44 protein-coding genes and 4 pseudogenes (1 of these 48 only partly in view) are annotated in these 57671 nt (G+C 71.0%); 24 read left to right on the top strand and 24 right to left on the bottom strand.

Annotated features, from left to right (window positions below):
• Nucleotides 1-251: the final stretch of a LysR family transcriptional regulator gene (locus tag ABT112_RS01690; protein WP_351504367.1), read on the top strand. 673 nt of this gene lie to the left of the window's left edge; the window shows 251 of its 924 coding nt (coding positions 674-924); its start codon lies beyond the left edge, outside the window; the stop codon is at nucleotides 249-251.
• Nucleotides 252-1031: 780 nt separating this feature from the next.
• Here ABT112_RS01690 and ABT112_RS01685 read toward each other — a convergent pair.
• Nucleotides 1032-1211 (bottom strand): annotated as a pseudogene (locus ABT112_RS01685) (oxidoreductase); the annotation flags it as partial.
• 193 nt (nucleotides 1212-1404) lie between these two features.
• On the opposite strand from ABT112_RS01685, the gene ABT112_RS01680 reads away from it, so the two are divergent.
• The 7 genes from ABT112_RS01680 to ABT112_RS01650 all read left to right on the top strand — a co-directional run bounded on the left by ABT112_RS01680 (nucleotide 1405) and on the right by ABT112_RS01650 (nucleotide 11985).
• Entirely contained in the window at nucleotides 1405-4143 is a 2739-nt protein-coding gene (locus ABT112_RS01680; protein ID WP_351504365.1) for an AAA family ATPase, read from the top strand.
• Between the two features lie 260 nt (nucleotides 4144-4403).
• Nucleotides 4404-6473, top strand: a complete 2070-nt coding sequence (locus ABT112_RS01675) for an ATP-binding protein (protein ID WP_351504363.1) — start codon at nucleotides 4404-4406, stop codon at nucleotides 6471-6473.
• A 143-nt stretch (nucleotides 6474-6616) separates the two neighbouring features.
• The gene (locus ABT112_RS01670) at nucleotides 6617-7990 is read left to right on the top strand and encodes an aminotransferase family protein (protein ID WP_351504361.1); all 1374 of its coding nucleotides are present in this window, start codon (nucleotides 6617-6619) and stop codon (nucleotides 7988-7990) included.
• An 87-nt stretch (nucleotides 7991-8077) separates the two neighbouring features.
• On the top strand, nucleotides 8078-8722 hold the full coding sequence (locus tag ABT112_RS01665; RefSeq protein WP_351504359.1) for a nitroreductase family protein: 645 nt from the start codon (nucleotides 8078-8080) through the stop codon (nucleotides 8720-8722).
• A gap of 46 nt (nucleotides 8723-8768) precedes the next feature.
• The gene (locus tag ABT112_RS01660) at nucleotides 8769-9773 is read left to right on the top strand and encodes an aldo/keto reductase (protein ID WP_351504357.1); all 1005 of its coding nucleotides are present in this window, start codon (nucleotides 8769-8771) and stop codon (nucleotides 9771-9773) included.
• Nucleotides 9774-9807: 34 nt separating this feature from the next.
• Nucleotides 9808-10947: an acyl-CoA dehydrogenase family protein gene (locus ABT112_RS01655; RefSeq protein WP_351504355.1), complete on the top strand. Its 1140-nt coding sequence runs from the start codon at nucleotides 9808-9810 to the stop codon at nucleotides 10945-10947.
• 24 nt (nucleotides 10948-10971) lie between these two features.
• A complete protein-coding gene (locus tag ABT112_RS01650; RefSeq protein ID WP_351504353.1) occupies nucleotides 10972-11985 on the top strand; it encodes a 3-oxoacyl-[acyl-carrier-protein] synthase III C-terminal domain-containing protein in 1014 nt (337 codons plus the stop codon).
• Here the strand turns inward: ABT112_RS01650 and argJ are convergent.
• From argJ to ABT112_RS01620, 6 genes are all read right to left on the bottom strand, one after another.
• Nucleotides 11963-13144 (bottom strand): bifunctional glutamate N-acetyltransferase/amino-acid acetyltransferase ArgJ, encoded by a 1182-nt coding sequence (gene argJ / locus ABT112_RS01645; RefSeq protein WP_351504351.1) that lies wholly within the window; start codon nucleotides 13142-13144, stop codon nucleotides 11963-11965. The genes ABT112_RS01650 and argJ overlap by 23 nt on opposite strands.
• A 180-nt stretch (nucleotides 13145-13324) precedes the next feature.
• The gene (cs1, locus tag ABT112_RS01640; protein ID WP_351504349.1) at nucleotides 13325-14299 is read right to left on the bottom strand and encodes a clavaminate synthase Cs1; all 975 of its coding nucleotides are present in this window, start codon (nucleotides 14297-14299) and stop codon (nucleotides 13325-13327) included.
• Nucleotides 14296-15246 carry an agmatinase gene (speB, locus tag ABT112_RS01635; RefSeq protein ID WP_351504348.1) on the bottom strand — a complete coding sequence of 317 codons (951 nt, stop codon included), beginning with the start codon at nucleotides 15244-15246 and terminating at the stop codon, nucleotides 14296-14298. The genes cs1 and speB overlap by 4 nt, the downstream gene beginning before the upstream one ends.
• 71 nt (nucleotides 15247-15317) lie before the next feature.
• Nucleotides 15318-16844, bottom strand: coding sequence for an asparagine synthase-related protein (locus ABT112_RS01630; RefSeq protein ID WP_351504346.1), 1527 nt, complete (start codon nucleotides 16842-16844; stop codon nucleotides 15318-15320).
• Nucleotides 16845-16846: 2 nt separating this feature from the next.
• A complete protein-coding gene (locus ABT112_RS01625) occupies nucleotides 16847-18562 on the bottom strand; it encodes a thiamine pyrophosphate-binding protein (RefSeq protein WP_351504344.1) in 1716 nt (571 codons plus the stop codon).
• Between the two features lie 584 nt (nucleotides 18563-19146).
• Nucleotides 19147-20151 carry a LacI family DNA-binding transcriptional regulator gene (locus ABT112_RS01620; protein WP_351504342.1) on the bottom strand — a complete coding sequence of 335 codons (1005 nt, stop codon included), beginning with the start codon at nucleotides 20149-20151 and terminating at the stop codon, nucleotides 19147-19149.
• A gap of 204 nt (nucleotides 20152-20355) precedes the next feature.
• Between ABT112_RS01620 and ABT112_RS01615 the strand changes: the two genes are divergently transcribed.
• The 5 genes from ABT112_RS01615 (at nucleotide 20356) to ABT112_RS01595 (ending at nucleotide 25839) form a co-directional block, all read left to right on the top strand.
• Entirely contained in the window at nucleotides 20356-21360 is a 1005-nt protein-coding gene (locus tag ABT112_RS01615) for a nucleoside hydrolase (RefSeq protein ID WP_351504340.1), read from the top strand.
• A complete protein-coding gene (gene add, locus ABT112_RS01610) occupies nucleotides 21357-22316 on the top strand; it encodes an adenosine deaminase (RefSeq protein ID WP_351504338.1) in 960 nt (319 codons plus the stop codon). Before ABT112_RS01615 ends, add begins: the two co-directional genes overlap by 4 nt.
• Nucleotides 22317-23032: 716 nt before the next feature.
• A complete protein-coding gene (locus ABT112_RS01605) occupies nucleotides 23033-24151 on the top strand; it encodes a helix-turn-helix domain-containing protein (RefSeq protein WP_351504336.1) in 1119 nt (372 codons plus the stop codon).
• Nucleotides 24152-24622 (top strand): rhodanese-like domain-containing protein, encoded by a 471-nt coding sequence (locus ABT112_RS01600; RefSeq protein WP_351504334.1) that lies wholly within the window; start codon nucleotides 24152-24154, stop codon nucleotides 24620-24622.
• Nucleotides 24619-25839, top strand: a complete 1221-nt coding sequence (locus ABT112_RS01595) for a trans-sulfuration enzyme family protein (protein WP_351504332.1) — start codon at nucleotides 24619-24621, stop codon at nucleotides 25837-25839. Before ABT112_RS01600 ends, ABT112_RS01595 begins: the two co-directional genes overlap by 4 nt.
• Nucleotides 25840-26219: 380 nt before the next feature.
• Here ABT112_RS01595 and ABT112_RS01590 read toward each other — a convergent pair whose 3' ends face one another.
• Nucleotides 26220-26813, bottom strand: a complete 594-nt coding sequence (locus tag ABT112_RS01590; protein ID WP_351504331.1) for a TetR/AcrR family transcriptional regulator — start codon at nucleotides 26811-26813, stop codon at nucleotides 26220-26222.
• Nucleotides 26814-26907: 94 nt separating this feature from the next.
• Between ABT112_RS01590 and ABT112_RS01585 the strand changes: the two genes are divergently transcribed.
• A complete protein-coding gene (locus tag ABT112_RS01585; RefSeq protein ID WP_351504329.1) occupies nucleotides 26908-27123 on the top strand; it encodes a hypothetical protein in 216 nt (71 codons plus the stop codon).
• A 314-nt stretch (nucleotides 27124-27437) separates the two neighbouring features.
• Here the strand turns inward: ABT112_RS01585 and ABT112_RS01580 are convergent.
• The 9 genes and pseudogenes from ABT112_RS01580 to ABT112_RS01540 all read right to left on the bottom strand — a co-directional run.
• A pseudogene (locus ABT112_RS01580) lies at nucleotides 27438-27665 on the bottom strand (IS5/IS1182 family transposase); the annotation flags it as partial.
• 116 nt (nucleotides 27666-27781) lie between these two features.
• Nucleotides 27782-27994: a three-helix bundle dimerization domain-containing protein gene (locus ABT112_RS01575; RefSeq protein WP_351504327.1), complete on the bottom strand. Its 213-nt coding sequence runs from the start codon at nucleotides 27992-27994 to the stop codon at nucleotides 27782-27784.
• 417 nt (nucleotides 27995-28411) lie between these two features.
• Nucleotides 28412-29251 (bottom strand): enoyl-CoA hydratase/isomerase family protein, encoded by an 840-nt coding sequence (locus tag ABT112_RS01570; RefSeq protein WP_351504325.1) that lies wholly within the window; start codon nucleotides 29249-29251, stop codon nucleotides 28412-28414.
• 168 nt (nucleotides 29252-29419) lie between these two features.
• Nucleotides 29420-30442, bottom strand: coding sequence for an alcohol dehydrogenase (locus tag ABT112_RS01565; protein ID WP_351504323.1), 1023 nt, complete (start codon nucleotides 30440-30442; stop codon nucleotides 29420-29422).
• Between the two features lie 554 nt (nucleotides 30443-30996).
• Nucleotides 30997-31632, bottom strand: coding sequence for an alpha/beta hydrolase (locus tag ABT112_RS01560; protein ID WP_351504321.1), 636 nt, complete (start codon nucleotides 31630-31632; stop codon nucleotides 30997-30999).
• A gap of 37 nt (nucleotides 31633-31669) precedes the next feature.
• Nucleotides 31670-32380: an alpha/beta hydrolase gene (locus ABT112_RS01555; protein WP_351504318.1), complete on the bottom strand. Its 711-nt coding sequence runs from the start codon at nucleotides 32378-32380 to the stop codon at nucleotides 31670-31672.
• A 297-nt stretch (nucleotides 32381-32677) separates the two neighbouring features.
• A complete protein-coding gene (locus tag ABT112_RS01550; RefSeq protein ID WP_351504316.1) occupies nucleotides 32678-33202 on the bottom strand; it encodes a sterol carrier protein domain-containing protein in 525 nt (174 codons plus the stop codon).
• Between the two features lie 4 nt (nucleotides 33203-33206).
• Nucleotides 33207-33530 (bottom strand): annotated as a pseudogene (locus tag ABT112_RS01545) (DUF4913 domain-containing protein); the annotation flags it as partial.
• Nucleotides 33531-34430: 900 nt separating this feature from the next.
• A complete protein-coding gene (locus ABT112_RS01540; protein ID WP_351504486.1) occupies nucleotides 34431-34763 on the bottom strand; it encodes a winged helix-turn-helix domain-containing protein in 333 nt (110 codons plus the stop codon).
• Between the two features lie 259 nt (nucleotides 34764-35022).
• On the opposite strand from ABT112_RS01540, the pseudogene ABT112_RS01535 reads away from it, so the two are divergent.
• Together ABT112_RS01535 and ABT112_RS01530 are read left to right on the top strand one after the other, a co-directional pair.
• Nucleotides 35023-35670: pseudogene (locus tag ABT112_RS01535) on the top strand (pyridoxal-phosphate dependent enzyme); the annotation flags it as partial.
• A 454-nt stretch (nucleotides 35671-36124) separates the two neighbouring features.
• Entirely contained in the window at nucleotides 36125-36793 is a 669-nt protein-coding gene (locus ABT112_RS01530; protein ID WP_351504314.1) for a hypothetical protein, read from the top strand.
• A gap of 132 nt (nucleotides 36794-36925) precedes the next feature.
• Here the strand turns inward: ABT112_RS01530 and ABT112_RS01525 are convergent, their stop codons facing one another.
• Nucleotides 36926-37099, bottom strand: a complete 174-nt coding sequence (locus ABT112_RS01525) for a CsbD family protein (RefSeq protein ID WP_351504313.1) — start codon at nucleotides 37097-37099, stop codon at nucleotides 36926-36928.
• A gap of 813 nt (nucleotides 37100-37912) precedes the next feature.
• Here ABT112_RS01525 and ABT112_RS01520 point away from each other — a divergent pair.
• Nucleotides 37913-39061: a mechanosensitive ion channel family protein gene (locus ABT112_RS01520; RefSeq protein WP_351504311.1), complete on the top strand. Its 1149-nt coding sequence runs from the start codon at nucleotides 37913-37915 to the stop codon at nucleotides 39059-39061.
• Between the two features lie 141 nt (nucleotides 39062-39202).
• Here the strand turns inward: ABT112_RS01520 and ABT112_RS01515 are convergent, their stop codons facing one another.
• Nucleotides 39203-39904, bottom strand: a complete 702-nt coding sequence (locus tag ABT112_RS01515) for an SDR family oxidoreductase (protein WP_351504309.1) — start codon at nucleotides 39902-39904, stop codon at nucleotides 39203-39205.
• Nucleotides 39905-40279: 375 nt separating this feature from the next.
• Here ABT112_RS01515 and ABT112_RS01510 point away from each other — a divergent pair, with 375 nt between their 5' ends.
• The 3 genes from ABT112_RS01510 to ABT112_RS01500 all read left to right on the top strand — a co-directional run bounded on the left by ABT112_RS01510 (nucleotide 40280) and on the right by ABT112_RS01500 (nucleotide 46925).
• On the top strand, nucleotides 40280-41971 hold the full coding sequence (locus tag ABT112_RS01510) for an aspartate aminotransferase family protein (protein WP_351504307.1): 1692 nt from the start codon (nucleotides 40280-40282) through the stop codon (nucleotides 41969-41971).
• A 1-nt stretch (nucleotide 41972) separates the two neighbouring features.
• On the top strand, nucleotides 41973-46103 hold the full coding sequence (locus ABT112_RS01505; RefSeq protein ID WP_351504305.1) for a Pls/PosA family non-ribosomal peptide synthetase: 4131 nt from the start codon (nucleotides 41973-41975) through the stop codon (nucleotides 46101-46103).
• A gap of 270 nt (nucleotides 46104-46373) precedes the next feature.
• On the top strand, nucleotides 46374-46925 hold the full coding sequence (locus ABT112_RS01500; RefSeq protein WP_351504304.1) for an EF-hand domain-containing protein: 552 nt from the start codon (nucleotides 46374-46376) through the stop codon (nucleotides 46923-46925).
• A 156-nt stretch (nucleotides 46926-47081) separates the two neighbouring features.
• Here the strand turns inward: ABT112_RS01500 and ABT112_RS01495 are convergent, their stop codons facing one another.
• Entirely contained in the window at nucleotides 47082-47537 is a 456-nt protein-coding gene (locus tag ABT112_RS01495; RefSeq protein WP_351504302.1) for a VOC family protein, read from the bottom strand.
• A 281-nt stretch (nucleotides 47538-47818) separates the two neighbouring features.
• On the opposite strand from ABT112_RS01495, the gene ABT112_RS01490 reads away from it, so the two are divergent.
• Nucleotides 47819-48814: a DUF8094 domain-containing protein gene (locus tag ABT112_RS01490; protein ID WP_351504300.1), complete on the top strand. Its 996-nt coding sequence runs from the start codon at nucleotides 47819-47821 to the stop codon at nucleotides 48812-48814.
• Nucleotides 48815-48937: 123 nt separating this feature from the next.
• Here ABT112_RS01490 and ABT112_RS01485 read toward each other — a convergent pair whose 3' ends face one another.
• From ABT112_RS01485 to ABT112_RS01475, 3 genes are all read right to left on the bottom strand, one after another.
• Complete coding sequence (locus ABT112_RS01485; RefSeq protein ID WP_351504297.1) at nucleotides 48938-49867, bottom strand: SDR family oxidoreductase; 930 nt, start codon at nucleotides 49865-49867, stop codon at nucleotides 48938-48940.
• 166 nt (nucleotides 49868-50033) lie between these two features.
• The gene (locus ABT112_RS01480) at nucleotides 50034-51200 is read right to left on the bottom strand and encodes a serine hydrolase domain-containing protein (RefSeq protein ID WP_351504295.1); all 1167 of its coding nucleotides are present in this window, start codon (nucleotides 51198-51200) and stop codon (nucleotides 50034-50036) included.
• A gap of 854 nt (nucleotides 51201-52054) precedes the next feature.
• Nucleotides 52055-52621 (bottom strand): DUF3841 domain-containing protein, encoded by a 567-nt coding sequence (locus tag ABT112_RS01475; protein ID WP_351504293.1) that lies wholly within the window; start codon nucleotides 52619-52621, stop codon nucleotides 52055-52057.
• Between the two features lie 256 nt (nucleotides 52622-52877).
• On the opposite strand from ABT112_RS01475, the gene ABT112_RS01470 reads away from it, so the two are divergent.
• Both ABT112_RS01470 and ABT112_RS01465 read left to right on the top strand, forming a co-directional pair.
• On the top strand, nucleotides 52878-53693 hold the full coding sequence (locus ABT112_RS01470) for a putative protein N(5)-glutamine methyltransferase (RefSeq protein WP_351504291.1): 816 nt from the start codon (nucleotides 52878-52880) through the stop codon (nucleotides 53691-53693).
• Nucleotides 53694-54153: 460 nt separating this feature from the next.
• The gene (locus ABT112_RS01465; RefSeq protein WP_351504288.1) at nucleotides 54154-55338 is read left to right on the top strand and encodes a Cmx/CmrA family chloramphenicol efflux MFS transporter; all 1185 of its coding nucleotides are present in this window, start codon (nucleotides 54154-54156) and stop codon (nucleotides 55336-55338) included.
• A 174-nt stretch (nucleotides 55339-55512) separates the two neighbouring features.
• Here ABT112_RS01465 and ABT112_RS01460 read toward each other — a convergent pair whose 3' ends face one another.
• Nucleotides 55513-56127 carry a DNA polymerase ligase N-terminal domain-containing protein gene (locus ABT112_RS01460; RefSeq protein ID WP_351504286.1) on the bottom strand — a complete coding sequence of 205 codons (615 nt, stop codon included), beginning with the start codon at nucleotides 56125-56127 and terminating at the stop codon, nucleotides 55513-55515.
• Nucleotides 56128-56661: 534 nt separating this feature from the next.
• Between ABT112_RS01460 and ABT112_RS01455 the strand changes: the two genes are divergently transcribed.
• Nucleotides 56662-57561 carry an RNA polymerase sigma factor SigF gene (locus tag ABT112_RS01455; protein WP_351504285.1) on the top strand — a complete coding sequence of 300 codons (900 nt, stop codon included), beginning with the start codon at nucleotides 56662-56664 and terminating at the stop codon, nucleotides 57559-57561.
• The last annotated feature ends 110 nt before the right edge of the window (nucleotides 57562-57671 follow it).

Genomic DNA, 57671 nt, shown 5'->3' with positions numbered 1-57671 from the left:
GCATGGTGCAGGCCGGTCTCGGCGTGACCGTCCTGTCCGAGGTGTCGCGCCCGTCGATCCCGCCGGACCTGGCCCTGATACCGCTCCGGCCCCGGACCTCGCGCCGTCTCGTGCTGACCGGACCGCAGGCCGGCCCCTGGCATCCGGCCGTCCGCGCTCTCGCCGAGTCGGCCACCGGGCACCTGGCCCGCGATGTGCCCCGGCAGCCCGCGGAACCCGACGCAGCGGCACCACGGCCGGCCGGAACCTGAGACCACCGTGGGGGTGCTGCGACGGTGCCAGGCCGGCCGGTCAAGGCCTTCCCTGCCGCACCGGGATCCGGCCATGGCGCCTGCCCTTGTCGGCGGGGCCACCCGGTGACGCACCGCTGCCGGCGCCCGGCGCTACGCGCGCACGCGGCCCAGGCGGTGCGGGCGCGGCGCCGGACGATTGGTTCCGTCCTGCCCGGGAAGGTCCGATGGGGGCCGGGTGTCCCGGCCGGGGCAGCCGCGGACCGGACGCCCACACAACCGTGGCCGTCGAGCACCACGGGGAAGCGGAGGGATGCAGGTGACCAGCACTCGGTGCCGTCCCCGGAGCGCGGGCCGTCCCCGGGGCCGCTCCCGCGAGGAGCGCCCGAAGGCCCGCGCGGCCGGGCCGTCCCGCACGCGGCACCGCGCGGACCGGTGCATCCATCCGAGCCCACCGACGGGTCGTCCCGTCGGACGGTGATGTTGTAGCTCGAAATTCCGGCCGCGCCAAATGCGGGCCGAAGCTGATGATTTGGCTACGTGTACCTCGGGCCAGGGCCTTGAGGCTTGGTCGTGGGCGATCAGACGTCGAGGCTTGCCGTCAAGGTGCTCTGCAGCGCCCGCATGGCCTGTGGGTGGGACGAGGCACGGCATAGCGGATCTCGACCACGATGAGGTCGGAACGCTCGCTGGTGCTGGGGGCAACCGGCGAAGTACATGCCGCGCATCTCGCGCGGCCCGTCGCCGAGCGGCCCGCGGACGCGTGATGGTCTTGCTTCAGCGGCTCCTGTCCGCCCGTTCTCAGACGGTTCCCGCGAACGCGTCGACACCAGTGAGCTCGGCCGAGAGCTTCCACAGTCGCGCTGCCTGCCCGGGGTCCGTCGCGTAGCCGCGCACGCCGCCGGAGAGTTCACCCTCGCCCGCGGGCTCCGCGATGTCGCAGTCCTCGCAGTAGACGCCGCCCATGCCCGTCAGCTGCGGGCGGCCACCCTGTGAACGCTTCCGGCCGCATAGCTGAAAGATGCCCTGCCGGAACTCGTGAACGGCCGCTAACCTGAGGATCGTGCCTTTCAGTGGCATGTACTGAAACATCCGATTGTTGCGGGAATCCCGCCACCTCCACGCCCTGGGGACGGGCGCGGATGGCCCCTGTGGAGCTCGGGGACATGGGGAGGTGGGTGCGGTAGACGGCCGGAATGCGACTGAGCTCGTCGGGCGCCGGCAGGAAACTGAGCTGCTGGGCCGGGCATTGGACCGGGCCAAGTCCGGAGCGGGCGGGTGCGCCGTGCTGCTGCGTGGCGGGGCGGGCATCGGCAAGACCGCCCTGCTGGCATGGGCTGAGGAGCGGGCGCGTGCGGCCGAGTTCATGGTGCTCCGGGCCATCGGCAGCGAAGCGGAGACGGAGTTCGCCTTCGGTGTGCTGCACCAGATCCTCTGGCCGCTGCTGGAGCGCTCCGAAGGTCTCCCGCCGCACCAGCGGGAGGCGCTGGAGAGCGTCCTGGGCGTACGCGCCGGGATGCCGCCCAGCGGGTTCACCGTCGGGGCGTCGGCACTCGCCCTGCTCGCGGAGGCCGCACGCCGTCGGCCGCTGCTGCTTCTGTTGGACGATCTGCACTGGGCCGACTCCTCCAGTGCCACGGTGTTCGCCTTTCTGCAGCGGCGGTCCGCCGAGCTCCCGCTGGTGATCATCACCGCGAGTCGCCCCGGCGGCATGGCGGTGGAGGCGTGGTCGGCCCGGCTCGTAGAAGTCGAATCTCTCGGCCATGCCGACTCGGGCGCGCTGTTGAAGCGATGCCATCCGGGACTGGCGCTCGGCACCGCCGACCGGGTGCTGGTGGAGGCGGGTGGCAACCCGCTGGCGCTCGTGGAGCTTCCACGGCAGTTGAACGAGGGGCAGCGCAAAGGGGTCGTACCGCTGCCGGAGCGGCTTCCGCTCGGAGAGCGGCTTGACCGGCTGTTCGCCGAACGGCTGCGCGCGTTGTCCCCGGCGGCCAGGCGGGTGCTGCTGCTGGTGGCGCTCGCCAGCGGTGCTGTGGCGGGTTCCGCCGGCGCCTGGCTGCGGGCAGCGGGGGAGGACGCGGAGGACGTCCTGGAGCACATCGAGGCCGGCGGCCTGGCGCACGTGGACGCAAGTGGGAGGCTGACGTTCCGCCACCCATTGGTGCGCAGCGCGGTGGTCTCCGCGGCCACGCGGTCCGAGCGGCGTGAGGCGCACCGGACGCTGGCCAAGGGATTGGTGTCCGATGATCCTCGGCGCCTGGTGCACGAGGCCTCGGCCACGCTCCTCCCGGATGAGGACCTGGCCGCCCGGCTGCACGAGGCCGGCCTGCGGCTCTCACGACGCGGCGGCGACGCGGAGGGAGCGCTGCTCGTGGACCGCGCCGCGGCCCTGAGCACCGACCCCGCGGACCGGGCCAGGCGGCTCACCTGGGCTGCGGTGATGGCCGCCCGCAGCGGTCAACTCTCCTACACGGCACGGTTGGTGACGGAGCTCAAGAGCGGGCCGGTGCCGCCGGACATCGCGCCGCTGTTCGCCTACGCGGTGGTGTATGTGGACCAGAGCCACAGCGTTGACTTCGAGTCGTCCTTCACCCTGCTGCCCGGAGCCCTCGACGCCCTGGCCGAGCCGGGCGCGGAGGCCTTCGGCGGCTTGGCCGAGCAGGTGTACTTCAAGCTGCTGCTGGCCGCCACCTACACCGGTGACCCGGGGGCCTGGCGCGTGCTGGAGGAGCACCGGGAGAAAGTCTCCGACCTGGCGAGGCTGTGTCACCGGGCGTGGTCCGACACGGCCCGTACCGCGCACGCGGTGCCGGCGGAGCTGGGCGCATGGGTCGAGCGGATGAGCGAGGAGCAGGAGGCGGGCGCCGCCTGGCTGCTGCTGTGGACCGCTTCGGCGGTCGACGTTGCCGATGGCCTCTTGTGGCGGCGCTTCACCGGACAGCACGGCTACGCCACCCAGGGCACGATCGCGAAGGCCAAGTGCTACCACGACTTCCTGCGTGGCCGCTGGGACGCGGCCCCTGACTGCCTGCGCGAGGCCGAGGCCGCGGACGAACTCGGGTATCACTGCAACGCGCTGTTGTTCCGGCACTACTACGCCCACTTCCTTGCCGGTCGGGGCGACGAGGCAGGGCTGGCAGAGATCGACCGGCGGATCAGGCCGGTGGCGGCGCGCGCCCGTATGCGGTTCGTCACCGACCACCTGGACCATCTGCGCGCTCTGGCCGCGCTGGCACACGGCCGGTACGAGGACGCGTACTGCCGGCTGGTGAAGATCACATCACCCGGCGTCCTGCCTCCGGGGCTGCCCTGGTTCCACCTGCCGTTCTTCGACCTCGTCGATGCCGCCGTCCATACCGGGCGGCGATGTGAGGCCCAGGCGCACGTCGCGGCCGGGCGGGAGGCGCGGATCGAGGAGATCTCCGGGCACCATGCCTTCCTGCTGGCCGCGGCCACCGCCCTCGCGGCGGCTGATGACGAGGCGGATGACCTTTACCGGGCCGCGTACTCCGTTCCCGGCGCCGACCAATGGATCTTCGAACTGGCCCGGCTGCGGCTGGCCCACGGCTCGTGGCTGCGCCGCCGCCATCGCGCGGAGGCCCGCGATGTCCTGAGTGAGGCACACCAGGTGTTCCGGGAGCTCCACGCCGGGCCGTGGGCGCAGCGCTGCGCGGAGGAACTTCGGGCCGCCGGGCACTCCGCGGGAGCGAGCGTCCCGAACGGGCAGGGAACGCCGCTGACCGCCCAGGAGATGCGCATCGCCCAGCTTGCGGCCACCGGTCTGAGCAACAAGGAGATCGGGAACGTGTTACGGCTGTCCCCGCGGACGGTGGGCGCCCATTTGTACAAGATCTTCCCCAAGCTCGGCATCTCCTCCCGGGCCGCACTCGCCCGGGCGCTGAACGGTGACTGAGCCGGCCCCCTCGACTGACGACTGAGGTGCCGTCGGGCGCCGACAGTCAATTGACCTATTGCCCGTGCTCGGGCGGGGGCCAAGCTGAGTACGAGTCAGAGCGCAGGGCCGTGGGAGCCCAGGTCCGGGGAGCGCCAGAGCAGGGGCCCGCGCTCGTGGGGGCGGGACCCTTGGGAGGAAGAGGAATGACGGGGACAACTCTGCCGGGGCAGCAGCGCGATGACGCTCCGTGTCGGATCCGCATGCCGGCCACCGGCGCTGTGCCTGCCGCGGTATCCGCGTTCGGCACCATGACCGTACGGCTGCCCGGAGGACCGTTGCAGCTGGGGCCGCCGCGCCGCCGCGCCGTGCTCGCGCTGTTGCTGATCAACGCCGGCAAGGTCGTGCCGGTCTCGTCGATGGCCCGGAGCATCTGGGAGTCCGGGCCGCCGGATCAGGCTGTCGCGACACTGCAGTCCTATGTGTCACGGTTGCGCGGGTCGGTCGCCACCAAGCCGCTGTACGGCGGTGGGGTGCTCCGGCTGGAGTACCGCTCGCCGGGGTACGTGCTCCATGCGGACCCGGACCACGTCGATGTCATGAGGTTCGAGCGAACGGTCGAACGCGGGCTGGCCGCCCAGCGGCACGGCGAGCCCCGGGAGTCGTTCGCGTTGCTGTCCGAGGCGCTGCGTCTGTGGACTGCTCCGCCCTTCGAGGATCTCGCGGCTTACGAGTTCGTGGACCGCGAGGCGGAACGACTGGATCAACTGCGGCTGACCGCGGTGGAGGCGCGCGCTGACGCGGCCTTCGTCCTGGGGCGCAGCGAGGAGGTCCTGAGCGAGCTGGAAAGCGAAGCCGTTCGTCATCCGCTGCGCGAGCGGCTGGTGTTCCACCTGATGCGGGCTCAGTACCGCAGCGGTAGACAGGCGGATGCCCTGCGCCAGTTCGCGTGCACACGGCAGTACCTCGCGGACGAACTCGGTGCGGACGTCGGCCCGGAGCTGAGACGGGTCCACGAAATGATTCTCCGTCACGATCCGTCGCTCGCTCCGTCCGCGTCCTGCCGGAGCGCATCCGGGGTGCCGCTGGTGAGTGGGCGGTCCGCCGAGCGGCATGGGGAGTCTGATGAGCCGGTCGCTGCGACAGGGCCGTACGGCCCGGGGGAGGGGCCGATGACCTCCGGTCCTTTTGCCGGGCGCCGGAGCGAGCTGCGGCGGTTGCTGACAGCCGCGGAGGCCGGGCACCGCGGGGACGGACGCACCGTGCTGCTCGTCGGGGAGGCCGGTGCGGGCAAGACCAGGCTCCTGCGGGAATTCTCCCGCCGGTGCCGGGAAGTCGGCACCGACGTGGTCACGGTCCACTGCCCGCGGCGCGACGACGTGCCTCCGTACTGGCCCTGGATCCAGGCGCTGCGCCGGGTGGCGGCACGCCGGCCGGATGCCGTGGACGTTCTGCCGGACGGCGTCCGGCATGTGCTCGCGTCCCTGATCGCCGAGCCGGCCCCGGAGCCGGACGCGGGCAAGGAACCGCAGTGGCCGGGACCAGGGCGGTTCGCGTTCCACGACGCCATGAGCCAGGCATGGCTGGGACTGAGCCACCGCCCCTTGGCGCTGGTGCTGGAGGACTTCCAATGGGCCGACTCCGCCTCGCTTTCCCTGCTGTCCTTCCTCGCGGGCCAGTCGGCCCACTCACGCTTCCTGCTCGTCGTCACCTCCCGGACCTTCGCCGTCGCCGACGCCCCGGCCCTTCGGGCGATGCGGGCGGCGGTACTGCAACTGCTTCATGCCGAGGAGATACGGCTGGGCGCGCTCGATCCGCACGACACCAGGAGGATCGTCACGGCCGTCCGGGGGGACGGTGTCGACTTGTGCCCCGCACTCCACGAGCGCTCCGGGGGCAATCCGTACTTCCTGATGAGTCTGCTGGAGTCGCTCCCCCTCGGGGCCACAGCCGAGGACGTGCGGGAACTGGTGCCGACGGTGGTACGGGAAGTGATCACCGAGCGGCTTTCCGGGCTCCCGCCGGACGTCCTCGCCGTGCTGGACGCCTGCGCCGTAGCCGGCCCGGACGGCACACGGGGAACGGTGGACGACGGCCCGGCCCGCGGAGACGCCCTCCGCCGGGCCGTTCGCGGGGGCCTGCTGGCAGTGGACGAAGCAGCTCCGGATCGTGTCCACTTCGTGCATCCGCTCGTCCGGGACGTCGTGCGCCAGGAGCTGCTCCTCACGGAACCCGACGACCACCCGGGCTCGTGCTCGGCCGCCGCCACCGTTCCGGCGCCTCCCGGGTTGCGTGAGGCGACGCACCCGCGGGCGCACCACGTCGCCCTGAGGGCGGTGCCGTCGGCATAGGCCGGTGACCCCGCCCTTGTGGGCCGCTTGACGTTCCGCTCGTGCTCCGCGTCAGCCGAGCACAACGCCCGGCTGCCAGACTCCCTGCAATCCGGCAGCCGTTCGCCGCCATCGTGTGCCACCTGGCCGAAGGAGCGTTCCCCATGACCATCTCCCGGAAGGCGTCGACGCCCGGACCGGAGCGGACCGCCCAGTGGATCCGGGCCGACCGTGACCGGCTGCTGCACCCCAACCTGGCGGGCAGCCGCACGGACCGCACCGTGATGGTCGAGGGCCGTGGGTGCCACGTCCGCGACAGCACGGGGCGGGAGTACTTGGACGCCGCGGCGGTTCTCGGCATGGTGCAGGTGGGGCATGCCCGGGCCGAGATCGTGGAGGCCGCCGCAGCCCAGATGGCTTCACTGGAGTGCTTCCACATCTGGGAGAGCATGAGCAACGACAAGGCGATCGAGCTGGCCGTCCGGTTGACCGAGCTCGCACCGCCCGGTCTGGAGCGGGTGTTCTTCACCAGCGGCGGAGCGGAGGGAAATGAGATCGCTCTGCGCATGGCCCGGTTCTTCCACTACCGCAGGGAACAGCCCGAGCGGACCTGGATCCTGTCGCGGAAGACGGCCTACCACGGCATCGCCTATGGCGCCGGCAGTGTCTCGGGACTTCCGGTCTACCACCAGGGGTTCGGCCCCACGCTGCCGGACGTGCACCATCTGACGCCTCCGGACCCTTACCACTCCTCCGAGTACGCCGGTGAGGACGTCACCGAACACTGCCTGCGGGAACTGCGGGAGACCATCGAACGGATCGGACCGGACCGGATCGCGGCGATGATCGGCGAACCGGTCATGAGCGTCGGGGGCGCCGTCGTGCCGCCGCCGGACTACTGGCCGCGCGTCGCGGAGCTGCTGCGGTCCCACGGCATCCTGCTGATCTTCGATGAAGTGGTGACGGCCTACGGCCGGACCGGGCACTGGTTCGCCGCCGAACACTTCGGGGTCACGCCGGACATCCTGGTGACCGCGAAGGGGATCACATCCGGCTACGTCCCGCACGGTGCCGTGCTCATCACCGAAGAGGTGGCGGCCGCCGTGAGTGGCTCCACGGGCTTCCCCATCGGATTCACGTACACCGGGCATCCCACCGCCTGTGCGGTCGCGCTCGCCAACCTGGACATCATCGAACGGGAGAACCTGCTGGACAACGCCACCAAGACCGGCGGTCACCTCGCCAACAGGCTGGCGTCGCTCCGGGATCTGCCCGTCGTGGGCGATGTCCGTCAGATCGGCATGATGCTCGGCGTCGAACTCGTCGCGGACAAGACGGCCCGGACCCCGCTGCCCACCGGGACGGCTCCGGTGGCACAGGCCCTCCGGGAGGACGAGGGCATCATTCTGCGCGGAAACCCGCGGTCCCTGTTGATCAACCCTCCCCTCGTGATGGACCGCGGCACAGCCGACGAGCTGGCCGACGGGCTGTACGCCGTCCTGGAACGCGTCGGCCCCGACGGACGGATCCGGAGCTAGCGCCACATCGGGACCGCACCGGACGGCACGTCGACGCCTGCAACACCCGGCTACGCCCGCGCACAACGGACGAACGAAGGACGGCTCATGTCACTGCTGGACCTCACACCGGACGAACTGCTGACGACCACACGATCCGTGCGCAAGCGACTGGACCTGACCCGCCCGGTACCGCTGGAACTCGTCAAGGACTGCATCCGCGTCGCCCTGCAGGCTCCGTCCGGCAGCAACCGGCAGACCTGGCACTGGATCGTCGTGACGGACGCGGACCAGCGAGCCGAGATCGGCCGGTACTACCGGAGAGCCGTGCAGACCTATCTGGGGTCCGACGGTGCCTGCGGGTCCCTGTTCCCGGAAGACCCGGAACGCCACGCCGTGCAGCGGCGCGTGGGCAGCAGCGTCGCCCACCTGGGTGAGCGGATGGGCGAGGTGCCCGTCCACGTCATTCCTTGCCTCGACGCGAGCCGGGCACCGGAGTACAACGAGGCGGGCAAGTGGGGATCGATCATCCAGGCCGCGTGGAGCTACATGCTGGCCGCCCGCGCACGCCGGCTGGGCACTGCCTGGACCACCCTGCACCTCATGTACGAGAAGGAGATCGCCGAACTGCTCGGCATCCCCGACGGCGTTGTCCAGGCGGCTCTGATCCCGACGGCGTACTCCCTCGGGACGGAGTTCAAGCCCGCCGCGCGGCAGCCCCTCGACGACGTGCTGCACCTCGAGGCGTGGTGAGCCCCTGCATGCACGCACATGAGTGGTCACCCAGGAGGGCAGAGGGGTGAAGGACGGCCATTCACCCCTGCCCACTCGCAGACTCGGCGGGCTGGAGGTCCCGGCACAGGGCCTGGGCTGCCTGAGCATGACGTCGTTCTACGGACAGGCGGACCCCGCGGAGGCCGTCGCCACCGTACGCAGCGCCGTCGACCGGGGCGTCACCCTGCTGGACACGGCGGACGTCCAGGGGCTCGGCGACGGGGAGCGACTGCTGGGGAAGGCCGTCGCGGGCCTACGGGAACGCGTGCTGATCTCCACCAAGGTCGGCCTGGAGCGCGACCGCGACGGGGAGTTCCTGGGAGTCCGCGGCGACCGCGCCTACATCCGGGACCGCTGCCACGGCTCGCTGCGCCGCCTCGGCGTCGACCACCTCGACCTCTACATCAAGCACTGGGCGGCACCCGGGGAACGGATCGAGGAGGCGATGGGTGCTCTCGCGGAGCTCGTCGCCGAAGGCAAGGTGCGCCACCTGTGCCTCTCCGAGGTCTCCGCCGGCACCATCCGCCGCGCCCACGCGGTGCACCCGGTCACCGCCGTGCAGAGCGAGTGGTCCCTGTGGAGCCGGGGCATCGAGGCAGAGGTCGTGACGGCGTGCCGGGAGCTGGGCATCGGCATCATCGCCTCCTGCCCCCTCGGGAGAGGCTTCCTGACCGGCCGGATCGCCTCGACCGCAGACCTCGGTCCCCCCGGGGACTTCCGCCGCACCCTGCCGCGGTTCGCCCAGCCCCACCTCGCACGCAATCTGACCGCTGTGGAGGCGTTGCGGCCGCTGGCCGCCGGCCGCGGTCTCACCGTCGCACAGCTGGCCCTGGCCTGGCTCCACCACCAGGGCGACGACGTGGTGCCCATCCCGGGCACCAGCCGCCGCAACCATCTGGAGGAGAACCTCGGCGCCGTACGGGTCGAACTGACCGCCGATGAGCGGGCGGCCCTGGAGGCCGTGGTGCCGGCGACGGCTGTCCACGGCGAGCGGTACCCGCCCTTCCTGATGCGGCTCGTCGACAACTGAAGCCGCCCCGGCACTCCTGGAGAGCGTGAGAGAGATGAAATTCCTGCAACGTGACCTCGATGCCTGCGAGACGCTTCTGCCGGGCCTCGCCGACCGCCTGGCCGAGGTGCCCTTCGACCGGTTGGAGTCCCCCGGGAGCCCCGCCATCTCCCTGTTCCGGGAGCACGGGGGTACCAATCTCCTGGTGCCGCGCGCCTTCGGAGGGATCGGCGCCTCCGCCCTCGACGCCGTCAGGGTCATCCGGGCGCTGGCGTCGCTCGCACCGTCACTGGCGGTGGCGACCGCGATGCACCACTTCTCGGTCGGCATGCTCTTCGCGGTCGGCCCCCTGTACGACAGCACCACCAGCATCCGCACGTCCGTGCTCGACGTCGTCGCGAAGAACCGCTCCTTGATCGCCTCGGGCTTCGCCGAAGGGCGGTCCGGCCGCGGCATTCTCAGTCCGACGGTGGAGGCGCGGAAGACACCCGGTGGCTATCTCGTCACCGGGTCCAAGAAGCCGTGCAGCCTCTCGCGGTCGATGGACCTCCTCACCGCCAGCGTCGCGCTGGAGGGGGACGACGGTGCTCCCGAGATGGGCCTGCTGGTGCTCCCCGCCGACCGGCCGGGCATCTCCGTCCATGACTTCTGGTCGACGTTCCCCCTGGTTGCCGCCGAGAGCGACGAGGTCCGCCTCACGGATGTGTTCGTCGAGGAAGACCAGATCCTCCGGACGCCACCGAACGCGGCGGAGAAGCTGGACGAGCTCAACGAAGCCGGCGTCATCTGGTTCCAGATGATTGTCGCCGCCTCCTACACCGGCGTCGCAAGCTCGCTGGTCGACCTGGTGTTGCGCGACCGGCGGGGCTCGGCGGCGGAGCGCGCGCAGCTGTGCCTCCTCGTCGAGACCGCGGTGTCCCTGGTGGAAGGAGTCGCCCGAAGGATCATGGACGACGACCTCGGCAACGACTGTGCCGCTGCCTCCCTGTTCACCCGGTTCTCCGTGCAGGACCTCCTCGTCCGGGCTGTCGGCCAGGCGGTGGAGATGCTGGGCGGCATCGCCTACATCACCTCGCCGAAGGTGGCCTACCTGGCTTCCGCCGCACAGGCCATCGTCTTCCATCCGCCGTCGCGGATCAGCATGAGCGAGGCGGTCGTCGAGTACTACGCAGGCAAGCCGTTGTTCTTCTCCTAGCCCAGCGAGAGGGTGGTGTGCGTCATGGCGGGAATCGTCGATTTCGAGATCTCGCTGCCGTCGTCGCGGATCAGCGTCCGGCAGATGGCCGCGAAGTCCGGTCTACCGGAGGAGGAGGTGCGTGCGATCACCACATGCGACAGCATCCCGGTGCTCGGAGCCACCGAGCGGGAATGGGAACTCGCCCTGCGAGCCGCCCGCACGGTGCTGGAACGCACCGGGGTACCTCCCGAGGCCGTCCGGACCGTGATCTATGCCGGCTCCGGCGAATGGGAGATGCCCTACTGGACGCCGTCGGCCAAGGTCGCCCACGAACTCGGGATCGAGCAGGCGTACTGCTTCGAGCTCGCGAACTACTGCAACGCCATGACGGCAGCAGTGCAGATCGCGTGCGACCAGCTGGCGTCGCGGCGTGATGGGTACGCGCTTGTGCTGATCGGTGACCGGAACAGCACGATGCTGGACTACGGAGAAGCCGACTTCAAAGAGCTGTTCAACAACGGAGACGCGGGAGGTGCCCTTCTGCTGTCGGCGTCCGGCCGGGTGGCAGAGGTCCTGGGGTCGGCGATGCGCACCGACCCGAGCTGGTCCGACTACTACACCGGCGTCCGCAGAGGCGACGGGATCGTCGTCCGCCGCAACGGATTCCGCGACGGGTTGGGTGACGCCTACATCGAGACCTACGTCGCGCTCACTGCGGAGCTCCTCACCTCTGTTGGCAGAGACATCACCGATGTCGCCGCCATGCTCGTCACCCATGGCGACCGGCGGATCCACGAACGCCTGTTGCGGGAACTGGGGCTGCCCGAGACCAAGACCGTCTTCAACTACCACCGGCTGGGGCACATGGGCAACGCGGACACCCTGATCGCGATGCAGGACCTGATCAGCGCGAACAGCCTCAGCCGCGGAGACCTGGTCCTGCACGCCACCAGCGCCCTGGGCTTCAGCTGGGGGGTCATGGCCATGGAGTACGTGGGGCCCTCACTCACGGAGCACGACCCGGCGGCTGACGTCATGTCGAGTAGTCCGCGTTGAGCCGGACGTACCCCTCCGTCAGATCGCAGCCGTACACGGTGAAGGCGCCGTCCGAAATGCCGAGATGAACGCCGATGACGACCTCGCCGCCCCGCATCCGCTCGGCGACGGCGGCGCGGACGTCGTCCTCGTCCCCCGAACCGGGCAGGCCGGGCGGGTACACGGGCACATCGCCGAAGCGGATGACGACCCTGCCCTGGTCGATATCGGTGTCGGCAGAGCACTTGCCGATCGCCATGGCCACGCGGCCCCAGTTGGGGTCGCCGCCGTGCACCGCGGTTTTCACCAGGGGTGAGTTGACAACGGCTTTGCCGACGCGTTTGGCCTGCGCGCTGTCACGCGCCCCGGTCACGCGTACTTCGATGAGCTTGCCCGCGCCCTCGCCGTCACGGGCGATGTCCTTGACGAGCTTCAGCGCCACCTCGTGGAGGGCCTCTTCGAACTCCGCGAGGTCCACCGGGCCGGCCAGCCCGTTGGCGAACAGTGCCGCCGTGTCGCTGGTGGAGGTGTCGGTGTCGATGCTGACGGCGTTGAAGGTCCGGTCCATGACCCGGCGGAAGACACGGTCCTGTTCGTCGGGGGCCAGCTGGGCATCGGTGGCGAAGAAGGCCAGCAGCGTGGCCATGTCGGGCTCGAGCATGCCGACCCCCTTGGCGATCCCGGTGATCACCGCTCGGCCGACACGAGCACAGGCCGTCTTGGGCCGCGTGTCCGTGGTCATGATGGCCCGGGCCGCCCGCTCGAAGCCGCCCTCGGGGAACGGCGGTGACAGGGCCTTGAGATGGTCCCGGATGCCCGACATCGGGTACTGCCGGCCGATCACACCCGTGGAGGCGATGAGCAGTTCGTCCTCGGGCAGGCCCACCGCCTGCGCCACCGATGCGCGAACCTCATGTGCGTTGCTCTCGCCCTCGGCGCCGGTGGCCACGTTGGCGTTGCGGGCCAGGACGACGACTCCCCGGGCCACGCCGTCGGCGGCTGCCGCGCGGCTCAGTGTCACGCTGGGGCCGGCGAAACGGGAGCGGGTGAACACCGCACTCACCACGGCCGGCACGGTGGAGATCAGAACGGTCAAGTCGTCCCGTCCGTCGTCTGCGAGACCCACCGGTGCGGTGTGCACGGCGAATCCCCGCGGTTCATGCTCTGCGCCAGCTGTCATATCTATTCGCCCATCCGTATAAAGATGCTGGGCTCCAGCTTGGCAGCCCGCGCGCGGGCGCGCCAGGGTGACTGGACCCTCCGGCTGTCGGATGAGCGTTCGAGGCGGCATCGCGCCTTGTCAGCAGTTGCTGGAGTGCGCCAGTGGGCCGCCACGGGCGGCCCACTGGCGTCCTGTGACTCAGTGGCGCGGTACGAAGTCCACGACGTCACCGGCCCGTTCCCCTCCGGACAGCTGCCCGTTGCGGTCGGTGCGGATGTAGACCCGGTGCAGCCAGCGGTCCTTGCCGTCCCACCGCGGTGTGAAGGGGGTCCGGGCGTGGGTGGTACGGAAGTTGTCCACGATCAGGACGTCACCCGGGACGAGGCGTACCGGCTCGCGCACCTCGTCGAGCGCCTTCGAGAGCACGGCGAGGGCTTCCACGTCGGCGTGGTCCCGCGGGGCGAGCAGCTCGCGGTCGTACCCGAGGAATGGGTCCCGCGGGTCGCCGTACAGAGGCTTGACGTCGGCGATGGCCCCCGGGTCCTCGGCGCCGCCGCGAAAGGCGACGTCCACACGGCAGGGGATGGGCCGGCCGAAGAGATGCGTGCGGATGTCGTCGGGCACGAGGGGCAGTGCCCTGCGGATCGAGCCCACCAGGGTGATCGCCTTGCGCTCGTGATCCGCCCGGGAGCAGGCGAGCATCACGTAGTTCGGCTGGCGCACGTGGTAGGCCATCTCCGTGTGGAACTCCAGCAGCGTCTCCGAGGTCTCGGAGGACAGGTAGTGGGCTCCCGGCGACGGGTAGACGTCGTGGTACACGGAGGCGGAGCGCAGTTCCCGGTAGCCGGTGTGCAGGCCCAGGCGGCGGCCGACGATCGCGAGCATGGCCTCCAGGTGCAGCAGCGGCCGGTCCACCGGCGCGGGTGTGCGGTCGGGCGTGGTCGGCAGGACGTCGTCGTCCTCCACCGGCAGCCCGCGCAGCAGCAGGTACCCGGCCTGGTTGCCGTCGGCGTTGAACGCGTCCAGCGCTGTTCCCATGAGCTCGGGGAGCGCCGCGGCGGCGGTGTGCGCCGCGTCGAAGAAGCCGTGCAGGTCGCGGCGGGGAACCCGGGGCAGCCCCGCCGCCAGCGCGAGCAGTTCGGCGGAGTGCGGGGAGCAGGGCAACACGGTCACGAGGACGTCCTTTCCGAGGTGTGTGCGCGGGCGTACTGGTACAGGAGCTCGGCCCCGATTTCGGTGGCGAGGACTGAGGTGATCCCGCCGTGGTCGTAGAGCGGCGAGACCTCCATGACGTCGAAGCCCACCGGATGCAGATCGCCGGTGGTGCGCAGGAGGGCGAGCACCTCGCGCGAGGTGGGACCGCCCGGGGCGGGCGTGCCGGTGCCGGGGGCGAACGCCGGGTCCACGACGTCGATGTCCACCGATACGTAGACCGGCGTGTCGCCGATCCGTTCCCGCACCAGTTCCCCGGTGGCCTCGGGGCCGAGAGCGCAGAACTCGTCCGAGGTGACGATCCGCACCCCGTGCCCTCGGGCGTAGTCCAGGGAGTCGGGCCGTGGATTGTGGCCCCTGATCCCTATCTGGAGCATGCGCTGCGGTTCGACGAGCTTCTCCTCGATGGCATGCCGGAAGGGCGTGCCGTGGTGGTACTCGCCGCCGTAGAAGGCGGGGTTGGTGTCGGAGTGGGCGTCCAGGTGCAGTACGGCGACCGGCCCGTGCTCGGCGGCGACGGCGCGCAGGGCGGCGAGGGTCAGTGAGTGGTCGCCACCGATCATGAGGAAGGCGGCGTTGTCGGCGAGCAGTTCGCTCAGTCGCTCCTGGGCCGCTTCCATCGCCATGTGCATGTTGAACGGCGTCAGATCGATGTCGCCGGCGTCGACGCAGTCGATCAGGTCGAAGGTGCCGGGCCCACGGTCGATGCCCACCCCATGGATGAGCCCGGATTCGTGGCGTACGGCTCGCGGTCCGAAGCGTGCGCCGGGCCGGTAGCTGGTGCCGCCGTCGTAGGGGGCGCCGATGACCACGACGTCCTTGCCCCGCGGCGACGGGTTGTGCGGAAGGCGCATGAACGTGGGGAGCTGGGCGTAGCGGGGTGAGACGGTGGTGTCGATGCGTTCCACGGTGCGGTCCCTCCGTGCGGCGCGACCGGCAGCCGGTCGCGGGACGGGTCCATGGCGGTCGGGTGACGGGCTCATTGCGGGACCGGACGGACGCCCGAGAGCAGCCGGGTGGCGACGAGCTCCACCACGGCATCGGTCGCCACCTCGTCCGGGTGCCGGCCGCCTACGACGACGCGGTCGAACAGCTCCGCGACAACCAGGCTCTTGGCCTGGTGCACGCGGTCGTGAGGGACACCGGCGTCCGTCAGCAGCCGGGTGAACGACGAGGTGGTGCCCGATCCCTCGTGCACACCGAGCTTGGGACGGACGACGACCTCCCGGGGCAGGATGTCGCCCATGGCGGCGCGCAGTACCCACTTGTCCTGTCCGTACCGGCGCTTCAGCCCCGCCTCCAGCGACACCAGGACGTCCAGGACGTCGCGGTCCCAGTAGGGATGGGTGGACCAGTGGCCGGCGATGCCCGAGAGGACGGGTGACATCTCATTCAGCCCGTCGAACGTGTCCATGTCCCGGCAGACCGCGGTGTCCAGCTCCGGAAGCCGGTCCTCGCGGTGCATGCCCCCCAGCGGGATGTCGGCCCCGTAGCCGGTGAGGATGCGCCGGCCCGTGCCCGGAAGACGCAGGTACAGAGCGGTCAGCGGCAGCAGGTACTCGATGACGTCGGGGTCGAGGCACTCCGCCGCCCAGACCGTGTGCGGGAGCCGCCGCAGCAGTTCGGCGGTCGGGATGACGATCTCCTGGTGCGCGGAGCCGAGGTGCCGGGCGACCACCCGGGCCTGCGGGAACTCGTCGGCCTCTTCGGTACCCATCGAGACGGTGTCGATCGGCGTGGCCGACCGGCGGGCGGCCAGCGCCGCGACGCTGGAGGAGTCGATGCCGCCCGAGAGCACCACCAAGGGGGTGTCCCCGCTCGTACGGCTCCGCACCGCAAGCTCCAGGGCCCGGCGTACGGTCCCGGCCGCCTCCTCTTCCGGGACGATCCGGCGGGCTTGCGGTGGTGACCATGTGCGGTGCGTGCCGCAGTTCCCGGTGGCCACCTCGATGTCCAGTACCGTGCCGGCCGGGACCTGGTGAACGCCGGGCAGCCGGCGGACCGGCCGCGCGGCGAGGGACCGCCCCTCGGGGGCTGTGCGCAGCGCCTTGGCCTCCGTTGCCGTCAGCACACGGCCGGGAGCGGCGGACACATGGAGGGGCAGGGAGCCCGCGTGGTCGGTTGCCAGCACCGCTCGTCCGGGGGCGGCGAGCAGTGCGGCGAACCGGCCGTTGAGCAGCCGGAACGCATGGACGTCATAGAGGCCGAAGAGCGCCAGGACCAGCGCCGCGTCGCTGCTCGGCAGGGTGTGGCCGGGCAACAGCCGGAGCAGATCCTCCTGGTTGTACAGCTCCCCGGCGAGCACCAGTGTGCTCCCCTGGGTGTGGGCGAGTGCCGCGTCCGGCGCCCCGGAGTGCAGCAGGACGCCGCACAGGCTCTGGTCGGCCGTGCGCTCCCTGAACGCCGCCCGGGCAGTGCGGGAGGCGAAGACCGGGTCGATCGGCCGGCCGTCGTCCTGGCGGATCTCGGCGAGGAAGCCACTGGCGGAGGGAAGGTTCTGCGCCATGGTCAGATGCTCAGAGCGCCGAAACCGCCGGCCTGGAAGTCGTAGTTCACCGGCACTTCGACCAGGAACGGCCGTCCGAGGCCGGCACCCTTGCGCAGAGCGGCCATCAACTCCTCACGGCTCGTGGCCCGGGCCGCCTCGACCCCGTTGGCGCGGGCGAGTGCGGTGAAGTCGACGCCGGTGAACTTCACTGCCGGATCGTGTGACCGGTGGTGGCCGAGGTTCTGGTACAGCTCGATGAGTCCGTTGGTGTCGTTGTTGACGACGACGGTGACGATGGGCAGGTTGAGGCGGGCGATCGTCTCCAGGTCCGCGCTGTTGGAGTGGAAACCACCGTCCCCCGCGATGAGGAACGTGGGCTGACCGGGCCGGGCGAGCTGGGCTCCTATCGCTGCCGGAATGCCGTAGCCGAAGCTGGAGCACCCGGCAGAGGTGAGAAAGCCGAACGGCTGGTCGGCGCGAGCGAAGAGCACCCCGTAGTGCCGGAAGAAACCGATGTCGGAGACGATGGTGCCCTCGCCCGCCCCGGCGGTCTCCGCCATGACGGTGTTCATGGCATCGATCACCTGGTGGACCCGCAGGCCGTCGTCGTAGTGGCGCGGGTCGGCCAGGAACTCGGCGATCCGTTCCCGCAGCGGCGTGATGTCGTGCGGAGTCTTCGCGGCGAGGGCGGCCGTGCGGCTGTCGAGATACTCGACGAAGGCCCGCACGTCGGTGACGATCTCGACGTCCGGGCGGTAGACCCGGGGGATCGGGTTGGCCGTGGGGGAGACGCGGACCGTCATCTTCTCCCCACCGCGCCGCCACATCGACGGGCGCAGGTCCTCGGCGTAGTCGTAGCCGAGGGTGAGGACGAGGTCCACGGGCCCGAACAGGGTCTCCAGGGCGGGGAAGGACAGGATGCCGTCCATGTAGCCGGTGACGGCACCGTAGTTCAGCTCGTGGCCCTGGGGGAGCACGCCCTTGGCGATGTAGGTGGTGATGACCGGGATGCTCAGGCGCTCGGCCAGCGCGCGGATCGCCGGCACGGCCCCGGAGCGGATCGCGGCGGCGCCGACGACCAGAACCGGGTGCTGCGCCGCCCCGAGCAGCCCCGCGGCCCGCTGAGCGGCTTCCTGCCAGCCCTCCTCGACCGTGCCCAGGGGCTTGGCCGGAGTCCTGGCCTCGGGGTGCGACAGAGAGGTGTCGATCTCGCTGCCGAGGAGGTCGACGGGAAGGGAGATGAAGCTGGGGCCGACGGGCTCGGTCATCGCTGCCGCCACTGCCGAGTCCACCAGATCGGTCACATCGTCGGGACGCTGGAGTTCAACCGCGTACTTGGTCATCGGTCGCATCACGGCGACCGAGTCCAGGCACTGGTGGGTGTCGTTGGGGAAGATGTCATGCGACTCGGACTGGGCGGCGAGCGCGATGACCGGCGATCGGTCCAGGACCGAGGTGGCGACACCGGTGGCCAGGTTCGTCATGCCGGGCCCCAGCGTGGCCCAGCAGGCCTGCGGCCGGCCGCTGATCCGGGCGAGGACGTCGGCGGCGACCCCGGCGGTGAACTCGTGCCGGGTGAGCACGAAGTCGATGCCCTCCACCTCGTCGAAGAGGATCGACGCGGCCTCCCGGCCGACCACTCCGAACACGGTGCGCACGCCGTGGTCGTGCAGACGACGCAACAGAGCATGGGCGGTAGTCGGGTTGACGCTCGGACCGGTGGAGACGCGAGACATGGCAACTCCTCTGGGAGGAAGGGGCGGACGCGCCGGACGCTCACCGGGCGCGCGGGTGGTCGCGAGCTCGGTGGGCGGTTCGGCCGGTTCCGACGACTTTGCCGGAGGTGCCTTGCAGGGCCATGGACGGAATCCATGTGCGGTCTCTGGGGGGTTCGGGGAACGGTCATGGTGGAGAAGTCGACGGCCTCGACGATGGGCCGTGCTCGGCCATGGGCCCGTTGCGGATGTTGCCGCGCTTGCCGCGCTTGCCGCGCTTGCCGCGCTTGCCGGGCGCGGCGAGCGGGACGCCCGCCGCGTTCGACCGGGCTCGGACCGGTTCCGGGCTGCCCCGACGTGCCTGGCCGTGCGAGCCGTCGATCACCGCCCGCGACCAGTTCGACCGCGGTCATCACGAAGGCGCGCGTCTGCTCTTCGGTGTTCGGTCCCCAGGTCTGGAAGCGGCAGACATCGACGAGGGAAGTTCAGAAGCGGACAGCTCGCCGGTCTGCGAACTCGATTCTGCTCGAGGCCACCGAGTGTCGAGCCACGAGCTGATCTTGCCAGACGCAGTCGCGCCCACCTACCGGTTCAGCATCGGGCACTCAGGACTCGGTGGCTGCGCACCCGCAGCTGCCCCGGATCACGAGGGGAGCCGGCGCGGTGGGCGGCGCTGCGGCCTCGCCGCTGAGGAGCAGGTCGACGGCGTGAGCCGCCATCGCCTCCAGGGGTTGCTGGGTGACGGTGAGGGCGGGAGCGGTGTAGGCGCTGTCGGGGGTGCCGTCGAGGCTGATGACGGCCAGACGGTCGGGGACGGCCAGTCCGTGAGCCCGCGCTCCGGCGAGGACGCCGATGGCTTGTTCGTCGGTGGCGGTGATGAGCGCGGCGGGCATGGTGCCCTCGCTGACGAGCTGCCCGGTCAGGGCCGCTGCCGCGGCACGGGAGTACGCGCAGCGCAGCAGGGGGGCGCCGGTGCCGGCGAGGGCCGTCTCCCAGGCGGCGTGGCGTCGGCCGACCGGTCCGGCGTCGCGTGGTCCGGCGAGGAAGGCGATGCGGGTGTGTCCGTGGCTGCGCAGGTGGGCGACGGCCTGCTGGACGGCGGCTTCGTTGTCGGCGGTCACTGCCGGGGCCTGCCCGTCCTCGGGCTGGTTGTGGACGTATACGGCGGGGACGCCCGCTCGCTTGACCTGGGCGGCGACGTCGGCGCCACCGTCGGCGGAGACGATGATGAGCCCGTCGACCTGGGCGGCGAGGAACTTGTCCGCGAGATGCTCCTGCCGGTCCGGGGAGTATCCGGCGTTCCCGGTCAGGGTGAGCTTTCCGTGCTTGTCCAGTGCCTGCTCGACGTGCCGGGCCAGCGCGCCGAAGTAGGGGTTGGAGGCGTCGGCCAGGATCAGGCCGACCACGCCGGTGGTCCGCGAGCGCAGAGCCCGGGCGATGCGGTTGGGCCGGTAGTCCAGCTCGGCCGCGGCGGCCAGGACCCGCTCCCGGGTCTCGGCCGCGACCGGCCGGGGGCCGTTGTTCATCACGTAACTGACTACCGCTGTCGAGGTCCCGGCCGCGCGGGCCACGTCCGTCAGCGTCGGGGCCTTGCCTGTTCGCTTCGCCATAACCCTTGCATCCTCTCATCTAAACGATTAGACATGGGGTGTGAACGGATCCTTGGCATGCCGGGTGGTGGCCGTGGGTTCACCACCGGGCTGCGGCCACCGCCACCGCCGCGCTCGGCGCCCTGCCCCGCGCGTGACCTCGTCCGTATGCGAGCCCACTGACCGTCGCGCATCCCGCACGACTCGCACGAATGGAGCACGGCCGTGCCTGTCCTTCCTCTGCTCGTTGACACCGATACCGGTTCCGACGACGCGGTCGCGCTGCTGCTCGCCGCCGCCGGCGGGCTGGGTGACATCCGGGCGGTGACCACCGTGGCGGGCAACGTGCCCGTCGGGACCGGCACGCGCAACGCGCTGATCTCCCTCGAGACCGCGGGCCGCACCGACATCCCCGTCCACCCCGGCTGCGCCCGCCCGATGACGCGCACCCTGTCCAGCGCCCAGCACATCCACGGCGAGGACGGCATGGGCGACATCGGCCTGCCCGACCCGTCCACCGCCTGCCGGAACACCCACGCCGTCGATGCCCTGCTGTCCTACCCCCGCGAGCACCCGGGAGAGCTGACCCTGGTCACGCTCGCCCCTCTCACCAACATCGCCGCCGCCCTGCTGCGCGATCCCGGGCTGTTCACCCGCTACCGGCACGTGTACTGCATGGCCGGCGCCGCCGATCTGCGCGGCAACATCTCGCCCACCGCCGAGTTCAACCTCTGGGCCGACCCCGAGGCCGCCCGCATCGTCACGCAGGCCGCCACCCCGGACACGGTGACCTGGATCGGCTGGGACGTCTCCCGCAAGGACGCCGTCATGACCCCGGCCGACCAGCAACGCCTGGAACAGCTCGGCACCCCGATGGCGACGTTCGCCCACCGCATCAACCGCACCGTGGCCGACTGGGCCCGCGAGGTCACCGGACTGCCCGGCTACGACCTGCCCGACCCCGTCGCCATGGCCGTGGCGCTCAAGCCCGACCTGATCACCGAACAGGAACAGGCCCACGTCGCCGTCTCCGTCGCCGACGACACGCGCGGCCAGATGATCATCGACCGGCGGGTGTCCGCTCCCGCCCCCAACATCACCCTGGTCCGCCGCGTCGACGAGACCGGCTTCAAACAGCTCCTCTTCGACACCCTCTCCACACCCGTTCCCACCCGCTCGCCGCTCACCGACACGGCTCCGCACGTCCCCGGAACGGGGTCCGGCTCATGAGCGGCCACGCCGCGCGGATCCCGCGCTACGAACTGCACTGCCACCTAGACGGCTCCGTCCGCCCGGGCACCGTCGCCGACCTCGCCCGCGAACAGGGCATCACCCTCGACCGGCCGGTCGGGGAACTCGTCGTGGCCCCGGCCCACTGCGGCAGCCTGACCACCTTCCTGACCCACATCGACCTCCCCTTGCAGGTCCTGCAGACTCCCGACGCCCTCACCCGCACCGCCCGGGAGCTGGTCGAGGACTGGGAGAGGGACGGCGTCGTCCACGGCGAAGTGCGCTTCGCCCCGCAACTGCACCTCCGCCATGGCATGACCCGCGACGAGGCCGTCCGAGCGGTGGCCGAAGGACTGGCCCAGGGCCGGGCCACCACCGGCGTGAGTACCGGGCTGCTGCTGTGCTGCCTGCGCCACCAGAGCCCGGACGAAAGCCTCGCCGTCACCGAGACCGCCCTGCGGCACCGGGACGTCGTCACCGGCCTCGACCTCGCCGGTGACGAGAGGCTGTACGGCGCCCGGCCGCACCGGCCCGCCTTCGACCTCGCCCACCGCGCCGGCCTGCCCTGCACCGTCCACGCCGGCGAAGCGGCAGGTCCGGAGAGCATGTGGGAGGCGATCGACGTCCTCGGCGCCCGCCGGATCGGCCACGGTGTGCGCTGCACCTCCGACACGGCACTGCTGAACCGGCTCCGCACCGACACCATCGCCCTGGAGATGTGCCCCACCAGCAACGTACAGACCGGCGCCGTCCCCAGCCTCTCCGACCACCCCGCCACCACACTGCTGACCGACGGACTGCCGGTCACCATCAGCACCGACACCCGCACCACCTCCGCCACCACCCTGCAACGCGAGTTCACGTCCTTGCGGAAGGCCACCGGGTGGACCAGCCGGCACGAAGCCCTCGCACAGGAGAACGCCGCCCAGGCGTCCTTCAGTACCCGAAGCGATTAGTACAGGGGGCGGCCGCGACGGCTACGTGACGCGCTCTGCCGACTGATGCGTGGCCAAGGGGGCGCCGCGTGGTGCTGCCGGCCCAAACGGGCTGGTGCATGTACTTTCACCAGGGCACTTTGGCGGGCTGAGCGGGGATGGTCCGCCGCTCGTGACGGCGGCGGGCCATCGCGACGCAGCGGCAGAGGTCAGCCGGCCTTGGCAGGCTCTTCGGCCCGTGCGCGGGTGCTGGCGAGGCGGTAGGAGCCGGTGCCGGTTCTCGATGATGGTGCCGCCCGTCCTGGGTGTCGTTGCCCGAGTCCCCCGCCCGCCCGGAGGGCTCCGCCTGGGAGGCCGCTGCCAGCCGTAGCCACCAGCTGGCGGGGGCGTCGTTCGAACCGCGCGGTACGCCTTGCTCCCCCGACGCGCCTGGCCGACCCGAGCGGTGGCGTCAGCGGCCGCTACCAACCGGACGGGGGCGAGGGCGAAAGCGCCGCCCCAGCGCCCCGACGGGGGCGGGCGGACAGCAGTACGTCGACCCCAGCCGAAGCCGAGGTCGAGGAAACACGCTCGCCAGCACGCAGCTCGGCCCCTGATCGCGCCTGTCAGAGGTGAAATTGAGCGGTGGAACAGAGGGCCTCGGTCTGGCCCGGGGATGGTCGACGCAGGTGTAGCGGGATGCCGTAGAAGACAAGTCGCTTCGGGAGTTCGCGACGGCGGACGTAGCCTGGTGCGTCGTGAACAGTGACAACGTCGTCTCGAGGCGCCCCCACGTCGTCACCGCTCTGGTCTACGACGGCATGGCGCCCTTCGAACTGGGAATCGTCGTCGAGATCTTCGGTCTGCGACGCACCGAGCTCGATCTGGCCTGGTACGACCTGCGGGTCTGCGCCGCCCCGCGTGGTCCTTTCCGGATCGCGGGCGGCATGACACTGCAAGCCGATCATGGCTTGGAGGCGGTCGACGAGGCGGACACTGTCATCGTTCCCGGTGCCGACGTTCTCGGCACGACACCGGAGCCGGTCCGGGAGGCGCTCCGGCGGGCATACCTGCGCGGTGCGCGCATCGTGTCCATCTGCTCGGGCGCGTTCACCCTCGCCGACGCCGGGCTGCTGGACGGGCGGGACGCGACGACCCACTGGAAGTTCGCGCCGCTGCTCGCCTCGCGTCACCCAGCGGTCCGGGTCGACCCAAGCGTGCTGTATGTGGATTCCGGCCAGGTCCTCACCAGCGCCGGTTCGACGGCGGGCATCGACTTGTGCCTGCACATGGTGCGGACCGACTTCGGTGCCGTGGCGGCGAACACCGTCGCGCGGCACATGGTGGCCCCGCCGCACCGGGAGGGCGGGCAGGCCCAGTACATCGACGCCGCGGTGCCGGCCCCGAGCCAGGACGACGCGATCGGCCGGGCGATGGGCTGGGCGCTGGAACACCTGGCCGACACCGTCACGCTGAACGATCTGGCCGGCCAGGCGAACATGAGCCAGCGCAGCTTCGTGCGGCACTTCCAAAAGCGCGCGGGCACCAGCCCGATCCGGTGGATCGTCGATCAGCGGATCCGCGCCAGTCTGCCATTGCTGGAGAGTACGGACACTCCTGCGGAGAAGGTCGGTGCAGCGGTGGGATTCGACAGCCCCGCCACGTTCCGGCATCACTTCCACCGGGTGATGGGCACCTCCCCGACCGCGTACCGCAGGGCCTTCGCGCATGCCGGGGCGCCAGTCCCCGCCGCTCCCGGAGTGGCGGGAATTTCACGGTACCCAGCAATTTCGCCACTGTCCGGGGCAGGGCCGGCCAACGGAACATCACAAGGGACGTCCCTTCGACGCTCCATTGCACTTCCGAAGGATCCTTGAATGTCTCTGGTCAAACGAGCCCTCCCACTACCTGGCGACACTGATTCCACGGCCGCCCACTTCACCGCCCGGCTGGCAGCCCACACCGACGTACACGACGTCGCCGCCGACCTGGACGCCGGTGTCGACGGCCTCGTCATCATCGACACGCGGCCACACGAAAGCTGGCGACAGGGGCACGTGCCAGGCGCCGTCCCGCTTCAGGCTGCATCCGTCGCAACTGGTGCAGCCGGCCTCGTGCCCCCGTCTTCCGTCGTGGTCACCTACGGGTGGGGACCCGCCTGCGACTCCGGCACCCGGGCCGCCGAACAGTTCGCGCTGCTCGGATACCCGGTCAAGGAGATGCTCGGCGGTTACGAATACTGGGTGCGCCGGGGACTGCCCGTCCAGACACCGACCGGCCTCGTCACCGGCCGGCCGGACCCGATGACCGGACCCGTGCCCGCGCCGGCCGAAGGGAAGATCCGATGACGCCGGCCGACCGGAGCGAGGACGCACTGCAGACCCGGGCCGTCCACCCGCCGCGGCCTGCGGTGCCCGGCCGGGGATGGCCCACTGTCACCCCCGTGCACCGCACCGCCACCTTCAGCTTCGAGTCGTCGGACGCGTTCTCCGCCGTCATGGCCGACCACACCCAGGGCTACGCGTACAGCCGGATCGACAATCCCACCAGCGACGCGTTCGCCCGGGCCGTCGCCGCCCTGGAGGGCGGGCAGGAGGCACAGCCGTTCGCCTCGGGCATGGCCGCCATCACCACCACGCTGCTCGCCTTCCTCTCCGCGGGCGATCACGTCGTGGCGCAGCGGCAGCTGTACGGCGGCACGCATCATGTGCTCACCCACGTGCTGCCACGCTGGGGAATCGGGGTGTCGTTCGTCGACTCGCCGCAGGAGGCGGCCGCGATGATGACGGCCACCACCCGGCTGGTGTGGTGCGAGGCGATCTCCAATCCGACGTTGCGGGTGGCTGACATTCCCGCTTTCGCCGAGGTGGCGCACCAGGGTGGGGCGCTGCTCGCGGTCGATTCGACGTTCGCCACGCCGGTGGTGTGCCGGCCGCTGTCCCTGGGTGCGGATCTCGTGGTGCACTCGGCCACCAAGTACATCGGCGGACACAGCGACGCCACGGGCGGCGTCGTCGTCGGTGACCACCGCCACCTGGCCGCCGTCCGCGCCCTGCGAACCGAAATGGGCGGGGCGCTCGCACCGGACGAGGCGTTCCTCATGCTGCGAGGACTTCAGACTCTTCCGCTGCGGGTCGAGCGACAGAACCGGACGGCCGCTCACCTCGCAGGTGCACTCACCAAGCATCCTGCGGTCGAGTCGGTCGACTACCCGGGGCTTCCCGGGCACCCGGACCACACGCTGGCGGCCAACGTCCTGGAGCCAGGCCGCTTCGGCGGCATCGTCACCCTCACACCACGCGGCGGCAGGGATGCCGCCCTGCGGCTCTGCGACAGCCTCCAGTTGTGCCACATCGTCACCTCGCTGGGCGGGACGGCCACTGGCGTCTCCCACGTCGCCTCAACCAGCCACCGTCAGCTCGACGCGGCAGCGCTGTCCGCCGCGGGCATCTCCGCGGGGGCGGTCCGTATCGCGGTGGGGCTGGAGGAGGCGGACGACCTGCTGGCCGACTTCACCACCGCGCTGGACGCCCTGTGCGAGGCCAGAACTGGCGACATCGCGTAATCGAGTGACGCCTATTCCATGGTGATTGAGGCACTGGGGTCACCGTGTGTGGTCGCCGGGGGCGTAGTGGCGCCAGGTTCCTCCTGCTTCGGCGGCGAGCTGTGCAGTGGTCTCGTCGTGGTAGCCCGAGCATGCGGGCGATCACGGGTGCGGGGGCCCGGAGGACCAGGTGGCGGATTGCCGCCGTGCGTCCACGCTGCGTGGGGAAGCCCAGGCGGCGGAGCCGGAGTTCGAGGGTGTCCGACCCGGGTCGCGCGGGCGAGGGGTGCTGTCCCTTGAAACGGAGAATGCTCAACGCGGCCGTACCGGGCGACGCTGTTTTATGAGTGACCACCTGCGAAACGCGGTGTCGCCGCGTGATGCGCTGGGCGAGGCGGTGGTCAGCCCAGGAGGTTGTCCAGGTGATAGTCCAGCACCCTGAGTGCCTCGACGGGAGAACGCTGCCCCAGGGCGACGTCGACCCCCAGGCTCGTGGCCAGATTCCAACAGATGTCGGCGTCGATCAGGCCGTTGCCCCGTGCTGGCGCGCCCCGTTCCTGCCGGGCCGCGGCGATGAGTCCTGCGGTGAAGTCCAGAAGCTCGCCGTTACCTGGCGCCAGCACGCCGGCCATTGCCGGATCCGAGATCGCCCTTCCGACGACCGCGACTGACAGCTGGAGTAGGCGCAGGCTTTCCGGGTCACGGGCGAGCATCGCGCGCAGGCATTCACGGAGCATCGTCTCCGCACTCGCCGGGTCTGTTGCCTTGATGGATGCCTCAATCCGGGCGTTCAGTGCCCGCACGGCGCGGTCGATCGCGTCACGGACCAGGTCCTCCCGGGTGGCGTAGTAGTGCTGCACCTGGCCCATGGACACCCCGGCCTCCACCGCGACCTTGCGAAGCGTCACACCCTCCAGCCCGCCGCGGAGCGTCAGTGTCCAGACGGCTTCGGCCAGGCGGTGTCGGCGCTCCTCGTGGTCAACGATCTTCGGCATGCATCCTCCCTGGCGAGCCAATGCGTTCGCATTGCATCGCCGTCGACAGTCTATTACAATGCATGTGCATTGTTAAAATAACTGAGGGGGCATCATGAAGTTCGTCGTTCTGCTGATCACCGGAATGGCTTTAGTGGTCTTCAGCGGCCAAGGCGCGATCCGGCTGCTCATCGATCACGACAACGGTGGGGTGCTCAGCGGATTGCCGTTCCCGGGCGCCCTGTGCGTCTACATCGCTGCCCTCGTCATCGGTGTCTTCCTCGCCGGCTGGGCACAGGACCGCGCCAAGGCCCTCGGACACCTCAAGTAACACCTACCCACGGCTCCCAGTGGGCTGCCGCAGCACATTCCGGCCTCTGTCCCGTTCGGAGTCCGGCCAGTGTCCGCTTCGCCAGGACCATCAGCGGGCCCGGCGGCCTGCTTGCTCCGTGGGTCGGAGAGCCCGGGGTCGAGTGTGGCGAAGCTCCCTGTGGCGTATGACGGAAACGGGCTGGTGCATGTACTTTCACCAGGGCGCTTTGGCGGGCTGAGCGGGGATGGTCCGCCGCTCGTGAGGGCGGCGGACCATCGCGACGCAGCGGCAGAGGTCAGCCGGCCTTGGCAGGCTCTTCGGCTCGTGGCGCCGCGTGCTTCCCAGTGGGTCCGTAAGCGGCGGGGGCCGTGGATGTGGGCGATGGCGGATTCGGCGACCCAGCGGATGCGGCCCAGGCCCGAGCCGTGGGGCTGTCCGCCGCGGGCGATATTCGGGGTGATGTTCCGGTCGCGCAGCCGTCGGCGATAGATGTCGTGGTCGTACCCGCGGTCGGCATACACCGCACGGGGCCTGCGGCGGGGACGGCCCATCCGAACTCGACACCGCATCTGACTCCACGCTCGTCAGGCACGTCAAGATCGGCAAGTACGGAACTCAGCGGACCAGAGCTCGTTCTGCTGCCCGTGTTCGAGCGGTGGCCAGGCGGTATAGGGGGTTACTCCGCGGTCGAGGGGTTGTCGAGGGCGGCGCGGGCCTTGCGTTCGACGAGGACAGGAACGAAGTCACGGACCGGCCGGTCTGTGAAGGAGGCATGGGCTTCGGCGACGGCTGCCTCGATCTCCTCGGGGGCCCGTGTCGTGCTGTAGGCCTCCGTGAGGCGTTCAACAACGGCCTGGATGGCTTCTTCCTCGCGTGCATCCATCGCCATGGTGTTCTCCCCTGACCTGGAACATTTCTGCCTCGGCTGTCACCGGAATCCTCGCGCACGACTGCCGTGGCGATCATTGCACCGGGCGGTTGCCGGGTCGCCGGAATCAGGCCATCCCCGGTGGGCCTGGAGAGCGACACACAGAATGTGCTCCCCGCGGCACGCAGCCCGGCCGTTCGTTGTCACGTCGCTCAGCTGCCGAGGCGGATCGAACGCCAGCGGCGGCCGCTCCGGGTGATCAGCCCCCGCTCTTCGAGCCTGGCGGGCCGCCGGTCATGACCTCGGGCGCTGTGACTGAGCGCACTGATGGGTCACTCCGAGTGCCGCAGGTGCCCGCACGGCAATGGGCGCTCGCGTACTCACGTCGGCGTGTGCGCATCCACCCGGGATGCCGTGTCCGGCGTTTCGTCATCTGCGTCAGTCGACGGCCGTCAGGTCGTCCAGTACGTGACTCAGGTCGAGTTCGGTACGGCCACGGGTCTGGAAGCCCCGCTCGAACAGCTCTGCCGTGCGTTGCTGCGTTGCCTCGCCTCGGACGAGCTGCTGGAACAGGGCGGCATCCGCACGTACGTCGGCCGGAGTTGGCAGGCTGATGGCGTTGACGGCTGTCTTGGCCGCGATCAGTGCATCGCGGGGGAAGTCCCCCATGCGCGCGGCAATGCCGGCTACGAACTCGTCCAGCTCGGCGTCGGGCACCGCGCGGTTGATCCATCCGTAGCGTTCGGCGAGCTCGGCATCGAAGTCGGCCGACGTCAGCACGGCTTCCAGCGCTCGGCCACGGCCCAGCAGACGGGTGAGGTGCTGAATCGCTCCCGCGCCGGGCGTGGTGCCGATGCCGACTTCGGGCTGGCCCAGAAGAGCGTTCTCCCGGGAGGCGAAGCGCATGTCGCAGGCGAGGAGGAACTCGCTGCCCGCTCCCCGTGCCCGGCCGCGCAGTTTGGCGACAGTGACGGCCGGGATCTCGCTGAGCTTGCGGAACAGCATCCCCAGGGAGGCGTCGCCCGGGCCTCCGGCTTTCGCGGCTTCAGCGGTGTACTCGGGCACTTTGGTCAGGTCGACGTGCGGGAAGAAGAAGTCGGGATCCGCGCTGTCGAAGACCACCACCCGCGTAGCCACCGGTTGGGAGAGCTCCTCGAGCAGGCCGGCCAGGTCGCGCACGACCTCGGGACCGATGAGGTTGATCGGCGGGGCATTGAAGGTGGCGTACAGGACGTTGCCGTCCAGCCTGGTGCTGATGGTTTCGTACGAGGCGGTCATGGTCTCGTCCTCTCGGCCCTCATCAAGGCCCGGTCGCCATCCCGGTCGTCCGGGCTGCCGCTCCTCGAGCCACAGCACGGCCGAAGGCGATCTGCTTCGAGCTGCTGTGCCCGGTTGTCCGATGAACTTGCTGCGTCACGCCCGCCCCGGTCATGGTGCTCCTGGACGTCAGCCGGTGGTCAGCACCATCCGGAACCGGGCAGCGCCCGACATCATCTTCCGGTATGCCTCATCGGCCTGGTCCAGGAGGACGGTCTCGGTCATCGGGCGGATCCCGTGCAGGGCACTGAAGGCCATGGTGTCCTGCACGTCCTGCGCGGTTCCGGACGGATGACCCCGGATGATCTTGCCGCTCATGAGGATCTGGTTCGGGCTGATGCCCAGCGGCTCGGCGTCCGCGCCGATGACCACCAGCTCGCCGCGGGGGCGGAGGCCTTCCAAGGTCGCCGTCGTGGCGTCGGAGTTCGCGGCCGTGGCCAGGACGACCCTGGCGCCACCGAGGGATTGCAGAGCGTCCGCGACAGTGGTGTCCGCCGTGCTGTCGATGTAGTGGTGGGCCCCGAGTTGCTTGGCGAAGTCGGCCTTGCCGGCGCCACGGGCGATCGCGACGGTCTCGAAGCCCATCGCGGCCGCGTACTGCACGCCCAAGTGTCCCAAGCCGCCGATGCCGAGGACGGCGACCAGATCGCCCGGCCGTGCGGAACTGCGCCGCAGTCCGTTGTACGCGGTCACCCCAGCGCACGCCAGGGGCGCGGCATCGGTGGTCGCCAGGGCGTCGGGAATCCGGGCCAGGGCGTCGGCCGGTGCGATCACCCTCTCGGCGAAACCCCCGTCGTACGCCCACCCGGGAACCTTCAGGTTTTCGCACACGATGAAATCGCCCTGTCTGCAGGGCGTGCAGTGACCGCAGCTGCCACCGAACCAGCCCACCGCCACCCGGTCGCCCACCTGCCAGCCACGGAATGTTCCCTCGCCGACCTCGTCGATACGTCCGGCGATCTCATGACCGGGAACCAGCGGAAACCGGACACCCGGAACCAAGGCGTTCATGAAAATGGCATCGCTGTGGCAGATCCCGCAAGCCTCCACGGCCATCCGTACGTGGCCGGGGCCCGGCCGCGGCACCTCGCGTTCGGCGATCTCCAACGGACCGCTGGCAGCGGCGACCTGCGCGACTCGATGGGTGCTCATCGGGATCTCTCCGTAGTACGGGTTCGCGGGAGCCCCAGAACCAGCACACCAGCTCCAGACCGATCCTGCACGCCGAACAGCCCGGTGATGCCACCACCAGCGCGTTACCGCTGCCCGGGGGAGGCATCGATCTTCAAGTGCCGCGTTGTCAGGAGGCTTGCACACGTCGGTGGACGGCTGAGCGACGACGCGGCCATGGTGGTCGTCCAGCGTTCACCCGGACTGCATCCGGGCCGCCGGCTGAGGAGGGTCGGCCACAGCGACGGCGATCCACTGGGCATGCGGTCCGCGCACTGATTTTGCAGTCGGCCGAGTGACACGGACGATGTGGGGACGACGCGGGACGCGCTTGGCATCCGCCACGACGCCGGACAGCCGCACCTCATTGCACTGAAAGCCTTTCTCAACTCCTGCCGGAGCCACTCGTATCCGTTCATCGGCCTTGATGGAGGAGCTCACCGGGAGTGCCGCAGCCCCTGCTTGACTCCGACCAGTGCCTCGCCACGGTGTCGCTGGGACCGGCACGGCCACGTCCAACATGTGGGCGCCCTGCCTCAGGCTTCGGCGCGTTCGCGAACCCACGACGCGGCCAAGGCTGTCCAGGTCGCCACGTCTCCCGCGCCTTCGGCCAGGCCGAGACTGTGCGGCCCGTGCGCGAACACATGAACGGCATGCGGGATGTTGTGGGCCGCGAGCGCGGCAGCGAAGCGGTAGGTGTGCTCGGGAGGGACGTAGCTGTCCTCCGCGGTGTGCCATAGGAAGAACGGTGGTGACTCAGGCGTCACCAGCGCTTCCAGAGACGTCGAACGCCGCAGCGCCGGGCCGGCATCCTCGCCCAGCAGGATCAGCCTGGCGGGGCGGTAGGTCTCGGTCTCCATCGACGTGATCGCATATCCGAGGACCGCGAACTGCACGGCTTCCTGCGCCTCGGCACCTGGGGAGAGGGCCGCGAGGCCGGCCAGGTGGCCACCAGCGGAGAAGCCCATCAGACCGATGCGCTCCGCCCCCTTCGCGCGGCGGCGCCGGATCTCGGCACGGAGCGAATGGAGCGGCACCGGGTGCCTGACGTTGACCGGGTAGCGGAAGACGCTCGCTTGCACCCCGAGCCCGGTGAGCCAATCGACGATCGGTTCGGCCTCATGGGGCGCATGCTCGGCGTACCCGCCGCCCGGGAGAACGATCACGTGCATTCTTGCCACTGGCGGTGCCCCGCTTCAGCAACTGCGGCTACTGCGGCACGGCCACCGCGGCGGACGCGGCCTGTTCGATGAGGGCGGCCACTGCGGCCGGTTGTGACACATAGATGGAATGGCTGCCGGCGACCTCGACGGTGGTCGATCCGGCTCGCCCGGACATGGAGCGCTGGGCTGACGGGGGGATCATCTTGTCGTCGGTGGTGACCATGTACCAGCTCGGCTTGGTCCGCCAGGCGGGCTCGCTGACCTGCCCGCCGAGGGCGTCCACGCCCCAGGGGACCTGAGAGTCGGCCATGAAGGCGGCCATGTCGGCGGGCAGGTCACCGGCGAACGATGCGGGGAATTTGTCCCGGTCGAGGAAGAGGAAGCCGTCCTTGGGCGGCAGGATCGGCGGTCCGGGACCGTCGGTCGGAAAACCGCCGATGAGCGTGTTGACCGACTCTCCCGCGTCCGGCACGAACGCCGCGATGTAGACCAGAGCCGCCACCTTCGGGTCGGTGCCCGCTTCGGTGATGACCGCACCGCCATAAGAGTGACCGACCAGCACGACCGGGCCGTCCTGCTCGGCGATGATCAGCCGCGTCGCGGCGGCGTCGCCGTGCAGCGACAGAGTCGGGTTCTGCACCACGGCGACCCGGTAGCCGTCACGGGCGAGCAGGCCATGGACCGCCTGCCAGCCGGACCCGTCCACGAAACCGCCGTGTACCAGAACGACGCTCGCCACCTCTGAGTCTGCCTTCATGGTGATCCCCATTCGTGCTTGTCCCGGGAGGGGGTCCTATGCCCACGATAGGTCTCCGGACCTCATGGGTCGCGGCGGGGCGGCCAGCAGCTTGTAGATTGCAAGTACTTATGGATCGTCCCCTGAGCAGTGTGTTCGGCGAGGGGGCGATCTTGTTTCCCGGCTCCATTCGTCTCCATCATCCCCCTCGCGGGCTCCCGCCCAATCCGGAACGGGTGTGGCACATGGGTGAGCTTGATCCCCTGCAGCGGTCGGCTCGGAGACTCCGTACCGGAGCCGCCCGTATCACTGGGCCGGTCAGAAGTGGTCGGGCAGCCAGGGCTCGTAGTCCGTGGTGGCGCGGATCAGCTTTGTGAGGGCTTCGCCAGAGGTGGCGGCGACTCCGGCAAGGTGCGCGGCGGCGGGTGTCCGGAAGCCTCCGGAGTACCAAACCGCCAGCTGCTGTCGGGTGAGCTTGACCTCGCCGGTGCGGTGTGTCGCGGTGAGGTGACCGTTGCCGTCTTTGACTTCCAGCAGGTACTGGTCCCAGGTTCCTCCGTTGTCGTTTTCGATCTCCACTGGGAGCGCGAGGGTGAGGTCGTCGGGCCAGCCGCGCAGGCGTACAGCTTCCGGGAGGTCGTGGATGCGGAGCATCCAGGGGTGCCAGGCTTCTGCTGTCGGCCGGTACCGGTGCAGTTTGTGCAACAGCGCCAGGTACGGGGGCAGGACCGAGCGCCGGAAGTGGACGGCGGTGGCGCGGGTGAGGTGGCTCCCGAGGAACGCCATCATCGAGTCGACCGTCACCGCGTCTGCGGCCCAGAAGTCGTGGACGGTCAGGTCCATTCCCCAGCCTCGCCTGCTCGGGCGCGGGGGTGGCCAGCACACGATGGTTGTGACGGGTCGGACTCGTCGTACACGCCGCGAAGGGACCGTCGGGAGCACGGAGGTGAACCAGCGCCTGGTCCAGGTGGTCGCGGTGCCAGGCCGAAGGACCGGACAGGCCGGCTTCCGCATCAGCGAACTGCTGCCAGGCGAGCCAGAGGGCGTGCAGCCGGGCGACGGCCTCGGGGTGTTCGTGCCACTGCGCGCACCACGGACGATTCGTGCTGATCTCCCGGCCGTACACCGGGAGGAAGAGGTGCTTCACCCAGCTACTGAGGGCGGCGAGTGTGGTCTGTTGGGGAACACCGCCGTTACCGAGTGCGGTGAGCGAGTCCGGCCCGGCGGCCGGTGACCGAGACGTCTTTGAAGGGGAAGCCCGCCGTCAGGACGCACACCCGGGGGGCGATGGACCAGTCGATGGTCTGTGATGTGGCCCAGGTTGGGCACCTGGGGCCAGTGCCGGGCCAGGATGCGCGAGACGTCCGGATTGACCTCGGCGTGCCAGGCCAGCGTGCCGCCGAGGGCGGTCAGGACTCCCAGGTCCAGCCCGCCGTACCCCAGCAGGGCGAGCCGATCAGCGGAGGGCGCGCGATGGTGGTCTCCATGTCACCGGCTCCGAGCGATCCGGTCCAGGGGAGCTGCCGCTGCCGGGGCGCCAGCGGGAGACGGGGCGGGAGAGGGAGCTGCGGACGTTGAACGGCTGCGTGCGGCCCGAAGCCGCACGGAAGGCGGCGAAACCGTCGCCGACGCGGCGTGAAGGGACTCGGCGGCTTCGCGTAGGGCCGTGTCCGCCATGCCGAGCGCGCTTCCTACCACCGGTGGCCACTTCTCACGCCTCCCGGGCGTCGGGCTGGTCGCGGATGGCTTTATTTACGAATTACGAGAGCACCTGTTGCTCAGCGGCGAGAGCGGCCCCCTCCCCGGGAGATTGATGTCGCCGAGTTTGAGAGCACCCGGAATGCTTGCTTCGGGACCATGGTTGTGCTCTGCACGACGAGGGGCCCGGGTGCTGCCGAAGTCCAAGGTCGATCTGTACGCCACTATCCGCCTTGAAGCCCTGATGCGCTCGGACTCACCCGCGGCAGCGGACGGCGGGAATTCGCTTGGAGACGTGCCGGGCGACCGCGTCGACGCCGGGGCGGGCGTACCGCTCCAGGGAGCGGACGGAGGCTCATCGTGTGTCTGGTGTTCAGGCGCCAGGCGTAGCCGAACCGTTGTTGCTCAATAGCGTGAGGCCGAGGTGAGTCAGCGTGTGAAGGACAGCCTTCCGCTCCCGGGTGAGAGTCGTCAGCCCGGCGCTGCGCAGAGTGGTGGCGTGCTCGCTGGCGCTGGCCGGTGATATGCGCGCTCGCTGCGCGAGCTGCGTTGTCGTGCACGCGGGATGGTCCGCGATCACGCACAGCACGACTGCCCTGGTGCGGCCGAGCAGTGCTAAGGACGGATCGCGGCCGCACCAAACGGCTCCGCAGATCACCGTCCGGACCCTCGGGCCGTCGTGGTCCTCTCTGGAGAGGAAGCCCATGAGGCGTTCCAGTGACGCGCTGTGAGGGTCGAACGTGCCTGGCCGCGGGCCGTCGGCAGCATCCATGCCCGTCAACACCGGGACTCAGCACCGATCCAGCACAACGCCCCCGATCGGACCGGAAGGGACCCCAGCGGAACTCAGCACGAAGTCAGCACGGCCTGGCTTGGGCTCGTCCGGAGTGAACGAGCCCAAGCCGTTGACCTGTATGTTTGCTGTCTCGTTCAACATCCGCTAAGTCCCTGTATCCCAGTTCGACCGCATCCGGCGCTCCGGCGCCACCGTCCACCTCACCCGCACCAAGGCCCGGACGATCGCCGCCGCCCCTTGGCTGATGGCCCGTCACGCCACGGCCGGGCGGCCCCCGTACTACGTTCCGGCGGGCGGATCAGCACCGGTCTGCACCCTCGGCTACGTCGAGACGGCCCTCGAAATCGCCGGACAGGTGGCGCGCGGAACCCTTCCCGAACCCTCCCATGTCGTCCTGGCTCTGGGCTCCGGCGGCACGGCGGCGGGCCTCGCCCTGGGGCTGCGGATGGCCGGACTGCGCACCCGGGTCGTCGGCATCGTGGTCAACGACACCCTGCCGCTCGACGCCCGCAGCATCGCGGGCCTGGCCCGCAGGACGGAACGGCTGCTGCGCCGCCGCGGTGCCGGCACGGCCGCGGTGGGTCTCCGGCCGGAGGATCTGACCGTGGTCCGGGGCTGGCTGGGGCCGGGCTACGGGCACCCGACACCGGAGGCCGAGGCGGCACGGCACCTCGCCGCCCGGGAGGAGCACCTGGACCTCGAACCGGTCTATACGGCCAAGGCGTTCGCCGCGCTCCTCGCGCTCGGGGCCGAGGGCCGGTTCGGAGCCGGGCCGGTGCTCTTCCTGCACACCCACGGACCCCGCGGGACCGGCTGAGCAGGCGGCGGGCCGGCTGCGCCCCGGGGCCGGCGGAGCGGTGGATCGGCTGAGCGGCTGAGCGGCGTGGTGCTCCTCGGTCCCGGGACGTGCAGGTCCCGGGATGTGCAGAGCGCCACGGGCCGCGCTGCGGTGACGGGGCTGCGCCAGGGACGGTGTACGACCTGCGGCCTACGGGGCCTGCCGGAAGGCGGACCGGCCCGCACCCCGGTTACCTCCCGCGGGGGATGGGCCGGCGCGGGCTCTGCCGAAGGATGGGTGCGGGCGCCGACGCCGGGCCGACGGCCACCGCACTCGGTCACCACCCGGCACCGCACCCGGCACCGCACCCGGCACCGCACCCGGTCACGCACCCGGCACCGCACCCGGTCACGCACCCGGCACCGCACCCGGTCACGCATCCGGTTCGGCGTGTCACCCGTCCGACGATCCGTCCCACTCCCGGGAGAACCCCGTGAAGTCTGCTTCCTTCCGCCTCATCGCGGCCGCGACCACCGCGGTCGTCGCACTCACCACCATGGGCGTTGCCTCCGCCACGACCGCCGACCGTCCGCAGGAGCGGCCGCCGCGGGCCCGTGTCACCGGCTCCGCCGAGTTCGCGCTTCCGTACCACCCGGACGCCGATGTCCGCTCGTTCACCTTCGACGCCCGGGCGGTTCCGTACAGCAGGCCGATTCCCGGGGTGCCCACCGGGCTGCCCACCGATGCCCGGGGCACGGTGAAGGTCTCCCACTACTTCGCCGAGCAGCACCGTACGGTCACCGCGGAGGGCCGGGTCGACTGTCTCGTCACCGGCCCGCGCACCGCGACCCTGACCGCGGTGATCACCCGGGTCGACGAGGGCGGGCCGGACTGGAAGGGGCGGCGGCTCGGGTTCAGCGTGCACGACGGCGGCAGGGACCGGGGCCGCTCCCCGGACCGGGTCGGCTTCTCCTGGGGCATCGTGAATGTGAAGTCGCCCGGGGACGAGCAGAACGAGGGGGCCGAGGCCGGCACCTGCATGGCCCCCGCCCCGTACGCCCCGGTCACCAAGGGCGGTTACACCGTGCGGCACGCCGAGCTGCCGCCGGTCCCCGGAAACGCGGGCCGGGCCGGGAGGGCGTCGCCGACAGCGGGGGAATGAACCCGTCGGTGACCGGGTGCCGTCGTCACCACGAGGGCGCGCCACGGTGGGACGGAACAGGGGAGGGCCCCGGCGGAACATTCCGCCGGGGCCCTCCCCTGGCGACCGTACGGACGCCGCGTCAGCAGGGCGTCAGTGGCCGAGTTTGTGCTTGGCCTTCTGCGCGTCCTCCTGCATGCCGCCCCGGAGCCTCTCGGCCCGGCCTTCCGCGGCCATACGGTCATTTCCCAGTGCGCGTCCGGCGGCTTCCTTCGCGGCTCCCTTCGCCTGTTCGGCGATGGCAGCGGTCCGCTTCTGCGCGGTCATGGTGGTCACTCCTCAAAGCTCGAGGTGTTTCTCCCTGACAAGGGAGCGCGTGCCCGGGGCTCCGGTGCGCAAACCAGTCGGCTGCCGGCGTTTCACCGGTGGCGGGGGAGCGGCGGTGGGACCGGGGCGCGTGCGGCGCGGAAACGGACCGGCTCCGCCGATGAGGGCATTCTCACCCGGGGCGTGAGCGCTCTTCCGGGGGAAGGGGAAGCTCGCCCGGCGCGACGGGGGAGCGCACCGGGCGAGACATACTGATCATGCCTCATCCCTCCTCCGAGCACACCAAGAATGCGATATTCCGCATACCGGAGTGCCGGACGGAGGCAGGAACCCGTCGGTCCGTCAGCTGATGAGGGCGGGAGGCCGGTGCGCGCACGAGGGGCGGCCGCGAGAGCACGAGGGATGGCCACGAGAGATGGCCCCGAGAGGTGACGCCGCCCCGAGAGATGGAGCCGCCCCTGTCCCACCGTTGCTCCGCCCGCCGCGCTCCTGCAGTGTGGAGCGCTCCCGCTGACGGGACGACAACCACGGTCACCGCGGCCGGTGTCGTGAAACTCACTCCCGCTGAGCGGGGGCGCAGGCCCCGGACTCCGGTGAGCGGTCCGCGGTGCGTGCTGCGTACGGCAGGATGACAGGTCACGCGGGGCTGTCCGAACAGCCCTGACGTAGCAGTACTTTTCCGGAACGAACAGGTGACATGGTGACGACAGAGCGTGCCCAACACCCGACCGCGCGCGCCGCGGTGATGCCGGAGCGGGACTCCCGCGGCCCGGCCGGACCGGACACCCTTTCCGGTGTCGGGGGAGGCCGTCGATGATCCGGGCCCTCACCCTGCACGACGTGATCCTCGCCGCCGCCGCGATGGCCGCCGGCATCGCCGCCGGACTGCTGTCCCGGGTGGCGCTGCGCTGGCTCGGGGTGCGCGCCCAGAGCACGCGGTGGAGCGGGGACGACATCATCGTCGACGCGCTCCGGACGCTGGTGCCCTGGGCATCGCTGACCGCGGGCGCCGCCGCGGCGGTCGGAGTGCTGCCGCTGAGCGGCACCATCCGGAACACCGTCCACCAAGTGCTGCTCGCCGGGCTCATCCTGGTGGCCACCGTCACCGCGGCGCGGGTGGCCACCGACCTGGTGCGGTCGCTGGCGCTGGCCCGTTCCGGCGTGGCCGGGTCGGCGACCATCTTCATCAACATCACCCGGGTCGCCGTTCTGGCGATGGGCATTCTGGTCCTGCTGCAGACCCTCGGTGTCTCGGTGGCTCCGCTGCTCACCGCGCTGGGCGTCGGCGGTCTGGCCGTGGCCCTGGCGCTCCAGGACACCCTGGCGAACCTCTTCGCGGGCGTGCACATCCTCGCCTCCCGCACGGTGCAGCCGGGTGACTACATCCGGCTCAGCAGTGGTGAGGAGGGCTACGTCGTCGACATCAACTGGCGCAACACCGTGGTGCGTCAGCTGCCGAACAACCTGGTCATCATCCCCAACGCCCAGCTGGCGGGCACCATCACCACCAACTTCCACCAGCCGGTACGGCAGATGTCGCTGACGGTCCTGGCGAAGGTCGGCTACGGCGCCGACCTGGAGCTCGTGGAGACGGTGACCAACGAGGTGGCCGCCAAGGTGATGGCCGAGGTCGACGGCGGTGTCCCCGACTTCGAGCCGTCGATACGCTTCCACACCTTCGGGGAGTCCAGCATCGACTTCTCGGTCAACCTGGAAGTCTGTGAGTTCAGCGACCAGTACCTGATCAAGCACGAGTTCATCAAGCAGTTGCACCAGCGGTTCCAGGCCGAGGGCATCGAGGTTCCCTTCCCGAAGCGGACCGTGGTCCTGCACCACCAGGACCAGGACCAGCCGCCGCGCGGGCGCAGGACGACGGCGGACACCGGGCTGCCGAAGGCGGTGCTGCCCCTGCAGAAGACCGACGAGCCGCCGGCCGGGGACACGGCGACCCTGGTGCACTGAGCCGACGGCGGGAAGGGGGAGCCGTGACGGGACGACTCGGGACCCCTCTCCCTGCCGAAGCGGCACCCGGGCGGCCACCGGTCCCGGCGCCCGTGCCACGCGCGTCCGGCGGTGGACGCGCACGGCGGTGGCCCGCTCCGGTCAGACGGGCTGGCCGACCGGCCTGACGACGACGGTGTTGATGTCGACACCGCTCGGCTGCCGCACCGCCCAGACGATCGAGTCGGCGATCTGGCCGGCCGTCAGCATCGTCCCGTCGGGCATGCCGCCGATTCCGTCCCAGAACGGGGTCTCCACCCGCCCGGGCGCGATCAGGGTCACCCCGATGCCGTCGCCCGTCACCATGCGCCGGGTGTTCTCGGCGAGCCCCGTCACCGCCCACTTCGTCGCCCCGTAGAAGTTGCCCGGGGTGTGGACGAACCCCGCGACGCTGCCGATCAGGACGATCCGCCCGCGGGACTCCCGGAGCGACGGCAGCGCGGCCCGGATGAGCAGGGCGGGGGCGAGGACGTTGGTCAGCACCATCGTGTGCCAGCCTGCCGGGTCGCCGTCGGCGAGCGTGCCGGGGGCGGCGAAGCCGGCGTTGGCGACCACGGTGTCCAGCCGCCCGAACTCCAGCAGTGTCGCGTCGACGGCCGCTTGCACGGAGTCCGCGTCGGAGGCGTCCCCGGCGTGGGTCAACAGCGTCTCCGGGCAGGCGAGTTCCTCCGCCAGCCCGCGCAGGCGCTCGCGGTTCCGCCCGGTGACGGTCACCCGGTGGCCCTCCTTCAGCAACTGCCGGGCCGTGGCAGCGCCGATACCGCTGCTTCCGCCGGTGATCAGAGTGACAGGAGAATGCGTCATGGGTACCCCCGGGAATCGGTGAGAACGGAACGGCCGAGGGCTCCGCGGCGGACCCACCCCGCAGGGGGAGCACCTGCCGTCCCGGCGGGCGGGGGAGCGCTCCCCGCCGGAGGCTGTGCTCCGGCACCGGGGCGGTTGCCCTCGTGCCCGGGAGTCCATCACTTGGAGTGCGCTCCATGTCAACGGTGCGTGGTCCATGCCCGCGGCGCCTGGTCCGTCCGGACGTCGCCCCCGCCCCGTGGCCCGGAGGACTCACCTCCGGCCCGACCAATCCGCAGGCACCTTTTGCTCCGTATTGAAGGTAGCGCTGAGCGGATGTGAGGCCCGGCCCGGCGGTCCGCACGGGTGACGGGTGGTGTGCAGGTCGCGCCGGCCGTGAGCGCCGTGGACAGCGGTCCCCCGCTTCTCACCGTCCCGGAGAACCCGATGACGATCTTCCAGCAGTCCGACACGGCCGTCCGGCAGCCGGAACCGGCCGTCCGCACACCCGGCCCGACGTCCGGCCCGCACGTCGGGACGGACGTCCCGGGGCCCCGCTCCGCGGAGCTCCTCGCCCGGCAGGAGCTCCGGGAGTCCAACGCACGGGTCTATCCCAGGCATCTGCCCATCGCGATCGAGGAGGGCTTCGGCAGCTTCGTCCGGGATCTCGACGGCAATGTGTTCATCGACTTCCTGGGCGGTGCCGGGGTGCTCTCCCTCGGTCACAACCATCCGGAACTGGTCCGCGCGGTCGCCGATCAACTCGGCCGCTTCACCCACGGCCTCGACTTCCCCACACCGGCGAAGGACGCCTTCACCGAGGCCCAGCTCTCCATGCTGCCGTCCCCGCTGCGGAGCCGGATGAAGCTGCACTTCTGCGGCCCGACCGGAGCCAACGCCGTCGAGGCCGCCGTCAAGCTCTGCAAGACGGCCACCGGGCGCGGCGACATCATCTCGTTCCAGGGCGGCTTCCACGGCGGCACGCATGCGGCGATGGCGCTCAGCGGGACGGTGGCGCAGAAGCGGCCCGTCGCCAACGGGATGCCCGGGGTCCACTTCTTCCCGTACTCGTACTGCACCCGGTGCCCGCTCGGCCTCAGCCCCGACACCTGCGAGACCAACTGCGTCGGCTACCTCGAACGGTCGCTCACCGACGGCCTCTCCGGCATTCCGCTGCCGGCGGCGGTCGTGCTCGAACTGGTGCAGGGCGAGGGCGGCGTCGTCCCCGCCGGCCCCGACTTCGTCCGCCGGGTCCGCGCCCTCACCCGGGAGCTCGGTATCCCGCTCGTCGTGGACGAGGTCCAGACGGGCGGCGGACGCACCGGGACCTGGTTCGCCTTCGAGAGTTACGGCATCGAGCCCGACGTGGTCCTCGCCTCGAAGTCGCTCAGCGGTGTCGGCGCCCCGGTAGCGCTGATGCTCTACGACCGGCGGCTGGACGTCTGGGCGCCGGGCGCGCACACCGGGACGTTCCGCGGGAACCAGCTGGCGTTCGCCTCCGGTACGGAAGCGATCAGGATCTTCCACCGGGACGACGTGCTGGGCAACGTCCGGCGGCGCGGCGCGCAGCTGGAGGACCGGCTCACCCCGCTGCGGAGCCACCCCTGGGTGCACGAGATCCGGGGCCGCGGCCTGATGTGGGGCATCGAGCTCGCCGGGCCGCGCGACGCCCGGCCCGCCGGTCACCTGGCCGCCCGGGTCCAGGAGCACGCGCTGCGGCACGGGCTGATCGTCGAACTCGGCGGCCGGGACGACTGCGTGGTGCGGATGCTCCCGCCGCTCAATGTGACGCCGGACGTCATCGACACCGCCTGCGCCATCCTCGTCGACGCCATCGAGGCCGCCACCCCGGACACGCCGTCGGCCACCTCGGCCACGCTGTCCGGCACCTCGGCCACACCGTCGGCCACCCCGGACACGCCGTCGGCCACCTCGGCCACGCTGTCCGGCACCTCGGCCACACCGTCGGCCACCCCGGCCACGTCATCCACCACCCCGGCCACACAGTCCGGCACCCCGGCCGGCGCCGGGACGCCCCCGTCGTCCGTCGGGCGCCCGTCCGGCGGCCCCGCGACCCGGACACCCTGAGATGCCCCGGCCGCCCGGCACCGGGGACGCACCGCCCGACGCCCCGGCGCGCCCGGTCCGTGAGCCCGCGCAGGGCCCGGCCCTGCTGTCGTCCGGCTGCGAACAGGCCGTCCGCTGGCAGCCCGGCGAACGCCTCGAGCAGCTCTTCGAGGACCGGTGCGACCGGCTGCGGACCGCCGACGGACACAGCCCGCGCGCCGTGGACGCGGACGGCGAGAGCCTCACCTACGACCGACTGGACGCGCGGGCCAACCAGCTCGCCCGCCACCTGGCGGCCCGCGGCGCACGGCCCGGCGACCGGATCGCGCTCCTTCCCGGCCGGGCCGTGCACGCCTACGTGGGCATGCTGGCCGTGCTCAAGCTCGGAGCCGTCTATGTGCCGCTCGACGCCGCCTTCCCGGCCGACCGGCTAGCCTACATCGTGCGGGACGCCGGAGTGCGCCTGGTGGTGTCCGAGTCCGCGCTGCGGGACCGGCTGCGGCAGGTGCCCGCCGGGGTGGTCTGCGTCGACGAGGCGGCGGCGGAACTCGCCGCCGAGGACGCACACCGCCCGGTCCGCCCGACAGCCGGCGCCGGCCCGCCCGACGACCTCTGCTACATCATCTACACCTCCGGCTCGACCGGCCGGCCCAAGGGCGTCGCGATCCCCCACGCCGCCGTCTGCAACTTCGTCCGGGTCGCCGCGGAGGTCTACGGCCTCCTCCCGCAGGACCGCGTCTACCAGGGCATGACCATCGCGTTCGACTTCTCCGTCGAGGAGATCTGGGTTCCGCTGCTGGTCGGAGCGACGCTGGTGCCCAAGCCGGACGGCGCCGCGCTGGTCGGCCGGGAGCTGGGGGAGTTCCTCACCTCCCGGGACGTCACCGCGCTCTGCTGCGTCCCGACCCTGCTGGCCACCCTCGACGAGGACCTGCCCGGTCTCCGGTTCCTGCTGGTCTCCGGTGAGGCGTGTCCGCGCGACCTGGTGACCCGCTGGCACCGGCCCGGCCGCCGCTTCCTCAACGTCTACGGCCCCACGGAGGCGACCGTCACCGCGACCTGGACCCCGGTGGCCCCGGACCGGCCGGTGACCATCGGCGTCCCGCTGCCCACCTACTCCGCCGTCATCCTCGACCCGGCCGGCCCCCGGGCGCTGCGGCCCGGTGAACTGGGCGAGATCGGCCTCGCCGGAGTGGGCCTGGCCAGCGGCTATGTGAACCGCGCCGACCTCACCGACCGGGCGTTCATCCGCGACTTCCTCGGCATCCCCAACAACCCCTCCGGCAGGATCTACCGCACCGGCGACCTCGGGCGGGTGAACGAGGACGGCGAGATCGAGTACCACGGCCGCATCGACACCCAGGTCAAGATCCGCGGCTACCGGATCGAGCTGAGCGAGATCGAGTCGGTGCTGAGGTGCGCGCCCGGGGTCGCCCAGGCGGTCGTCGGCACCCACGGGACCGGTCCCCAGCCGGTCGAACTCGTCGGCTACTACGTGCCCCGCCGGGACGGCCCGCGGGCCGACCTTCACCGCATCCACGACCACCTGCGGGGACGGCTGCCCGGCTACATGGTCCCCGCCTACCTGGAGGAACTCCCGGACCTGCCGCGGCTCGCCGGCGGCAAGACCGACCGCGGGCGGCTGCCCGCCCCCACCGGCCCCCGCTGCCTGGCCGGCCGGAAGCGGTACACCCCGCCGGCCGGCCCGGCCGAACGGACCCTGGCCCGCCTCCTGGCCGGAGTGCTGCACCTCGACCGGGTCTCGGCCGACAGCGACTTCTTCGCCGACCTCGGCGCCAACTCGCTCCTCATGGCCCAGTTCTGCGCCCGGGTACGGAGCCACGGCGATCTGCCGCCGGTGTCCATGCGGGACGTCTACCTGCACCCGACGGTCACCGGCCTGGCCGCCGAGCTCACCCGGGAGAGCTCGGCCCCGGCCGCCGAGGCCCCCGCGCCGGCGCCGGTCCGCCCACCGCCACCGGCCGGCCGGCTGCAGTACGTCCTGTGCGGGACGGCGCAGCTCCTGCTCTTCCTCGCCTACACCTACCTGGGCGCGTTCCTGCTGATCGAGGGCTACCAGTGGGTCGCCGCCGGCTCCGGCCTCGTCGACCGGTACCTGCGCGCCACGGTGTTCGGGTCCGCCGCGTTCCTGCTGATGTCCGTCGTCCCCATCGTGGTGAAGTGGGTGCTCATCGGCCGCTGGAAGCGCCGGGACATCCGGATCTGGAGCATCGGGTATCTGCGCTTCTGGACGGTCCAGACGCTGATCCGGCTCGACCCCCTGGTGCTGTTCGCCGGTTCACCGCTGTATCTCCTCTATCTCCGGGCGCTGGGTGCGCGGATCGGCCGGGGCGCGGTGATCCTCTCCCGGAACGTGCCCGTCTGCACCGACCTGCTGACCGTCGGAGAGAACACGCTCGTCCGCAAGGACGCGTACCTCGCCTGCTACCACGCCGAGAGCGGGTACATCCGGACCGGGCCCGTCACCCTCGGCCGGGATGTCCTGATCAGCGAGAGCACGGTCCTCGACATCGACGTCCAGCTCGGTGACGGCGCCCAACTCGGCCACGCCTCCTCGCTGCACGCCGCCCAGCGGGTGCCCGCCGGTGAGGTCTGGCAGGGCTCGCCGGCCGGTCCGGCGGACGCGGACTTCCGCACGGTGGGGCCCGCGCGCTGCGGCACCCGGCGGCGGGTCCTCTACGGGACGGCGCAGCTGCTCACCGTGCCCTTCGTCTATCTGCCCCTGGCCCTGGGCGCCGTGGGCACCCTGATCCCGGCCTTCCTCTCCGCACCCGAATCGGCCGTGTCGAGCCCCGGCTTCTACCTCGAGCAGCTACTGGGCTCGCTGGTGCTGTTCTTCGGCCCCCTGCTGGCGGGGCTCGCCGTCGTCACCACCGTGCCGCGGCTGCTGAACCGCGCCCTCGTCCCGGGCCGGGTCCATCCGCTCTACGGTTTCCACTACTCGGTGCAGCGGGCGGTCTCCCGGATCACCAACACCAAGGTCTACCAGGGGATCACCGGCGACAGCGTGTTCATCGTGCACTACCTGCGGGCCGTGGGCTGGGACCTGACCCGGGTGGTGCAGACCGGCTCGAACTTCGGTGTGGAACAGCGGCAGGAGTCGCCGTTCCTCACCGTGGTCGGCAGCGGCACGATGGTCTCCGACGGGCTGTCGGTCATCAACATCGATGTCTCCGCCACCTCCTTCCGTGTCACCCGGGCGGCGCTGGGCCAGGACAACTTCCTCGGCAACGCGATCGCCTACCCGGCGCGGAGCCGTACCGGCGACAACTGTCTCCTCGGGACCAAGGTGATGGTGCCCGTCGACGGCGCCGTCCGTGAGGGAGTCGGGCTGCTGGGGTCGCCGTGCTTCGAGATCCCGCGGTCGGTGCAGCGCGACAGCCGGTTCGACGCGCTCGACAGCGGCGCCGAACGGCGCCTGCGGCTCCGGGCGAAGACCCGGCACAACATCGGCACCATCGGTCTCTTCCTGCTGGTGCGCTGGATCGAGTTCTTCGGTCTGGTGCTGCTCGCCACCTTCGCCGCGGAGCACTACGGGCGGTACGGCGCGGTCGTGGTCACCGGGGCGACCGTGCTCGGACTGGCCTTCACCCTCGGCTCGTCCGTGCTGGCGGAGCGGGCGGTGGCCCGGTTCCGCACGATGACCCCGCGGTTCTGCTCCATCTACGACCCGTACTTCTGGTGGCACGAACGCCACTGGAAGCTGAGCATGACACCGCCGTTCAACGGCACGCCGTTCAAGAACCTGCTCTGGCGGCTGGCAGGGGTACGGATCGGCCGCCGGGTCTTCGACGACGGCTGCGGCATGCCGGAACGGACCCTCGTCACCATCGGCGACGACTGCACACTCAACGCGGGCTCCACCCTCCAGTGCCACTCGCTGGAGGACGGCACCTTCAAGTCCGGCCGGATCGCCCTCGGTGACGGCTGCACCCTCGACACGGCCACCCTCGTCCACTACGGCGTGACGATGGGCGACGGGGCGGTCCTCGGCCCGGACTCCTTCCTGATGAAGGGCGAGGACGTCCCACCGCGGTCCCGCTGGCGGGGCAACCCCGCACGGGAGATCCGCGGCACGGCCGGGTCCGCGGTCCCCGTTCCCCCGCCGGACGCCGCTGACGGGCGGAAGTGACCGGACGGCCGGACGGCCGGGAGGGATCGGCACCGCGCCCGGCGCGCCCGGCCCGGAGAGGACCGGGGACAACGGGAAACGGGGCATGAATGCGGAATGGCCGCCGAATGGACCGTTCCGACACGGGCGACACGAAGGAGGTAATCGCGTCACCTGATCGTGGCGGCCCCCAGTCGTCAGCGTTCGGGGGGAATTGGAGCGCTGCTAGCGTCCCTGACCGACGGATGCTCCATCAGACCGTTTCCCGCGGTCTCTTCGGAAAGGCAGAGAATGGCCACTGCAGCAGCTGACGTCGTCGGAAGCAAGATCGAAAAGATCTTCAACGCCCTGGACACCGACCGGGACGGAAACATCGACTGGTCCGATTTCCAGCGTCTGATCGACGGGTTCACCTCCGAGTACCGGCTGAACCGGAACGACCGCCGGTCCATGGCACTCCACGCCTCCTACGCCATGTTCTGGCAGGAACTTGTCCGCCACGCCGACGTCGACGGAGACGGGCGTCTCTCCAAGGACGAGTACATCGCGGCCTCCCGGAACGCGATTCTCGACACCAGCCGGTTCGACGCCGTCAACGGCCTCACCCATGCGCAGTTCGACCTCATCGACGTCGATGGCGACCATCAGATCAGCCAGGGCGAGTTCAACAAGATGAGCACGCTCTGGGGAATTTCCGAGCCGGAAATGAAGGAGTCGTTCCAGGCCCTGGACACCGACGGCGACGGGCACATCTCGCGCTCCGAACTCATTCGGGCCTCCCGCGAGTTCTTCCTGTCCAACGACCCGTCGGCGCCCGGAAGCATGCTCTTCGGTCGCGTCTGACGCCACTCACGGATCCCCTTCCGAACGCCCGGGCCGCCGTCACGGTGGCCCGGGCGTTGCCCTGTGCGCCGGGTGAACCGCTCTCGTTCGGCCCGGTGACCAGGTCCCGGCCGCGCGCCGCCGCCGCGCGGAGGTATCTGCGCAGGCCGGCCCCGCTCAGCAGACGCAGAACTCGTTGCCCTCCGGGTCCTGCAGCACCACGCCGTAGTAGTCCATCCCCGGCTCGTCCATGACCCGGAACACCGTGGCGCCGGCCCCGGTCAGCCGGTCCACCGTGTCGGTGACCCGCTGGGTGCGGACCGCCAGCGGGACGCCCCGCCCGCCGCCGACCTTCAGATCGAGATGCAGCCGGTTCTTCACGGACTTGGCCTCCGGGACGCACTGGAACCACACCCGCGGACCGGTCCCGGCCGGATCGACGATCGACTCCGAGGTCTCCCCGGCGCCCTCCGGCAACTCCTCCTCCGGCACACCCGTGTCGAGCCAGTACTGCCGCCAGGTGGCCTGCCCGCCCGGTGGGGGCTCGGGCACGTACGCCAGGGCCTCGGTCCAGAACGCGACCATCCCTCGCGGGTCGGCGCAGTCGATCGTCAGCTGCAGCGTCATCTCCATGCGCGCAGCCTGCCAGAGGGGTCCGACAATCCCGTGGTTCACCGACACCCGGGCGCTCGTCCGCGTCAGCCGCCGCCGGGCGGGGCGCTGTCGGGACGGGCGCCGGGACGGGTGCCGGGCCGACGGGCCCGCTCACCGGAAACCGCCGCGCCGCGAGCGGACGCCCCGGGCCGGCCGGGCCCCCGAACCGCGCCCGCGACCCGCCTGCGACGGTGACATGCCCATGGTCTAGCGTGCTGACCGCTACGCGTGACAATGAAATAACTGAACGGGGACAGTACATGGCGAAGCGGACAGCGGGCCGCGTGGCTCTGATCGCCGGAGTGATGACGGTGGCCGTCCTGGCCTCCGGATGCAACGGCGCACTCTCGGCCAAGCGCGACCGGGACCGGGGTGACAAGAGCGTCTCGCAGCGCAAGCCGGCAACGGCGGCGCAGGTCACGCGTGCCGAGGCCGAGAAGGTCATGGACCGCTACGAGCGCATCAACAACGCCGCCAACAAGAAGCAGGACGCCGCCCTGCTGGCCACCATCGAGGCCGGAAACCTGCTGGAGCGCGACAAGGCGACCTACGAGCAGTTCGAGACCCTGTCGAAGAAGGACAAGGACGCCTACCGGCAGGGGTTCACCTACCACAAGCGCACCTACCTGATTCCGGCGGGTGCGAACTGGTTCGCGGTCACGGCCACGCCGACCTACTCCGAGGAGACCCAGCTCGTGGTCTTCGAGAAGAAGTCCGGCACCTGGAAGATGACGGCCTCCGTCTGGCCGAAGGAGGAACTGCCGGAGCTCGCCAAGGGGGCCGGCGGCCGCGCGGTGGCGGCCGGCCTCGGCGCGAAGAGCGGCCCGCTGGCGCCGAACGAGCTGACGAACGCCTATGAGGACGTGTTCGAGACCGGTGGCCGGAAGGACGGCAAGGTCTTCGGCCCGTCCAGCACGCTGTCCGGCACGAAGAAGATCCACCGCGACCGCGGGAAGGAGCTGGGGCCGGGGGCCCGGGTGACGTTCTTCGAGACCGAGCCCGCCCACACCGAGACCTATGCGCTGAAGACCGCGGACGGCGGGGTCCTGGCCATCGCGCCGCTCTCCCACAAGATCGAGACGCTGGTCACCCGTCCGGGCCTGGAGATCACACCGTCCGACACGGAGGCGGTCTACGACAGCCGCCGTCGGCCCGTCGTGATCACCGATCTGCACGGTCAGGGCCTGTTCCACCTCCCGGCCCGGGGCAGGCCGACCTCCCTCGACGTCACGTACGAGATCGTGGACTCGCACTGACGGATCCGGCTTGCGCGTCCGGCGTGCGCGAGCGGTTCCGCCGCCGGTCCCGGCCCCCTTCCCATGGGTGCCGGGACCGGGGCGTGCCGGACCGGGGCGTGAGCCGGGAGGTGCCGGTTCCGGTCAGCGGTAGCCGGTCACATCGGCGGGCTTGCCCGGGTCCTGGACCTCGGTGAGGTAGCGCCAGGCGTCGGGACGGCTGCCGTCGAGGTCGGTGAAGCCGTAGACCTGCGCCAACTGCCCGCTGGACAGCGACTTCCCGTTCCAGCGTGCCACCCGGGGGTCTCCGGCGAGTGCCGCCACGGCCCGGCCGACGAAGGCCGGACTCTCGGAGATGGCGAAGTGCGGCGAACGTCGCGTGCCCTCGCGCCAGTTCGTCTCGGTGACGCCGTAGGCCTCGAGCATCGCCTCGGACCGCAGCCAGCCCGGGGTGAGCGAGACGGCCGTCGCACCGTGCGGTTCCAGTTCGTGCGCCAAGGCGAACGCCATGCGATTCACCGCGGCCTTGGCGAGGTCGTAGAAGAACGAGACCCGGTAGTGGGCGGCGTTGTACTCGTCGGTCCCATCGGTCACCTCGATCACCAGGCCGCCGCGCTTCTCGATGAGCAGCGGAATCGCGAAATGGCTGGTGATGGCGTGGGTGTCCACCGCGAGCCGCAGCGTGTGCAGCCCGGTGTCCAGGGACGATTCCCAGACGGGCTTGTTCCACTCGATCTCGGCGCCCCAGATGTCGTTCACCAGCACGTCCAGCCGGCCCTGTTCGCCGCGGATCCGGTCCACCAGCGCGCGCACCTCGTCCGGCACCAGATGGTCCACCCGGACGGCGATGCCGCGCCCGCCCGCTTCGTCCACGAGGGCCGCGGTCTCCTCGATGGTCTCCGGACGGTTCATCTCCGACCGCTGTGACCCGCTGGTGCGCCCGGTGGCATAGACGGTGGCTCCCGCGGCGCCCAACTGCACCGCGATTCCGCGCCCCGCACCCCGGCTGGCTCCGGCGACCAGGGCAACCTTGCCCTCCGCCGACGCCCCGATGCCTGCCGGTGAGCTCTTCATGCGGCCGAACCTAGCACGATGAGGACATTCCACCGCTGATCCGGAACGACGGACACCCGTCGCACGCGGTGCTCGGCCCCGGCCGCTGCCGCGCCGATCGGGCGAGGGTACCCAACGCTCCACGGACCGGACCCGCAGCTGTCGCCGACGCCCAGTCACCCGCCGCTCAGCGGTTGAACGCCGGGATTCCGAAGCGCTGCACGGTCTTGTTCCCTCCGTTGCCCTTGGCGTCAGTGCTGTTCACCGAGTAGACGAGTGTGCGGGACAAGTCGCAGGTGGCGGCGATGACGGTGTGGTAGCCGGGGCGGGAGCCGGTCTTGGCCCACACCACCCTGCCGTTCACCTCGAGACGCTCCAGGCCCGCGCTCCGGCTGGCGCCGGGGATGTCCGGGACGGTGAACATCAACCGCAACTGCGGTTGCGGCACCACCTTCCCGCGGAACAGCGCGACGAGGAATCGCTCCAGGTCCCGCGTCGTGGAGATCATGTCACCGGCCGCCCAGCGGTCCGACATGTTCCACTCGGTGACATCGACCAGCTTTCCGCCCATCAGCTGGTACCCACGGTTGTGCGGGCCGTGGATCCGGGGGTCCCCGCTCCGGGGGAAGGAAGTGTCGCGCATGCCGAGTGGCTGGAAGATCCGCACCGCGGCCTGGTGCTCGTAGGAGTCACCGGTGACCTTCTCGATCAGCATCCCGAGCACCGTGTAGTCGATGTTGTTGTACTGCTGACGCGTTCCGGGGTCGAACGCGGGCCCCTTGGCCAGGCCGGAGGCCACCACTTCCTCGGGGGTGAGCGTCTCGAACCGGTGCGGGAACTCCTGCTCCACGGTGTCGCCGAACGACGTGCCGGGCTGGATTCCGCTGGTGAAGTAGAGCAACTGGCGTACCGTCACCGGTTGGGTGAACGCGGTCGGCAGCAGCCCCGGGAGGTAGGTCTCGACCGAGGCGTTCAGGTCGACCCTGCCCTCGGCGGCGAGCTGCAGCACCAACGCCGCGGTCACCACCTTCGTCGTGGAGCCGGCCCGGAACCGCGCGTGGTCGAGGGCCCGGCTGTCGGTCCCCAGCTTCCGCACCCCGGCCGAGCCGCGCCAGCTCCCGTTGCCGCCCACCCGTATCAGAGCCGCGGTCGCGTCCTGGTCCGGCAGCCCGGCGAGTGCTGCCCGCAGAGCGGCCGCGTCGGGCCCTCGGCCGGTCGGGGCTGCCGGGTGATCCGCGGCGGCGGGGCAGTCCGCGACGGCCGGGGAGTCCGCGACGGCCGGGGCGGCCAACGCGCCTCCGGCGAGGCCGAGGACGAGTGCTGAGGCGAGGGCGGCACGGATGCGTCTGTGCATCGATTGCTCCTGATCCAGGCGGAGTTGAGTACGAATGCGCTCCATTCTGGTCAGGACCGGAGGGGTGGTGATCCTCCGGAGGGAGGGGCCCTTCCCTGATCACTTCTCGGGGTACGAGAGCCCGCGGAGCGGTGGTGATGGGGGGCATCCCCTGAGGGTCCCGCGCCGGGGGGCATCGTGGGCGGCCCCGCGGGCCCTGCCCGGCCGCTGGTCAGCGCCGGGCGGGGCCCGCGGGCGCGACCCCTCGGGCTACCTCGGGCTACGCGTCCGGAGAGGAGGGCCTTCGGCCCCCACCGGTGCCCCGCCGTGCTTCGAGCGCCGCGATCGCCGCACGGATCTCACGGAGGGACACGGTTTCCTGGTCCCTCCGGGTCCGCTGACGGTGCGAAGCGCCCAGGCTCCAGGACGGCGAGTCGAGCGTCGCCCGCGGTGTGCGCCGGGGCAGGGGATGGTGGGCCACAGCAGTCTCCGTTTCCCCCAGATGAGTGCGGCCGTGCCGGTGCCGCAAACACTGGATGAGGTTCTATGTCAGGTAAGACCGATCTATCGGTTGTTCGGTTCCCGTACACCCAGAAGTGCGGCAAACAGCCACCCATGGGGCATGCGCCGCCGAACGGCCGGGCGGCGCGGGGCTCTCCCCGCTGCCGCGACGCCCTGGACCGGGACCGTCCGGTACGTCATGGCCTCCCCGACCTCCCCGTTCTCCTGACTGTCCGGCCGCCCCGGCACTCCCGGGTCCCGTACCGCCTACCCCGTGGATGCCCGCACCCTGCACATCTGTCCCGCAGCCGCCACGCCGCCGTTCCCCGGCCGGGAGACGGCGGCGTGGAGTGCCCGTGGTGGCCGACGACGGATCACTCCGCTCGGGGTGCCGCCGGTGCCTCCGCCACGCCCTCGGCTTCCTTCGCATCCGCTTCCTCGGCGTCCTCCGCTTCGTCCGCCGGGCGTTCGATCGGGCGGATGCCGCGCACCCACGAGGGGTGGATGAAGGGAAGGCAGGCCTGAACGCCGCACTGCGCCTCCTCGTGGAGGTCGTCCGGGCCGACCGACCAGTCCATGACCGGCGACGCGGCACCGGTCAGGACGGCTTCGAGCAGGTCGTTCCAGGAGCTGTACGAGCTCAGCAGCACCAGCTCGTCGGGGACGTCGAGGTCCAGGACGACCACCCCCTGCTCCCACTCGTGGAGGCTGAGCAGCAGTTCGACGGTGACGGCCACGCGCTCGTCCCGCGTGTCCGGTCCGGCCCAGGCCCACATCGGTGGCCTCCCGGCACAGTCGATGCCCCGCTGCCGCATTTCGGCCACCATCAGCTCGTAGGCCGACCGCCAGGTGGGACTCACCCGTTGCCAGTCCCCCGCGAGGCGTCCCGCCTCCGCCAGGGCCGGGACGGCGTGGTGGTGCTGCACTGTCCACAATCGCATGGGCCGATGGTGCCACCCCCGCTGGATGGTGCCACCCCCGCCGGAGCCCCGCCGAGAGGCGACGGGGCCCGGGGGCGGGGTGAACGCCGGGCCCGCCGTGGACGGCTGCGGTATGGTTGGCGCGCCAGCAGGTGAACGATCGAGGAGGTGAGTCCCATTACCGCTGCGGTAGTCCGGGTGCTCTCACCCACCGGTCGTACGGTCCCCGAGCAGTAGGAGACCGCGAGAGCGCCCTTCGGTGTCCCGGGAGGCTCTCATGTCGACATCACTGTCACTTCTTCTTTCCCCCTCGTCCGTCGTGACCAGACTTCGCGCCGGCGGCTGCGTCTTCGCCGAGGACGAGGCGCAGTTGCTGCTGTCCGCGGCGCACACACCCGACGAGCTCTCGTCCATGGTCGAACGGCGGGTCGCCGGGCTGCCCCTGGAACACATCGTCGGCTGGGCGGAGTTCCGCGGACGCCGGATCGCCCTGGAACCCGGGGTGTTCGTGCCGCGCCGCCGCACCGAGTTCCTGGTCCGGCAGGCCCTCGGCCTCGCCGGGCCCCGCGCCGTCGTCGTCGATCTGTGCTGCGGTTCGGGCGCCCTGGGGGTGTCGCTGGCGGCCGCCCTGAGCGGGGCCGAACTGCACGCCGCCGACATCGACCCCGCCGCCGTACGGTGCGCCCGCCGCAATCTGCGGACGGTCGGTGGCCGGGTATATCAGGGAGACCTCTTCGCGCCGCTGCCCGCCGCCCTGCGCGGGCGGACCGACCTGCTGCTCGCCAATGTGCCGTACGTCCCCACGGAGGAGATCGAACTGCTCCCCACCGAGGCCCGCGTTCATGAGGCCCGGGTGGCGCTCGACGGCGGGGCGGACGGTCTGGACGTCCTGCGCCGGGTCACCGCCGAGGCGTCGCACTGGCTGGCGCCCGGCGGCCATCTGCTGTTCGAGACCAGCGAACGCCAGGCACCGCGCGCCGTGGAGACGGTGGTCCGGGGCGGCCTGATGGCCCGGACCACCGTGTGCGGGGAACTGGACGCCACGGTCGTCACCGGCACGAAACCCGCTGAGGGGGCCGGGGCGGCCGACTGAGGCCGGAGGCTGCGCTGTCGCAGTGCGGCGGGACGGATCCGCCGTTGCGCGCTCCCTCGCGGCTACGGATCCGCCGCCGCGGCGGCACATGGGCGGTGGGGACAAATGCGTGGACGCGGCGTGCCGGTCCGCATAGGCTCGGCCCGTGTCCAGTCCCGAGGCGTCAAGACCCTTGCCACCGGCCGTCCGGTGGCTTCTTGCGCTGTCGCGGTGACGCCGCGCGGCCCTCCGCGGGCCGCGGGTACGGCACCGGCGAACGACGACACCAGCGAACCCTGCCACCGGATCGGCCCCTACGGGCTGTTCGAGACCTGAGCCGTGCGTACCTCCCCGACGCGGCCAGGTTCTTCGTGCGGTGGTCGCCCGTCCCGCATCGGCCGCGGAATCCCGGCCCGGGTGCGGAACGCCTGCGACCGGCCGCCGCCTTCCCGAATCCACGATCCGGTTGCGGAGTTCTGCTGTGCCCTTTGCTCTCCATGTCCTTGCGTTGGCGGTCTTCGCCCAGGGGACATCCGAGTTCATGCTGTCCGGGCTGGTGCCCGAGATCGCTCACGACCTGCATGTTTCCATTCCGGCCGCGGGCCGGCTGACCTCGGCCTTCGCTCTGGGAATGATCATCGGCGCGCCGCTGATGGCGGTGGCCGCCGCGCGCGCGTCCCGCCGCCGTTCCCTGCTGGGCTTCCTCGTCACCTTCCTGCTCGTCCATGTCGTCGGCGCCCTCACCACCAGCTATGCGGTGCTGCTGGTGACCCGGTTCGTCGGCGCGCTCGCGAACGCCGGATTCCTGGCCGTGGCCATGGCGGCGGCCACGAGCATGACCGCCCCGAACGCCAAGGGCCGGGCCGCCTCCGTCCTGCTCGGCGGCGTCACCCTCGCGTGTGTCGTGGGCGTCCCCGCAGGCGCCCTGCTGGGCCAACTGTGGGGGTGGCGCTCGGCGTTCTGGGCGGTCGCCCTGGTCTCCGCGCCGGCCGTCGTCGCGATCGTCCGTGCGGTGCCCGCCGGCCCGGCCGGCCCCGGTGGACCCGGTGCGGCCGGGGAGTTCCGTGCGCTGCGCAGTCCGCGGCTGGTGGTGACGCTCCTACTGGGCGCCCTGGTCAACGGCGCGACCTTCTGCGCCTTCACCTTCCTCGCACCCCTGCTGACCGGCGTCACCGGCTGGGGAACCGAGTGGATCCCGGCCCTGTTGGCGCTCTTCGGCACCGGTTCCTTCATCGGTGTCACCCTCGCCGGGCGCCTGGCCGACACCCGGCCGCTGCCGCTCCTGGTGACCGGCGGGACGGCCCTGCTCGTCGGCTGGTGCGCCTTCGCCGTCCTGGCCGGGAGCCCGGTGGCGGCGACCGTGTTCGTCCCGGTGCAGGCGATCCTGTCGTTCGCGGTCGGATCCACGCTGATCTCGCAGGCGCTCTACGCGGCGCCCGGCGCGCCCACCCTGGCCGGGGGCTTTGCCACCGCCGCGTTCAACGTCGGCGCCGCGATCGGGCCGTGGGCCGGGGGAGCCGCCATCGCGGCGGGCTTCGGCTACCGGTCGGCACTCTGGGTCAGTGCGCTGCTGGTGGCCCTCGCCCTTGCCGTGGCGGCCATGGCCGGGGTGGTGCGGCGCGGCACGGCGGAGGGCCGGGACACCTCGTCCGTGGGGACCACGTGATCGCAACGGATTGTTCGTTCCCGCCCTTGTGGGGCTGACGTCTCGTTGCGTATCGCGGGACCGTACGGAGCCGCCGCGCTCGGCGGCGTTGCGGCGGTCGCCCTCGGTGCCCTTCACCACGCGCGCGACGGCCGCGCCTCGCCCCGGTGATCCGTCACCGGGGCGACGGGCCCGTCAGGGCTCGTCCTCCAGGTCCTCGAGCGTGCGGCCGGTGCGGACCGAGCCGGGCTGGGAGCCGACCGGATCGCGGCGGGCGTCCGCGGCCTCGTCCTTGCGCTTCACCAGTACCCAGCGTTCCTTGCCCGCCTGGTCGCCGGTGCGCGTCAGCGAGTAGCCGCCCCGCACCTTCTCGCCGTCCAGCCAGAAGGAGACATGGCCCCGTTCGACGGCGTCGATGACGGAGACCTCCCGGGCCTCCCCGTGCACCAGCGGCCGATAGGTGCCGGCGTCCCAGACGATCACCCGGCCCGCCCCGTACTCGCCGCCCGGAATGGTGCCTTCGAAGTCGAGGTAGTCGATGGGGTGGTCCTCGGTCCGCAGGGCGAGCCGCTTGTCGCGGGGGTCGGCGGAGGGACCCTTCGGTACCGCCCAGGACAGCAGTACGCCGTCCGCCTCCAGCCGGAAGTCGTAGTGCAGGGCCGTCGCCGCGTGCTTCTGGATCACGAAGCGCGGCGCGCCGTCCGGTGGGGAAGCGCCGCCGGTGGGTTCCGGCGTACGCGAGGCGTTCCGCTTGGAGCGGTACTCCTTCAGCCGGTCCCTTCGCCGTCGGTCCCGGTCGTTCTCGGCCATGGCGGCCGAGTGCCCGTGCCGTCCGGCGACAAACCGGGGGAGCGGGGAGCGCCGGAGCTCGGGACCGACCGGCGGAGCGCCGCTTCCCGCGCGCCCTAACCTGGGCGGGGCCTCCCCACCAGCGGGCGTGCTGCGTGGCACAGGTGCGGGGCAGCCCGGCAGCCGCGCGGCCCCTGAAGCGCAGGTCGCAGCATCCGTTCCCGCCCGCTGACCGAGACCGGAGAGGACGCGCTGTACAGGTGTTCACCGAATGCTCCGGAGGGCCGGGCGAGGCTGAGAAGCTCCGGGGGGCCGAACGGTGGCTTGATCATGACGCTTGACGGCGCGGGGGCGGGGCACGGCCAGGGGGACGTCACCGGGCCGCGGGCCCCTGACGAGGCCGCGCGGGCCGGTCGTCCCGGGAGCTGTCCGGGTCCTCAGGACTGCACAGAGGTTCCGGGGAACGGGGCCGAAACTTTGTCGTATGGCAAATGTTGGGAGGGGTAGGCGCACGCCAACGAAAGACGGGGGCTACCGAGGAGGGCGTGACCGGACATGACCTTGTCTGTGCGTGCTGCCGCTGCGCAGCCGGCCGTACCCGCCGAAGCCGTGCCCCCGTCCCCGGATGCGGCCGGCCCGTCGGCGGAGGATCTTCCCAGGATCGAGGACGCCGGCAAGGTGGCGCCGCACGACGCGCGCACCCTGTCGAAGACCTTCTTCGACCGGCTCGCCGTCCTGGAGGAGGGCACACCGGAATACCAGTACGTACGCAACACCCTGATCGAGCTGAACATCTCCCTGGTGAAGTTCGCCGTCCACCGGTTCCGCAACCGCCGGGCCGAGACCGAGGACATCATCCAGGTCGGGACCATCGGTCTGATCAAGGCGATCGACCGGTTCGACCTCTCCCGTGAAGTCGAGTTCTCCTCATTCGCCGTGCCGTACATCGTGGGTGAGATCAAGCGCTTCTTCCGGGACGCCACCTGGGCCGTTCACGTGCCCCGGCGCCTTCAGGAACTGCGGACCGACCTGACCAAGGCGTCGGAGGTCCTCGCCACCCGCCTGGACCGCGACCCCACCCCCGCGGAACTCGCCGAACACCTGGGACTGCCGGAGGAGGAAGTCCTCGAGGGCATCGTCGCCGGGAACGGCTACAACGCCGTCTCACTGGACCTCCCCGCCACCGGCAGCGACAACGTCACCGCCGCCACCAGCTATGCCGAACACCTCGGGGACCTCGACCCCTCCCTGGAGAAGGTGGAGAACCTCCAGGCCCTCAAGCCGCTGCTGGAACAGTTGGAGGACCGGGAGCGGCAGATCCTGCAGATGCGGTTCGGCCAGGAGCTGACGCAGTCCCAGATCGGCGCCGTCCTCGGCATTTCCCAGATGCATGTCTCCCGGCTGCTCAGCCGCGCCCTCCGACAGCTGCGCAGCGGACTGCTCAGCCACAGCTGAGACAGCTCCCCCTGTCTCCGTTCCCAGGGCGCCCACGCGTTCCCGGGCGACGTTCCCGAGCGGCCGGTACCCGGGTCGGTGCGCCCCGATCACCCGTAGCGCCCGGGCGC

The organism is Streptomyces sp. NPDC002055 (assembly GCF_040296705.1).
GTDB lineage: Bacteria > Actinomycetota > Actinomycetes > Streptomycetales > Streptomycetaceae > Streptomyces.
Note: the sequence above shows the minus strand (reverse complement) of the source record. Positions and strands in the feature narration are given on the sequence as shown.

Coding starts and splice junctions, on each gene's coding strand:
- ABT112_RS01480 (WP_351504295.1), bottom strand. CDS start 51,200: ATGCACAGACGCATCCGTGCCGCCCTCGCCTCAGCACTCGTCCTCGGC.
- ABT112_RS01600 (WP_351504334.1), top strand. CDS start 24,152: ATGTCTCTGGTCAAACGAGCCCTCCCACTACCTGGCGACACTGATTCC.
- add (WP_351504338.1), top strand. CDS start 21,357: ATGAGCGGCCACGCCGCGCGGATCCCGCGCTACGAACTGCACTGCCAC.
- ABT112_RS01620 (WP_351504342.1), bottom strand. CDS start 20,151: ATGGCGAAGCGAACAGGCAAGGCCCCGACGCTGACGGACGTGGCCCGC.
- ABT112_RS01550 (WP_351504316.1), bottom strand. CDS start 33,202: ATGGACCTGACCGTCCACGACTTCTGGGCCGCAGACGCGGTGACGGTC.
- ABT112_RS01625 (WP_351504344.1), bottom strand. CDS start 18,562: ATGTCTCGCGTCTCCACCGGTCCGAGCGTCAACCCGACTACCGCCCAT.
- ABT112_RS01575 (WP_351504327.1), bottom strand. CDS start 27,994: ATGGCGATGGATGCACGCGAGGAAGAAGCCATCCAGGCCGTTGTTGAA.
- ABT112_RS01470 (WP_351504291.1), top strand. CDS start 52,878: ATGTCGACATCACTGTCACTTCTTCTTTCCCCCTCGTCCGTCGTGACC.
- ABT112_RS01650 (WP_351504353.1), top strand. CDS start 10,972: ATGGCGGGAATCGTCGATTTCGAGATCTCGCTGCCGTCGTCGCGGATC.
- ABT112_RS01590 (WP_351504331.1), bottom strand. CDS start 26,813: ATGCCGAAGATCGTTGACCACGAGGAGCGCCGACACCGCCTGGCCGAA.
- ABT112_RS01475 (WP_351504293.1), bottom strand. CDS start 52,621: ATGCGATTGTGGACAGTGCAGCACCACCACGCCGTCCCGGCCCTGGCG.
- ABT112_RS01670 (WP_351504361.1), top strand. CDS start 6,617: ATGACCATCTCCCGGAAGGCGTCGACGCCCGGACCGGAGCGGACCGCC.
- ABT112_RS01515 (WP_351504309.1), bottom strand. CDS start 39,904: ATGACGCATTCTCCTGTCACTCTGATCACCGGCGGAAGCAGCGGTATC.
- ABT112_RS01525 (WP_351504313.1), bottom strand. CDS start 37,099: ATGACCGCGCAGAAGCGGACCGCTGCCATCGCCGAACAGGCGAAGGGA.
- ABT112_RS01585 (WP_351504329.1), top strand. CDS start 26,908: ATGAAGTTCGTCGTTCTGCTGATCACCGGAATGGCTTTAGTGGTCTTC.
- ABT112_RS01655 (WP_351504355.1), top strand. CDS start 9,808: ATGAAATTCCTGCAACGTGACCTCGATGCCTGCGAGACGCTTCTGCCG.
- ABT112_RS01460 (WP_351504286.1), bottom strand. CDS start 56,127: ATGGCCGAGAACGACCGGGACCGACGGCGAAGGGACCGGCTGAAGGAG.
- ABT112_RS01490 (WP_351504300.1), top strand. CDS start 47,819: ATGGCGAAGCGGACAGCGGGCCGCGTGGCTCTGATCGCCGGAGTGATG.
- ABT112_RS01630 (WP_351504346.1), bottom strand. CDS start 16,844: ATGGCGCAGAACCTTCCCTCCGCCAGTGGCTTCCTCGCCGAGATCCGC.
- argJ (WP_351504351.1), bottom strand. CDS start 13,144: ATGACAGCTGGCGCAGAGCATGAACCGCGGGGATTCGCCGTGCACACC.
- ABT112_RS01455 (WP_351504285.1), top strand. CDS start 56,662: ATGACCTTGTCTGTGCGTGCTGCCGCTGCGCAGCCGGCCGTACCCGCC.
- ABT112_RS01560 (WP_351504321.1), bottom strand. CDS start 31,632: ATGCACGTGATCGTTCTCCCGGGCGGCGGGTACGCCGAGCATGCGCCC.
- ABT112_RS01565 (WP_351504323.1), bottom strand. CDS start 30,442: ATGAGCACCCATCGAGTCGCGCAGGTCGCCGCTGCCAGCGGTCCGTTG.
- ABT112_RS01485 (WP_351504297.1), bottom strand. CDS start 49,867: ATGAAGAGCTCACCGGCAGGCATCGGGGCGTCGGCGGAGGGCAAGGTT.
- ABT112_RS01570 (WP_351504325.1), bottom strand. CDS start 29,251: ATGACCGCCTCGTACGAAACCATCAGCACCAGGCTGGACGGCAACGTC.
- ABT112_RS01520 (WP_351504311.1), top strand. CDS start 37,913: ATGATCCGGGCCCTCACCCTGCACGACGTGATCCTCGCCGCCGCCGCG.
- ABT112_RS01595 (WP_351504332.1), top strand. CDS start 24,619: ATGACGCCGGCCGACCGGAGCGAGGACGCACTGCAGACCCGGGCCGTC.
- ABT112_RS01665 (WP_351504359.1), top strand. CDS start 8,078: ATGTCACTGCTGGACCTCACACCGGACGAACTGCTGACGACCACACGA.
- ABT112_RS01540 (WP_351504486.1), bottom strand. CDS start 34,763: ATGGGCTTCCTCTCCAGAGAGGACCACGACGGCCCGAGGGTCCGGACG.
- ABT112_RS01500 (WP_351504304.1), top strand. CDS start 46,374: ATGGCCACTGCAGCAGCTGACGTCGTCGGAAGCAAGATCGAAAAGATC.
- ABT112_RS01495 (WP_351504302.1), bottom strand. CDS start 47,537: ATGGAGATGACGCTGCAGCTGACGATCGACTGCGCCGACCCGCGAGGG.
- ABT112_RS01555 (WP_351504318.1), bottom strand. CDS start 32,380: ATGAAGGCAGACTCAGAGGTGGCGAGCGTCGTTCTGGTACACGGCGGT.
- ABT112_RS01505 (WP_351504305.1), top strand. CDS start 41,973: ATGCCCCGGCCGCCCGGCACCGGGGACGCACCGCCCGACGCCCCGGCG.